The 55,332-nt window shown below is 67.2% G+C and carries 54 protein-coding genes and 1 pseudogene (1 of these 55 only partly in view); 29 read left to right on the top strand and 26 right to left on the bottom strand.

All coding sequences use genetic code 11. The features are described 5' to 3' along the window. Positions 1–549, bottom strand: part of the annotated coding region (locus Q9R47_RS21275) for a YbfB/YjiJ family MFS transporter (protein ID WP_404977191.1) (this coding region is incomplete at its 3' end). 782 nt of the annotated region lie to the left of the window's left edge; 549 of its 1,331 annotated nt are in view. A gap of 58 nt (positions 550–607) precedes the next feature. Here Q9R47_RS21275 and Q9R47_RS21270 point away from each other — a divergent pair. Both Q9R47_RS21270 and Q9R47_RS21265 read left to right on the top strand, forming a co-directional pair. After that, the gene (locus tag Q9R47_RS21270; RefSeq protein ID WP_311235113.1) at positions 608–1,477 is read left to right on the top strand and encodes a LysR family transcriptional regulator; all 870 of its coding nucleotides are present in this window, start codon (positions 608–610) and stop codon (positions 1,475–1,477) included. Positions 1,478–1,534: 57 nt separating this feature from the next. After that, positions 1,535–2,656, top strand: a complete 1,122-nt coding sequence (locus Q9R47_RS21265; RefSeq protein WP_311235112.1) for a nitronate monooxygenase — start codon at positions 1,535–1,537, stop codon at positions 2,654–2,656. A gap of 28 nt (positions 2,657–2,684) precedes the next feature. On the opposite strand, the gene Q9R47_RS21260 is transcribed toward Q9R47_RS21265, so the two are convergent. From Q9R47_RS21260 to Q9R47_RS21245, 4 genes are all read right to left on the bottom strand, one after another. Then, on the bottom strand, positions 2,685–3,701 hold the full coding sequence (locus Q9R47_RS21260) for a capsular polysaccharide synthesis protein (protein WP_311235111.1): 1,017 nt from the start codon (positions 3,699–3,701) through the stop codon (positions 2,685–2,687). Continuing rightward, positions 3,698–4,744 (bottom strand): glycosyltransferase family 2 protein, encoded by a 1,047-nt coding sequence (locus tag Q9R47_RS21255; protein ID WP_311235110.1) that lies wholly within the window; start codon positions 4,742–4,744, stop codon positions 3,698–3,700. Before Q9R47_RS21255 ends, Q9R47_RS21260 begins: the two co-directional genes overlap by 4 nt. Next, entirely contained in the window at positions 4,741–5,862 is a 1,122-nt protein-coding gene (locus Q9R47_RS21250) for a glycosyltransferase (protein WP_311235109.1), read from the bottom strand. The genes Q9R47_RS21255 and Q9R47_RS21250 overlap by 4 nt, the downstream gene beginning before the upstream one ends. 73 nt (positions 5,863–5,935) lie before the next feature. Beyond that, positions 5,936–7,255 (bottom strand): O-antigen ligase family protein, encoded by a 1,320-nt coding sequence (locus tag Q9R47_RS21245; RefSeq protein ID WP_311235108.1) that lies wholly within the window; start codon positions 7,253–7,255, stop codon positions 5,936–5,938. A 200-nt stretch (positions 7,256–7,455) separates the two neighbouring features. On the opposite strand from Q9R47_RS21245, the gene Q9R47_RS21240 reads away from it, so the two are divergent. After that, positions 7,456–8,487: a capsular polysaccharide synthesis protein gene (locus Q9R47_RS21240; RefSeq protein ID WP_311235107.1), complete on the top strand. Its 1,032-nt coding sequence runs from the start codon at positions 7,456–7,458 to the stop codon at positions 8,485–8,487. 29 nt (positions 8,488–8,516) lie between these two features. Here the strand turns inward: Q9R47_RS21240 and Q9R47_RS21235 are convergent, their stop codons facing one another. From Q9R47_RS21235 to radA, 4 genes are all read right to left on the bottom strand, one after another. Beyond that, positions 8,517–8,723, bottom strand: a complete 207-nt coding sequence (locus Q9R47_RS21235) for a zinc-finger domain-containing protein (protein ID WP_311235106.1) — start codon at positions 8,721–8,723, stop codon at positions 8,517–8,519. A 41-nt stretch (positions 8,724–8,764) separates the two neighbouring features. Continuing rightward, positions 8,765–9,703 (bottom strand): branched-chain amino acid transaminase, encoded by a 939-nt coding sequence (locus Q9R47_RS21230; RefSeq protein WP_311235105.1) that lies wholly within the window; start codon positions 9,701–9,703, stop codon positions 8,765–8,767. A gap of 100 nt (positions 9,704–9,803) precedes the next feature. Next, a complete protein-coding gene (locus tag Q9R47_RS21225; RefSeq protein ID WP_311235104.1) occupies positions 9,804–10,256 on the bottom strand; it encodes a glycerate kinase in 453 nt (150 codons plus the stop codon). A gap of 125 nt (positions 10,257–10,381) precedes the next feature. Continuing rightward, positions 10,382–11,761, bottom strand: coding sequence for a DNA repair protein RadA (radA, locus tag Q9R47_RS21220; protein WP_311235103.1), 1,380 nt, complete (start codon positions 11,759–11,761; stop codon positions 10,382–10,384). A gap of 290 nt (positions 11,762–12,051) precedes the next feature. On the opposite strand from radA, the gene Q9R47_RS21215 reads away from it, so the two are divergent. From Q9R47_RS21215 to Q9R47_RS21165, 12 genes are all read left to right on the top strand, one after another. Further along, a complete protein-coding gene (locus Q9R47_RS21215) occupies positions 12,052–12,429 on the top strand; it encodes a hypothetical protein (RefSeq protein WP_311235102.1) in 378 nt (125 codons plus the stop codon). 134 nt (positions 12,430–12,563) lie between these two features. Next, positions 12,564–13,562 (top strand): 2-dehydropantoate 2-reductase, encoded by a 999-nt coding sequence (locus Q9R47_RS21210; protein ID WP_311235101.1) that lies wholly within the window; start codon positions 12,564–12,566, stop codon positions 13,560–13,562. Continuing rightward, on the top strand, positions 13,559–14,179 hold the full coding sequence (locus Q9R47_RS21205) for a glutathione S-transferase family protein (protein ID WP_311235100.1): 621 nt from the start codon (positions 13,559–13,561) through the stop codon (positions 14,177–14,179). Before Q9R47_RS21210 ends, Q9R47_RS21205 begins: the two co-directional genes overlap by 4 nt. Positions 14,180–14,270: 91 nt before the next feature. Then, positions 14,271–14,855 carry a hypothetical protein gene (locus Q9R47_RS21200; protein ID WP_311235099.1) on the top strand — a complete coding sequence of 195 codons (585 nt, stop codon included), beginning with the start codon at positions 14,271–14,273 and terminating at the stop codon, positions 14,853–14,855. A 16-nt stretch (positions 14,856–14,871) separates the two neighbouring features. Next, positions 14,872–15,264 (top strand): DUF4150 domain-containing protein, encoded by a 393-nt coding sequence (locus tag Q9R47_RS21195; protein ID WP_026434176.1) that lies wholly within the window; start codon positions 14,872–14,874, stop codon positions 15,262–15,264. Between the two features lie 8 nt (positions 15,265–15,272). Then, positions 15,273–16,157 carry a hypothetical protein gene (locus Q9R47_RS21190; RefSeq protein ID WP_311235098.1) on the top strand — a complete coding sequence of 295 codons (885 nt, stop codon included), beginning with the start codon at positions 15,273–15,275 and terminating at the stop codon, positions 16,155–16,157. Then, entirely contained in the window at positions 16,150–16,539 is a 390-nt protein-coding gene (locus Q9R47_RS24350) for an HNH/endonuclease VII fold toxin-2 domain-containing protein (RefSeq protein WP_404977192.1), read from the top strand. The genes Q9R47_RS21190 and Q9R47_RS24350 overlap by 8 nt, the downstream gene beginning before the upstream one ends. Before the next feature lie 13 nt (positions 16,540–16,552). Then, positions 16,553–17,512 carry a hypothetical protein gene (locus Q9R47_RS21185; RefSeq protein WP_311235097.1) on the top strand — a complete coding sequence of 320 codons (960 nt, stop codon included), beginning with the start codon at positions 16,553–16,555 and terminating at the stop codon, positions 17,510–17,512. Between the two features lie 22 nt (positions 17,513–17,534). Continuing rightward, complete coding sequence (locus Q9R47_RS21180) at positions 17,535–18,494, top strand: hypothetical protein (protein ID WP_311235096.1); 960 nt, start codon at positions 17,535–17,537, stop codon at positions 18,492–18,494. Between the two features lie 151 nt (positions 18,495–18,645). Continuing rightward, entirely contained in the window at positions 18,646–19,599 is a 954-nt protein-coding gene (locus Q9R47_RS21175) for a hypothetical protein (RefSeq protein WP_311235095.1), read from the top strand. Next, complete coding sequence (locus Q9R47_RS21170) at positions 19,581–20,945, top strand: hypothetical protein (protein WP_311235094.1); 1,365 nt, start codon at positions 19,581–19,583, stop codon at positions 20,943–20,945. Before Q9R47_RS21175 ends, Q9R47_RS21170 begins: the two co-directional genes overlap by 19 nt. 46 nt (positions 20,946–20,991) lie before the next feature. Next, positions 20,992–21,378 (top strand): thioredoxin, encoded by a 387-nt coding sequence (locus tag Q9R47_RS21165; RefSeq protein ID WP_311235093.1) that lies wholly within the window; start codon positions 20,992–20,994, stop codon positions 21,376–21,378. A gap of 387 nt (positions 21,379–21,765) precedes the next feature. Here the strand turns inward: Q9R47_RS21165 and Q9R47_RS21160 are convergent, their stop codons facing one another. Beyond that, complete coding sequence (locus Q9R47_RS21160) at positions 21,766–22,545, bottom strand: IclR family transcriptional regulator C-terminal domain-containing protein (RefSeq protein ID WP_311235092.1); 780 nt, start codon at positions 22,543–22,545, stop codon at positions 21,766–21,768. 133 nt (positions 22,546–22,678) lie between these two features. On the opposite strand from Q9R47_RS21160, the gene Q9R47_RS21155 reads away from it, so the two are divergent. Both Q9R47_RS21155 and fahA read left to right on the top strand, forming a co-directional pair. Continuing rightward, positions 22,679–23,680, top strand: a complete 1,002-nt coding sequence (locus tag Q9R47_RS21155) for a tripartite tricarboxylate transporter substrate binding protein (RefSeq protein WP_311235091.1) — start codon at positions 22,679–22,681, stop codon at positions 23,678–23,680. Between the two features lie 44 nt (positions 23,681–23,724). Beyond that, the gene (gene fahA / locus Q9R47_RS21150) at positions 23,725–24,999 is read left to right on the top strand and encodes a fumarylacetoacetase (protein ID WP_311235090.1); all 1,275 of its coding nucleotides are present in this window, start codon (positions 23,725–23,727) and stop codon (positions 24,997–24,999) included. Positions 25,000–25,002: 3 nt separating this feature from the next. Here the strand turns inward: fahA and Q9R47_RS21145 are convergent, their stop codons facing one another. The 3 genes from Q9R47_RS21145 to alr form a co-directional block, all read right to left on the bottom strand. After that, positions 25,003–26,601, bottom strand: coding sequence for an ABC transporter substrate-binding protein (locus Q9R47_RS21145; protein WP_311235089.1), 1,599 nt, complete (start codon positions 26,599–26,601; stop codon positions 25,003–25,005). A 162-nt stretch (positions 26,602–26,763) separates the two neighbouring features. Further along, entirely contained in the window at positions 26,764–27,633 is an 870-nt protein-coding gene (locus Q9R47_RS21140; RefSeq protein ID WP_311235088.1) for a hypothetical protein, read from the bottom strand. 5 nt (positions 27,634–27,638) lie between these two features. After that, complete coding sequence (gene alr, locus Q9R47_RS21135; RefSeq protein ID WP_311235087.1) at positions 27,639–28,748, bottom strand: alanine racemase; 1,110 nt, start codon at positions 28,746–28,748, stop codon at positions 27,639–27,641. A 139-nt stretch (positions 28,749–28,887) separates the two neighbouring features. Between alr and lplT the strand changes: the two genes are divergently transcribed. From lplT to Q9R47_RS21120, 3 genes are all read left to right on the top strand, one after another. Next, positions 28,888–30,168 (top strand): lysophospholipid transporter LplT, encoded by a 1,281-nt coding sequence (gene lplT, locus Q9R47_RS21130; protein ID WP_311235086.1) that lies wholly within the window; start codon positions 28,888–28,890, stop codon positions 30,166–30,168. A gap of 114 nt (positions 30,169–30,282) precedes the next feature. Further along, positions 30,283–31,158, top strand: coding sequence for a DMT family transporter (locus Q9R47_RS21125; RefSeq protein ID WP_311235085.1), 876 nt, complete (start codon positions 30,283–30,285; stop codon positions 31,156–31,158). Positions 31,159–31,287: 129 nt separating this feature from the next. Continuing rightward, on the top strand, positions 31,288–31,782 hold the full coding sequence (locus Q9R47_RS21120) for a glutathione peroxidase (RefSeq protein WP_311235084.1): 495 nt from the start codon (positions 31,288–31,290) through the stop codon (positions 31,780–31,782). An 18-nt stretch (positions 31,783–31,800) separates the two neighbouring features. Here the strand turns inward: Q9R47_RS21120 and Q9R47_RS21115 are convergent, their stop codons facing one another. Both Q9R47_RS21115 and Q9R47_RS21110 read right to left on the bottom strand, forming a co-directional pair. Next, entirely contained in the window at positions 31,801–32,274 is a 474-nt protein-coding gene (locus Q9R47_RS21115; protein ID WP_311235083.1) for a hypothetical protein, read from the bottom strand. A gap of 12 nt (positions 32,275–32,286) precedes the next feature. After that, the gene (locus Q9R47_RS21110) at positions 32,287–33,027 is read right to left on the bottom strand and encodes a hypothetical protein (RefSeq protein ID WP_311235082.1); all 741 of its coding nucleotides are present in this window, start codon (positions 33,025–33,027) and stop codon (positions 32,287–32,289) included. 154 nt (positions 33,028–33,181) lie between these two features. Between Q9R47_RS21110 and Q9R47_RS21105 the strand changes: the two genes are divergently transcribed. Then, positions 33,182–33,595 (top strand): hypothetical protein, encoded by a 414-nt coding sequence (locus Q9R47_RS21105; protein ID WP_311235081.1) that lies wholly within the window; start codon positions 33,182–33,184, stop codon positions 33,593–33,595. Between the two features lie 136 nt (positions 33,596–33,731). Here Q9R47_RS21105 and Q9R47_RS21100 read toward each other — a convergent pair whose 3' ends face one another. From Q9R47_RS21100 to glcE, 4 genes are all read right to left on the bottom strand, one after another. After that, positions 33,732–34,727 carry a ProQ/FINO family protein gene (locus tag Q9R47_RS21100; RefSeq protein WP_311235080.1) on the bottom strand — a complete coding sequence of 332 codons (996 nt, stop codon included), beginning with the start codon at positions 34,725–34,727 and terminating at the stop codon, positions 33,732–33,734. Between the two features lie 165 nt (positions 34,728–34,892). Then, positions 34,893–36,152 (bottom strand): glycolate oxidase subunit GlcF, encoded by a 1,260-nt coding sequence (gene glcF / locus Q9R47_RS21095; RefSeq protein WP_311235079.1) that lies wholly within the window; start codon positions 36,150–36,152, stop codon positions 34,893–34,895. A 43-nt stretch (positions 36,153–36,195) separates the two neighbouring features. Next, positions 36,196–36,987, bottom strand: a complete 792-nt coding sequence (locus tag Q9R47_RS21090; RefSeq protein ID WP_311235078.1) for a YoaK family protein — start codon at positions 36,985–36,987, stop codon at positions 36,196–36,198. Positions 36,988–37,004: 17 nt separating this feature from the next. Beyond that, positions 37,005–38,144 (bottom strand): glycolate oxidase subunit GlcE, encoded by a 1,140-nt coding sequence (gene glcE / locus Q9R47_RS21085; RefSeq protein WP_311235077.1) that lies wholly within the window; start codon positions 38,142–38,144, stop codon positions 37,005–37,007. Positions 38,145–38,415: 271 nt separating this feature from the next. On the opposite strand from glcE, the gene Q9R47_RS21080 reads away from it, so the two are divergent. The 6 genes from Q9R47_RS21080 (at position 38,416) to Q9R47_RS21055 (ending at position 44,616) form a co-directional block, all read left to right on the top strand. Then, on the top strand, positions 38,416–41,157 hold the full coding sequence (locus Q9R47_RS21080) for a type VI secretion system tip protein TssI/VgrG (protein WP_311235076.1): 2,742 nt from the start codon (positions 38,416–38,418) through the stop codon (positions 41,155–41,157). Positions 41,158–41,223: 66 nt separating this feature from the next. Further along, positions 41,224–41,565 (top strand): PAAR domain-containing protein, encoded by a 342-nt coding sequence (locus Q9R47_RS21075; RefSeq protein ID WP_311235075.1) that lies wholly within the window; start codon positions 41,224–41,226, stop codon positions 41,563–41,565. Positions 41,566–41,636: 71 nt separating this feature from the next. Continuing rightward, complete coding sequence (locus Q9R47_RS21070; RefSeq protein WP_311235074.1) at positions 41,637–42,614, top strand: pesticin C-terminus-like muramidase; 978 nt, start codon at positions 41,637–41,639, stop codon at positions 42,612–42,614. Between the two features lie 13 nt (positions 42,615–42,627). Further along, entirely contained in the window at positions 42,628–43,350 is a 723-nt protein-coding gene (locus Q9R47_RS21065; RefSeq protein ID WP_311235073.1) for a hypothetical protein, read from the top strand. A gap of 292 nt (positions 43,351–43,642) precedes the next feature. Then, positions 43,643–44,245 carry a DUF4123 domain-containing protein gene (locus Q9R47_RS21060; protein WP_311235072.1) on the top strand — a complete coding sequence of 201 codons (603 nt, stop codon included), beginning with the start codon at positions 43,643–43,645 and terminating at the stop codon, positions 44,243–44,245. Further along, positions 44,242–44,616, top strand: a complete 375-nt coding sequence (locus tag Q9R47_RS21055; protein ID WP_311235071.1) for a hypothetical protein — start codon at positions 44,242–44,244, stop codon at positions 44,614–44,616. Before Q9R47_RS21060 ends, Q9R47_RS21055 begins: the two co-directional genes overlap by 4 nt. A gap of 62 nt (positions 44,617–44,678) precedes the next feature. Here the strand turns inward: Q9R47_RS21055 and Q9R47_RS21050 are convergent, their stop codons facing one another. The 4 genes from Q9R47_RS21050 to Q9R47_RS21035 form a co-directional block, all read right to left on the bottom strand. Beyond that, positions 44,679–45,662: an SMP-30/gluconolactonase/LRE family protein gene (locus Q9R47_RS21050; protein ID WP_311235070.1), complete on the bottom strand. Its 984-nt coding sequence runs from the start codon at positions 45,660–45,662 to the stop codon at positions 44,679–44,681. 502 nt (positions 45,663–46,164) lie between these two features. Then, positions 46,165–47,613, bottom strand: a complete 1,449-nt coding sequence (locus tag Q9R47_RS21045; RefSeq protein ID WP_311235069.1) for an ammonium transporter — start codon at positions 47,611–47,613, stop codon at positions 46,165–46,167. Positions 47,614–47,667: 54 nt separating this feature from the next. Continuing rightward, the gene (gene glnK / locus Q9R47_RS21040; RefSeq protein WP_311223180.1) at positions 47,668–48,006 is read right to left on the bottom strand and encodes a P-II family nitrogen regulator; all 339 of its coding nucleotides are present in this window, start codon (positions 48,004–48,006) and stop codon (positions 47,668–47,670) included. A 52-nt stretch (positions 48,007–48,058) separates the two neighbouring features. Further along, entirely contained in the window at positions 48,059–48,784 is a 726-nt protein-coding gene (locus tag Q9R47_RS21035) for a TorF family putative porin (protein ID WP_311235068.1), read from the bottom strand. 244 nt (positions 48,785–49,028) lie between these two features. Between Q9R47_RS21035 and Q9R47_RS21030 the strand changes: the two are divergent. Further along, positions 49,029–49,937 (top strand): annotated as a pseudogene (locus tag Q9R47_RS21030) (YifB family Mg chelatase-like AAA ATPase); the annotation flags it as partial. Between the two features lie 733 nt (positions 49,938–50,670). On the opposite strand, the gene Q9R47_RS21025 reads toward Q9R47_RS21030, so the two are convergent. The 3 genes from Q9R47_RS21025 to Q9R47_RS21015 all read right to left on the bottom strand — a co-directional run bounded on the left by Q9R47_RS21025 (position 50,671) and on the right by Q9R47_RS21015 (position 53,726). After that, complete coding sequence (locus Q9R47_RS21025) at positions 50,671–51,552, bottom strand: hypothetical protein (RefSeq protein WP_311235067.1); 882 nt, start codon at positions 51,550–51,552, stop codon at positions 50,671–50,673. Positions 51,553–51,865: 313 nt separating this feature from the next. After that, a complete protein-coding gene (locus Q9R47_RS21020) occupies positions 51,866–53,419 on the bottom strand; it encodes a hypothetical protein (protein WP_311235066.1) in 1,554 nt (517 codons plus the stop codon). Continuing rightward, positions 53,406–53,726: a hypothetical protein gene (locus Q9R47_RS21015; protein WP_311235065.1), complete on the bottom strand. Its 321-nt coding sequence runs from the start codon at positions 53,724–53,726 to the stop codon at positions 53,406–53,408. Before Q9R47_RS21015 ends, Q9R47_RS21020 begins: the two co-directional genes overlap by 14 nt. A gap of 739 nt (positions 53,727–54,465) precedes the next feature. Here Q9R47_RS21015 and Q9R47_RS21010 point away from each other — a divergent pair. After that, the gene (locus Q9R47_RS21010; RefSeq protein WP_311235064.1) at positions 54,466–55,290 is read left to right on the top strand and encodes a hypothetical protein; all 825 of its coding nucleotides are present in this window, start codon (positions 54,466–54,468) and stop codon (positions 55,288–55,290) included. The last annotated feature ends 42 nt before the right edge of the window (positions 55,291–55,332 follow it).

Here is a 55,332-nt window from a genome sequence, read left to right as displayed (position 1 = left end):
GGCCGCCACCATCGCGCTCGCCGAGAGCCCGGTGAGCAGGATGCCCAGCCCCGGCCCGCAGAAGATCAGCCCGGCCAGCGCGGCGCGGCCGAGCGCCACGAGGCGTGCCATGCACCAGGCCGCCACGTTGAGGAAGACGAAGGCGCTCGCCAGCCCGGCCAGGAAGCGCAGCAGCGGCCAGGCCTGCGCGGCGGGCAGGGCCATGGCCAGCGTGAGCACCGTGGTGGCCACCAGACCCCACCGGGCCATCCGCGCCGCGGGCCAGTGCCGGCCCCGGCGGCGCGCCTGCCACGGCAGCGCCATGCAGACCAGTGCGCCCGCCAGGTAGCCCAGGTAGTTGGCCGTGGCGAGCCAGCTGCCGCCCGCCAGCGTGAGCGTGCCGCCCTGCAGCATCAGCGGCAGCAGCGGCGTGAACGCGAACCGGCCGATACCCATGGCCGCGGCGAGGGACGCCATGCCGGCCAGGGCCACGGCCAGCGCCCCATGGCCGGGGGCAGGGCCAGGGCGGGTAGCAGGGATGGGCGAAACGGGTACCGGCGTCGCAGTCATCTTTTTTTGTGATCTAATTTACTTAATTCATCTTATATCGAGATTTCCGAGAACGCCAATGGACCTGACCGCGCTCGACATCTTCCGCACCGTCGCCGAAGAAGGCAGCGTCACGCGGGCCGCGGAACGCCTGGGGCGCGCCCAGTCCAACGTGACGACGCGCGTGCAGCAGCTGGAGGAACAGGTGGGCGCCACGCTGTTCCTGCGCGAAGGCCGGCGCATGGCGCTCACCGCAGAGGGCGAGACGCTGCTCGGCTACGCCCGGCGCCTGCTGGCGCTCGCGGACGAAGCGGCGCAGGCCCTGCACCCCGGCAGGCCCGGCGGACGGCTGCGGCTGGGTGCCATGGAGAGCACCGCCGCGGCCCGCCTGCCCGCCCCCCTGGCGGCGCTGCATGCGCAGTGGCCCGAGGTGCACATCGAGCTCAGCACCGGCGCCTCGCGCGCGCTCGTGGACGAGGTGCGCACCCATGCGCTCGACGCCGCGCTGGTGGCCTGGCCGCCGCCCGGCCTCGAAGGCGCGGACGCCCTGGAACACATCCCCGTGGTCACCGAGACCCTGCGGCTGGCCCTGCCCGCGGCCCATCCCGACGTGGGCGCGGACGGTGCGCTGGCCGTCGACCGGCTGGCCGCGTTCGCCCCGGGCTGCACCTACCGCCGTATCGGCGAAGAGCACCTGGCACGCCGCAGCCCCGACGGATCGCCGCCCAGGGTGCTGGAGCTGGCCTCCTACCACGCCATCCTGGCCTGCGTGGCGGCGGGCCGCTGCGCGGCCGTGGTGCCGCAGGCGGTGATCGACCTCATGCGCGATCCGCCGCCCGTGCGGCTGCTGCCGCTGGGCACCTGCGACACGGTGCTCGTGCAGCGGCGCGGCTACCGCTCCGCCGCGCTCGACGCGCTGCGGGATGCGCTGCTCGCAGGCCCGCGCTGAAGCCTCCCAGTTCCTGCCGATCCATCCACCCTTCTCCTGCCCCGGGACCACCGCACCATGACCGCTTCCGACACGCACCCCTCCGCCCCCCGCACCCGCCTGGCCGAGCGCTGGGGGCTGCGCCTGCCGATCGTCCAGGGCCCCATGACGGGCGCCGACACCCCGGCCCTGGCCGCGGCCGTGTCGCAGGCCGGCGGGCTCGGCATGCTGGGCTGCGGCATGCGCTCCCCCGCGGCGATGGCGGAGGCCGCGGCCGAGGTGCGGCGCCGCACCGACCGGCCCTTCGGCATGAACCTGTTCGCGCAGGGCACCCCGGCGCCCGACGACGCCACGGTGCGCGCGGCAATGGACCGGATCGCGCCGCTCTACGCGGAATTCGGCCTGGAGCAGAGCGTGCCCGCGCGCTGGTGCGAGGATTTCGAGGCGCAGTTCGAAGCGCTGCTGCAGATCCGTCCGGCCGTCGCGAGCTTCACCTTCGGCATCCTCACGGCGGCGCAGGTCGAGCGCCTGCACGCGGCGGGCTGCCAGGTCGCCGGCACGGCCACCACGGTGGCCGAGGCCCTCGCGTGGCAGGCCGTCGGCGCCGACGCGGTCTGCGCGAGCGGCCTGGAGGCGGGCGGCCACCGGGGCACCTTCCTCGCGGATTTCGAATCCAGCCAGGTCGGCACCCTGGCCCTCGTGCCGCAGTGCGTGGACGCGCTGGAGATCCCCGTCTTCGCGGCCGGCAGCATCATGGACGGCCGCGGCATCGCCGCCGCCCTGGCCCTGGGCGCGCAGGCGGTGCAGATGGGCACGGCGTTCATCGTCTGCCCCGAGTCGGGCATCGGCCCGGCTTACCGCGCCGCGCTGGCCGCGGCGGGCGACACCGATACGCGCATCACCCGCGTGTTCTCCGGCCGGCCCGCGCGCGGAATCGTCAATGCCACGATGGACCGGCTGGCGCCCCATGAAGCCGACGTGCCCGCCTACCCGGTGCAGAACGCCCTGATGGGGCCGCTGCGCCGCGCGGCGGCCGAGCGGGGCCGGGCCGATGCCATCGCGCTCTGGGCGGGGCAGGGCGTGGCCGCGGCGCGGCCGATGCCGGCCGGCGAACTGCTGGAGCTGCTGGCGCTCGAGTGGCGCGCGGCCACCGGGGCCGGCGCCGCAGTCACGGCCACGGCCGCCGCGGCAGGCGCCTGACAGCGGCCGGGCCGCCTGCTGCCGCCCGCTAGCGCGGCGGCAGGTCCTGCGCGCCCGTGAGCAGTTGCCCGGCCACGCTGCCCGGCAGGTACAGGCCGTGCGCCAGGTAGTCGTCCAGCCGCCGGCGGTCGGGTGCGCGCAGCTTGATGAGCGGCGGCAGCGGCCCCGAGGGCAGCGAGAACAGCAGCCGCAGCTTGAGCGGCGTGCGCCGCCAGCGCCCGAGCAGGTGGTAGTAGAACGGCCCGTCCTCCGCACGCGACAGCGCCAGCCGGTAGCCGCCCCTCGTGCGCAGGATGAACTGCAGCGCCAGGTGCATGGTCAGGTAGTCGGGCGCATCGATGTCCTGCCGCACGTCGTCGTACACGCCGAGCCGCTGCAGATGGGCGATGTATTCCTCGCCCGTGCGGCCGATGACCTGCGTGGTGAATTCATGCTGCAGGTCGGCGATGAAGCGGCTGCCCGGGGGCGCGGCCATGAACCAGTTCTCCACCACCGGGTAGCGGGCATCGCGCGTGTGGCGGTCCAGGTAGTAGCCGACGAAATCGGCCGGCGTGCGCGCCTGCTGCTCCAGCACCCAGTCGAGCGGCGCGGTCAGCAGCGTGCTCGCGTCCATCCAGATGCCGCCGTGCAGGCGCAGCAGTTCCAGCCGGATCCAGTCGGCGCGCTTGGCCGGCGACACGCCATCGAGCACGGCCGGTATCTCCGGCAGCCAGGTGCGCACGGAAACGTCGTCCAGCACGCGGATCTCGTAGCCGGGGCATTGGCGGTGCCAGTGCGCGAAGCAGTGGCGGATGAGCGGCGGCGGCGCCGTGCCCTTCCAGTAGGCCCACACCACGCGCGGGATGGCCGGCGGCGGGCCGGGCGGCGCGGCGTCGGCGTCCCCCTGCGCCGCAGGCGGAATGGAATACAGCGTGAACGCCGGCGGCGGGCAGGCCTCGAGCCGCCGGGGCCACCAGCCGTAGAAGCGCCGCAGGCCGCGCGCGAGCCAGAGTTCGCCGCGCGTCTTGAGCGTGGGGCGGGCGGGAGTCGGTGCGGAAGCGGTCATGGATGGCGGAGCGCATGGGCGCGCAGGAATTTGAGGCGCCGCAGCCACCAGCCGCGGCGCGCGTAGGCGGCTGCCAGGGCACGGGCGTCCAGCGGGGAAGCGGCGGCGAAATCTGAGCGGACACGCGCGGCGGCCTCGTCCAGGGCGGCGTCCGGCACCGTGCCGGCGGCGCGCTCCACCACCCGCATGGCGCCCACCAGATTGCGCGCGCACTGCTGCGCCAGCGCCAGCCGCAGCGCGGGGTGCCGCGCCTCCGGGCGCCCTTGCAGCGCCTGGGCGAGCGGCCGCAGCGCGGCGGACTGGTCCAGCGCCTTGGGCAGCGTCATCGTCGCCAGGATGCTGCCGCCGCGCTGCCGGTAGGCCACCCACGGCTGGGGCGCGTGCCAGTAGCTGCGGGCCTGCAGCAGCGCGAGCGGCATGGTGGCCATGTCCTCGAAGTAGCGGCCCACGGGAAAGCGCACCTGCTCCGTCCAGAGGGCGCGGCGGGTGATCTTGGACCAGGCATGCAGCTCGCCCGTGGCGAGCAGCCCCGCCAGCAGTTCGGCGCCGCCCGGCCGCAGCGTGGCATGCGGGCCGGCGAAGGTGCGGCGGTGCCCCTCGCCGCGCAGGCGATGCTTCAGCCGCGGGCGCTCGCGCCAGACGGCGAAATCGCAGAGCACGGCATCGGGACCGTGCCGGCGCACGACGTCGCGCAGGCCGGCGATGGCGCCGGGCAGCAGCTTGTCGTCGGAGTCGAGGAACCACAGGTAATCGCCCCGCGCCGCACCGATCATCGTGTTGCGCGCGGCGCTCAGGCCTGCGTTGCGTTCGTGCCGCAGCAGGCGCAGGCGGCCGGGGTGGCGCGCGGCGAGGTCGTCCATCACCGCGGCCGAGCCGTCGGTGGAGCAGTCGTCCAGCAACAGCACCTCCACGCCCTCGCCTGCGCCATCGGCGATCTGCGACAGCACGGATTGCACGCACTCCACCAGGTAGTCGCGAACGTTGTAGACGGGCACGAGCACGCTGAGCCACGGTGGCGCGGTGGCCGGTGCCGGCACGGTCACGGGGGGCCCTCCGCTGCGCAGCAAGCGTTCCCGGGCGCGTCCAGCAGCCCCGCCAGCAGCGCCTCGTAGCGCGCCGTCATGGTGGACAGGCCGTAGCGGGCCCCGGCCTCGGCGCGTGCGGCCGCGGCCATGCGCGCGGCGCCGTCCGGGTCGGTCAGCAGCCGCGCCAGCGCGTCGGCGAGCGAGGCGGGATCGCCGGGCTCCGCGAGCAGGCCGTTGCGGCCCGGGTCGATCACTTCCTGCACGCCCACCACCCGGCTGCCCACCACCGCGCAACCCGCGGCCATGCCTTCGATGAGCGACAGCGGCATGCCCTCGTAATGCGTGGAGAGCACGCAGATCTGCCGGCCCATCAGCAGGCCCGGCACGTCGGCGCAGTGCCCGAGGAACCGCACCTGGGGCATCAGCCCCAGTTCCTGCGCCAGCCGCTCGGCCGCGCGCCGTGCGCCGGCCTTGCCGCCGCCGGCCAGGTGCACGGGGGGCGTGAGCCCGCGCTCCCGCAGCAGCGCGACGGCGCGCAGCAGCGTGGCATGGTCCTTCTGGCGGGCGAAACGGGCGGCCATCACGATGCCGGGCTCGCGCGTGCCGAAGGGGTGGGCATCGGCCTGCGCGTAGGGCTGCAGCCGGATGCCGTTGGGAATCGCATGGGTGCGCGGCGCGGGAAAGCCGCGCTCCAGCAGCGCGCTGCGCACGCCTTCGGATACGCCCACGATGGCCGCGGTGCGCCGCGCCAGCCACCGGGCCTGCGCCAGCCGCCAGGCGGTGTAGCGCTCGCGCGAATTGTGCTCGACGTGCACCAGATGCGGCACGCCCGCCAGCAGGCCCGCATAGCGGCCCCAGAGGTGCTCGCTGAAGCCGTGCGCCACCAGGATGTCGGGCCGCCAGCGGCGGCAGAGCGCGGCCAGGTGCCAGACGGTGGCGGCATGCGCCCAGCCGGGCACCACCTCCACGGCGAGCCCCTCGGCCCGCAGCCCGGCCACCCGCTCGGGCGTGGTGGTACGCGGCTTGGCACGCAGCGCCAGCAGGGCATCGAAACGGCCGGAGGCGCCGTGCGCCCGCACGAGGTCCACGGCCACCTGCGTGGCTCCGGAGAATCCGCCGGTCACGAAATGCAGCACGCGGGGCCGGGGCCGGCCTGCCGGGCCTGCAGCGGTTGCTGACGGGGTCGCGTTCACACCCGGGCCTGCAGGGTCAGGGGCGCGCGCCGGAAGACTGCGCGGAAAGCGGCGGCTGCACGCCCAGCAGGGCCGCCCAGACGACGATGTTCATGAAGATGTAGAACATGATGCCGCTGTTGTGGGCGAAGAACACCTGCGTGATCCCGAACCCGGCATAGAGCACCGGGATCGCCAGGCCCGAGAGCCGCAGCGCCAGCGCGTGCGCGCGCACCGCCTCGGGCGCATCGGCGAGCGCCTGCATGCGGCGCCGGCCCGGCCAGAAGAGCGCCACCGGCACGCCGTAGAAGCACAGCATCAGCAGCACGCCACCGAGACCGGTCTTGACGAAGATGTCGAGCAGTTCGTTGTGCACGTAGATGTATTCCATGATGGAGCGCTCGTACTGCCCGGCGGCCACGCGCGCGGCCTTCTCGCGCATGTAGCCGGCCATGCCCCAGCCGGTCAGCGGCCGCTCCATGCCCACCTGCCAGGCGAAGCGCCAGTGCTCCAGCCGCTGGCCGACGGAGTTGTCGGCCTCGCCCCGGGTGTCGTACTGCGCCACCTCGTCGTGCATGCGCTCCCAGCGTTCTTCCACCACCCGCCAGTTCATGGCCGTCAGCACGGCCAGCGCGGCCACCAGCACGGCGGCGATCGCGGCGATGCGCCCCGGGTGCACGCGCCGCATCAGCCACAGGCCGAGCGGCAATGCCAGCAGCAGGGCCAGCCAGCCGCCGCGCGACTGCGACAGCACCGATGCGTTCACGGCGAGCAGCGCGGCCACGGCGGCGCACCAGACTGCCGGGCGCGGCAGATGGCGCCAGAGGGCTGCGAGCTGCAGCGCCAGCATGGCCCCCAGCAGCAGCGCCAGGTTGCCCCACTGGATGGCGTTCGTGCGGCCGCTCGGAAAGCCGGAGGCCCGCGGAGCGCCCTCGGCATGCACCTGCCACAGGGCCACCAGCCCCGCGCCCAGGCAGCCCGCGAGCAGCCCCCAGAACACGGGCCGCGGCCGCGGCAGCGGCGGCTGCGAGGCGATGAACAATCCGCAGAGGGCGCCCAGCCAGAATTTGACGGGCCGGTCCCACTGGCCCATGCTCTCGCGCGGATCCGACAGCACGCACCACAGCAGGCCCATGGCGAAGGTCACGCCAACGAGCGCCAGCGTGCCCCGGTCGGGCCGCAGGCGCACCCACCGGGGCAGGCAGATCAATGCGCCCAGCAGCAGCAGCACCGCGCCGTACGAGTAACCCGAGGGCACCGTCAGTGCCAGCGCCGGCACCAGGAAGGCCGCCAGCGTGGTGAGGCGCTGCGGCCAGGGGGCCGGCCCCAGCGGGGAAGAAAAAGCAGCGAAGGTCATCGGGGAAGCGCGTCGTGTTCCGCGGGCACGCGGACAAAGGAGGATTCGGCCGGCTGCGCGGTACCGGCGGGGGACGGGGTACGCGGAGCACGGGACATTTCTTCGGGGCGGGACGCGGCGGCGGCCGATCGTAACGCAGCGCGGCGGTGCCAGAATGCCGACCGTCGCGCCCCCGCGCAGTCCGTGAGGCCCTTCCATCCATGACGCTCCGCATCTCCGCCCGCGCACTGCGCACGGCCTACCGTCTGCTCACCACCCTCCGCCCACGGGGCGCGGCCCGCTATCCCGGCGAGCCGGCGGCGGCGGTGTTCCAAGGCGACGCGCAGCCTGGTGCTTCCGGTGCGGCCTCCGCGGCGCCAGCGCTGGCCGCAGCCCCCATTCCGCCCCGCATCTGGACATACTGGGACACGGAAGCGGCCGACCCGATGGTGGACCAGTGCGTCGCCAACTGGCGCGCCCACTGCCCGGGCTTCGACGTGCAGGTGATCCACCGCCGCAACATCGGCGACTTCGTGGCCGCGGGCGACCTGCCCGCCGGTTTCGCGCAGCTGCATCCCACCAAACAGTCCGACTGGGTGCGCCTCTACCTCGTGCGCCACCACGGCGGCTACTGGCTGGACGCGACCATCCTGCTCACGCGTTCGCCCGCGTGGATGGACGCGCTGCGGCAGGCGCATGGCGCGGAGTTCACCGGCTTCTACCTGGAGGGCTACACGCGCGACGCCCGGTTCCCCGTGGTGGAGAGCTGGGCCTTCGGCGCACCGGCGCAGGCGCCGTTCGTGGTGGCATGGCAGGACGAATTCCACCGGGCGCTGGTCACCGAGGGCACCGACGCCTACCTGGCGCGGCTGCGCGACCGCGAAGATGCCGGCACGCTGCTGCAGGGCATTCCCGATCCGGCCTATCTGCTGATCCATGTGGCGGCGCAGCAGGTGCTGCGGCGCGCCAACACCTTCCGGCTGGCGCTCTTCAAGGCCGAGGACACGGCGTTCTTCTACCAGAAGGCCCTGGGGTGGAAGTGGTACCTGCTCTACCCGCGCCTGTGCCTGGTGCCGGCCGAGCCGCATCCGGCGCCGCTGGTCAAGCTGCGCGGCGGCGAGCGCCGGCATTTCGCGGCACTGTTTGAGCAGCATGGTGGCCCGGCGCACGGCAGCCTCTGGGAACGTGCCTGCCGCGGCAACGCAAGCCACGCCAGCGGCCGGGAAGGGCCCCGCCGCAGCACGGCAGCGTAGCGCGGCCCGCGCGCGCCGCACCGGCTGGTTCAATGGGCGGCGCGAACGGTCTCGCCCGCCTTCAGGCGGTACACCGTGCCGCAGTACGGGCACTTGGCCTCGCCCGTGTGGGCCACGTCCAGGTACACCTTGGGATGGGTGTTCCAGACCTTCATGTCGGCCTTGGGACTCGGGCAGAAGACGCCGCCCTGCGGATTCAGGTCCTTGGCGAGCAGTTCGATGGTGGCTTGCGTCATGGTGGGGTTCGCGCTGTGGGGCAGAAGAAAGGGAAGGGGAATCAGACCAGCGTGAGCCAGTGGGCGTATTGCGGGTTGCGGCCGTTCACGATGTCGAAGAACGCCGTCTGGATCTTCTCGGTCACGGGGCCGCGGCTGCCCGCGCCGATGGCGATGCGGTCGAGTTCGCGGATCGGCGTGACCTCGGCGGCCGTGCCGGTGAAGAACGCCTCGTCGGCGATGTACACCTCGTCGCGCGTGATGCGCTTTTGCACGAGCTCGATGCCGAGATCCCTGCAGATGTGCAGGATGGTGTTGCGCGTGATGCCGTTGAGCGCGCCGGCCGACAGGTCGGGCGTGTACACCACGCCGTTCTTGACCACGAAGACGTTCTCGCCCGCGCCTTCGGAGACGAAGCCGGAGGCGTCGAGCAGCAGGGCCTCGTCGTAGCCGTCTTCCGTGGCTTCCATGTTGGCCAGGATGGAGTTGGTGTAGTTGCTCACCGCCTTGGCCTGCGTCATCGTGATGTTGACGTGGTGGCGCGTGTAGCTGCTGGTCTTCACGCGGATGCCGCGCTGCATGCCTTCCTCGCCCAGGTAGGCGCCCCAGGCCCAGGCCGCCACCATCAGGTGGATCTGGTTGCCCTTGGGCGACACGCCCAGCTTCTGCGAGCCGATCCAGGTGAGCGGGCGCAGGTAGCAGGAGGCGAGCCGGTTCTCGCGCACGACGGCGCGCTGGGCCTCGTTCACCTCGTCCTGCGTGAAGGGGATCTGCATGCGCAGGATCTTGGCGCTGTTGAAGAGCCGCTCGGTGTGCTCCTGCAGGCGGAAGATCGCCGTGCCCTGCGGCGTCTGATAGGCCCGCACGCCCTCGAACGCGCCGCAGCCGTAGTGCAGCGTGTGGGTGAGCACGTGGATCTTGGCGTCGCGCCAGTCGACCATCTGGCCGTCCATCCAGATCTTGCCGTCACGGTCGGCCATCGAGGGAACTACGGGGCTCATGGGATTCCTTTTCTCCGGGGCTTGTCTGCCGGGATCGTCTCGGGGCTGCGTCGGACTGCCTCGCTCGGCACGGCCGCGTCCGCCCGCAAAACCGGCGATTTTACGGCGCGGACGGCCCCGCGGCGGGCGGCAGCGCGCCGGAGGCACCGGAGTCCGCGTCCGGTGCCGGCCGCACCAGCTCCCAGGCGGCGAGCCGGCCGCCGCGGAACTCGCAGGTGACGTGCGACTGCGTGCCGTCCGTCCAGCGGTAGCGCTCCGGCTCCTCGCCCTGGGGCGACAGCAGCTCGCCCAGCGAACGCGTCATCGCCACCACGTGCATCAGGTTCACGCCTTCGCGCAGGCGGGCGTTCAGCATGACGGCGCTGCCTACGTAGCCGATGGGCCGGTCGGCCGCCTTGCGCATGATGTTCATGAGCCGCGTGAAATGCAGCAGTGCCCACATGATCAGCCCGCCGCCGACGGCGAAGATGCCCTGCCAGCCGTACGAGCGGTAGGCGGCGATGACGAGCAGGGCGATGAGGACGGGAATGAAGAAGCGGCGCAGCAGGTTCATGCACCGATTGTCGTCGGCCCGGGCAAGCCCCTCGCTGTGGATGGTGCTTACAAGGAGGTGCACGCCACCGCGGCAAGGCATTGCAAATGCCCCACGAACCAGCCCGGCGACTCAAGGGGAGGAATTCAACCCATGCCGCGGACCACTTCCATGGCCTCCTCCACCCTCTCCACCGCGTGGATCGTCAGCCCCTCGATGGGCTTCTTGGGCGCATTGGCCTTGGGCACCACGGCCATGGTGAAGCCGAGCTTGGCGGCCTCCTTCAGCCGTTCCTGGCCGCGCGGCGCAGGGCGCACCTCTCCCGCCAAGCCGACCTCGCCGAAGGCCAGGAAGCCCTTGGGCAGCGGCTTGCCGCGCAGGCTGCTGGTGATGGACAGCATCACCGCCAGGTCGGCCGCGGGTTCGCTGATGCGCACGCCGCCCACGGCGTTGACGAACACGTCCTGGTCCATGCAGGCCACGCCCGCGTGGCGGTGCAGCACGGCCAGCAGCATGGCCAGGCGGTCGCGGTCCAGGCCCACCGACAGGCGGCGCGGGCTGGGGCCGCCCTCGTCCACCAGCGCCTGGATCTCCACCAGCATCGGCCGCGTGCCTTCCAGGGTGACCAGCACGCAGCTGCCGGGCACGGGCTCGCTGTGCTGGCTCAAAAAGATCGCGCTCGGGTTGGTCACGCCCTTCAGGCCCTTCTCGGTCATGGCGAACACGCCGATCTCGTTCACGGCGCCGAAGCGGTTCTTGATGGCGCGCACCAGCCGGAACTGGCTGTGGGTGTCGCCTTCGAAGTACAGCACCGTGTCCACCATGTGCTCCAGCACGCGCGGTCCGGCCAGCGCCCCTTCCTTGGTCACGTGGCCCACGAGGATGATGGACACGCCCGAGGTCTTGGCCGCCCGCGTGAGGTGGGCCGCGCATTCGCGCACCTGGGCCACCGAGCCGGGCGCGCTGGTCAGCTGGTCGGAATACACGGTCTGGATCGAGTCGATCACCGCCACGGCCGGCTGCGTCGCCTCGACGGTGGCGAGGATCTTCTCCAGCTGGATCTCCGCCAGCACGTTCACCTGGCTGTGGTCCAGCCCCAGCCGGCGCGAGCGCAGCGCCACCTGCGCGCCGCTTTCCTCGCCCGTCACGTAGAGCGTGGGCAGGCCCAGGCGCTGCAGCGCGTCCAGCGCCTGCAGCAGCAGCGTGGATTTGCCGATGCCGGGGTCGCCGCCGATGAGCACCACGCCGCCTTCCACGATGCCGCCGCCCAGCACGCGGTCCAGCTCGTCGATGCCGCTGGGCGTGCGCGCCACGTCGGACGCCTCGATGGCGGACAGCGGCGTCACCGCCTGCGCCTGCGCCAGGCCCGCATAGGCCGGCGCGCTCAGGCGGTTCTTGCCCGGCCCGGCCTCGGGCGCCGATTCCACCAGCGTGTTCCAGGCGCCGCAGGCGGGGCACTTGCCGAGCCAGCGCGGGCTGGTGCCCCCGCATTCGGTACAGGTGAAAACGGTCTTGTCTTTGGCCATGGGAAGGGGGAATCCGGGAGAAGGAAAGCGGGGGAGAGGAGGACGAGGACGGAGCGGACCGCACGGGCCGTGCGCAGGCCAGGGGGCGGCGCCGGGCCCGCACGCACCTTCGCATCTGGGGGCGGCCGGGCGATTTTCACGCGCGGCCCGGGGACGGCGGGTGCCAGCACGGCCGGCAAACCGTAAGCAAATGCGTCGTCAACCCTATCCTACTCGGCGCGGCGCAGCCGCTTCCTAGGATAGGTGTCCCGGTGGCATCGCGCCGCCTTCCCTGAACGGAGAACGAATCCATGACCGAGAACACCGCCTCTTCCGCCTCGCCCTCGCGCACGTCGCGCCGCTGGCTGGTCGCCGCCCCGATCGCGCTCGCCTCGGTGCTGGCCCTGTCCGCGTGCGACCGCAACAAGGAAAGCAACGTGAACAACACCCCGGCCAGCACGCCGGCCCCGACGACCGCGCCGGCACCGATGCCGCCCGCATCCGACACGGGCAGCATGGGCTCGGGCAGCACCGGCGGCAGCGGCATGGGCACCGGCACGACGGACGGCGCCACGGGTTCCACCTCCGCCACCACGCCGCCGTCCGGCGGTGCCGTGTTCGGCGGCTCGACCGCAGGCGCCGTGCCCCCGGCTTCCGCGGCATCGGACGCTGCCAGCGCCGCCCGCTGACCGGCAGGCAGCTTTCGCGGATGGCCCCGCCATCCGCAGCACAATAGCCTCTCCGGCCCCGCGCGCTTTGCGGCCTGCGGGGCTTTCTCACGCCCGGGTGCCGGGCATGACAACCTCCTGGAGGGGCGAGAACGATGCGGATCGCGATCTATGGTGCCGGCGCCATCGGCGGCTGGCTGGGCATGGCACTGGCACGCGCCGGTGCCAGGGTTTCCTTCGTGGCACGCGGCGCCACCCTGGACGCGCTACGCGTGCAGGGCCTGCGCTGCATCCGGCCGGACGGCACGCAGGAACATGCCGCGGTGGCGGCGCACGACGACCCCGCGGCGCTCGGCCCGCAGGACGCCGTCGTCCTGGCCGTGAAGGCCCCCGCGCTGCCCGACGTGGCCGCGCGCATCGCGCCGTTGCTGGCTCCCGGCACCACCGTGCTCACGGCCATGAACGGCGTGCCCTGGTGGTTCCTGGAAGGCTGCAGCGGCCCGGCGCACGGGCGCGAGCTGGCGGCGGTGGACCCGGGCGGCGTGTTGGCGCGCGCCATTCCCGCATCGCGCGTGGTCGGCGGCGTGGTGCATGCCAGCTGCTCGCTCGCGGGCCCCGGCGTCGTGCGCCAGCACTTCGGCAACCGGCTCATCCTCGGCGAGGCCGGCGGCGGCGCCAGCCCGCGGCTGGAGACGCTCTCGGCGCTCATCGCCCGGGGCGGCATCGAGGTGGAGCAGTCGATGCGCATCCAGCAGGACATCTGGTTCAAGCTGTGGGGCAACATGACGATCAACCCCATCAGCGCGCTCACCGGCGCGACGACGGACCGCATCCTGGACGACGACCTCGTGCGCGCGTTCGTCTCCGACGTGATGCGCGAGGCCAAGGCCATCGGCGAACGCCTGGGCCTGCCCATCGACCAGCAACCCGAGGACCGGCACGCGGTGACGCGCAGGCTCGGCGCCTTCAAGACCTCGATGCTGCAGGACGTGGAGGCCGGCAAGCCGCTGGAGATCGACGCCCTCATCGGCGCCGTGCACGAACTCGCGCGCATCACCGGCGTGCCCTCGCCCCATACCGATGCGCTGCTGGGCCTCGTGCGCCTGTTCGCATCCACCCGCCACCTCTACGAAGACGACCCCCAACGACCATGACCCCTGAACTCACCCTCTACTACGCCCCCGGCACCTGCGCACAGGCCGTGCGCATCGCCCTGCACGAAGCCGGCGCGGAGCACCGCCTGGTGCGCGTCGATTTCTCGGCCGGCGGGCAGCGCAGCCCGGACTACCTCGCGGTCAACCCCAAGGGCCGCGTGCCGGCGCTGGCCACCGGGGCCGGCGTGCTGACCGAGACGCCCGCCCTGCTCGCCTACGTCGCGCAGCGGTTCCCGCGGGCACGCCTCGCGCCGGAGGATGCCTACGGCTTCGCGCGCATGCAGGAGTTCCACAGCTACCTGGCCTCCACCGTGCACGTCGCCCATGCGCACCGCCCGCGCGCGAGCCGCTGGGCCGACGCGCCCGAAGCCATCGCCGCGATGCAGCGCAAGGTGCCGGAGAACATGGCCGAATGCTTCGACCTGATCGAGCACCACTACCTCGGCGACGGCCCCTGGGCGATGGGCGGCCAGTACACGGTGGCCGACGGCTACCTGTTCACCGTGGCCGGCTGGCTGGCCAGCGACGGCGTGGACATCGCGCGCTTCCCGAAGGTGCATGCGCATTCGCAGCGCGTGGCGGCGCGGCCCGCGGTGCAGCAAGCCCTGATGAATTGAATTGGCGCCATTTTAAAAACATTTGCAAACAAATTAGCTGCTGATAGCCTTTCCGCTGACCTACGCCGACAAGCTGCTGCGCGAAGGTGCGGTGCGCCATGCGATGGTGGTCGGCTTCGACAGCTACCTGCACTCCGAGGTCATCAACCACTACCTGTCGCAGGACCGCCTGCTGGTGCCCGGCAACCGGGACGGCTTCATCCCCGGCGAAGCCGCAGCCGCCGTGCTGCTCGATCTGGCTGCGCCCGAGACGCCGGGCCTGCACATTGCCGGCTGGGGCCAGGGGATGGAAGAAGGCCGCCCCGACGGCAGCGTGCCCAGCCGCTCGCGCGGGTTGACGCAGGCCCTGCGCACGGCCTTCGGGCAAGCCGGCATCGACTGCAACGACCTGGCGTTCCGGCTCAGCGACCAGAACGGCGAAGGCTTCTTCGCCAGCGATGCCACCAACGCCTTCACGCGCGTGGCCGTCGATGGCGGCACGACCCCCATGGTGCTCACCACCGCCGACTGCACGGGCGAGGTCGGCGCGGCGACCGGCCCGCTCATGCTGGCCTGGCTGCACCACCTCCTGCCGCGCGCGGACGGCCCCGGTCACTGCGGCGTACTGCATCTGGCCAACGACGAGGGGCTGCGCGCGGCCGTCGTCGTGCGTTATCAGCCACCCGCGCATTCCTGACCTTCGAGAAGCAAGCATGGAAACCCACGTGTACGCGAACGACGACGAGTTCTGCTCGCAGGCCGCAGACGGCAAGGCAGCGGCGTGCTTCCCGGACGTCTGCCACAGCCCGCCCAAGCCGCCGAAGATCGGCATTCCGCTGCCCTACCCGAACACCGCCTTCGCCCGGGACCTGGCCAACGGCAGCACCACGGTGTTCGTGTGCGGCACGCCCATCTGCAAAAAGGATGTGTCGTACCTCGCGACCAGCACGGGCGACGAGCCCGCCACCACGAAGTTCCGCAAGGGCGTGGTGACCGAAGTCATCCAGGGGCGCTGCTATTTCGTGGATTGGTCGCCCGACGTGAAGGTGGAAGGCCTGAACGTTTGTCGCCACACCGATCCCACGACCCACAACCACAAGACCTGACGCACTCCATGGCACCCCGCACCAAACCGGGCGGCAGGAGCGGCAGCAGTTCCAGCCACGGCAGCCGCCCCGCCGCCAGCCAGAAGGGCGCGCCGAACACGCGACGGCATGTCTACATCGACACGGCCGCCGCCAAGGGCAACTGCGCCAAGGACGTCGGCGCGATCGAGAAGAAATGCGCGCCCGAAACCCCGACGGAAAAGGACAGCCGCCAGAAGTCGGCACCGGGCCCGCTGGGCAAGCTCAAGCTGCCCACCCACAGCGGCAAGGCCGCCAATCCGGATGCGCAATGGATCAACGACCATTGCGAGTTCCTGATGATCAAGCCCAGCAGCCCGGACGAGATGTTCAAGGAGCTGGAGAACATCCCTGCGCAGATGGCGGATGAGCTGGGCATGAAGGCACTGGAGGCTGTGGAGGCCAAGGCCAAGGAAAAGCTCGAGAGCGCGGTCAAGGCCAAGCTGGCGAAGATGGCGGTCAAGCAAGGTCTGGTGCGGGCAGGGTCGTTCCTGGGCGGACCCTGGACGGGGGTAGCTGTCAACATTCTCATGACCGCTGGATGGCGCCGACGATGCGATCAAGGCTGCGGAGGAGTTTCCGGAACTGAAGCGCGAAGTCGAGCAGGCGGCCGCCAAGATCAAGGACGCGAAGGCGCAGATCGCAGACATCCAGGGTCAACTGGACAATTACATGAACCCGGACGGCAGCTACAACAAGCAGAAGATGGTCACCGACATGATGACCGCGACCGCGAAGTTGAACCCGTGTATTCGGGCGCGTCGTTGTGCGCTGGTGCCTTACAAGGAGACGCTGAATCCCTTGTCCGGGCGAGATGGAAAGGGGTGCTGTCCGGGGCAATCTGGTCACCATGTGTTGCCCAGTGCGATGTTTGAAGGGTGTCCTGGTTATGAGCCTAGTGAAGCCCCCACTGTTTGTGTAGAAGGGACGAATAACACGCATGGCTCCCATGGCATGGCCCATAACGCATTGATGGTTGAACTCAGCAATTTTGAATATCCAAGTGGAAGCAAAATTCCTAAAGGCGCTGAGATAACAAAAGAATCTGCAATAAATGCCGGAGTAAGTTCTGTTAGGATGGCGTTCCCAGAGTCTGGTTGCGATGAGCGGTGCTTGAAAGCGCAACTTCATGCATTTTACGATCGATTAAATTGCGTTCCAAAAAGTCACCCCGGAGTTGATAAGACTGGACAAGGCGGAGGTGGGTCTTCCGGCCCTAGCAATAGCTCTGGATCGAACAGTGGTGTAGCTCGATAATATCGAATATCTCATGGAAATAAAAAATCGGGACATTGCCGAGGCAATGCATGGGTTTAATATATATGACTGCTCCGTCAGATCAGCGGATTGCATATCTTTTTTGATGCTTGAGAATATTGATGATGCGGCCCATGGGCAAAAAAGAATTGTCAATTTATTTTTTAAAGAGCCCGTTGGAGAGCGGATTTCCTGGGATACATATCGTGGATTTGACGGACCAAAAATAATATCCTCAGTTCTGCCAAAGAATCAATCAATGATAATTTCCCTTGATTGCGACGTGGCAGTTTTGGGGGGTGGTGAGAGGGGTATGGAAAAGCCTATTCCCAGCGGCGGCGAACCCGAGAATGAGGTGCTGCGTGCATGTTTCAATGTTGCGTGCATAGATGGTATTGTTTATGCAGTCGGTCCATGGCGAACAGCTTGCAAACGAATAGGACCCAACCTCTGGGGGAGTTTAATTGGCGACAGGAGTACATTGCCTAAACCTCCCAGACGTGGGGCATCCAATGCTGGTGGCTTTGATGCAATTGCCGGCTTTAATTCTGGAGATATATACTGCATTGGTGGCCAGGGCGATGCATGGCGGTTTGATGGGAGCCGCTGGTATCAGTGCGCAGTGCCTACAAACATGTACTTTCATAGTGTCTGCTGCGCTGGCGATGATTTTGTATATATTGGTATGCAGAGCGGGTCTGTGATGCGTGGTCGGGACGACTCTTGGGAAATCATTCATCGCGATGAGATGACTCTGCCCTTCAAGGATATGGTCTGGTTCGACGGCAAGGTGTGGTGCACGTCGGACTATGGACTGTGGGTAATCGAGGATGGCAAGCTCAAGGAAGCGGATGTCCCGCCCGAGGTGAAAGCCTGCTCGGGCAACTTGTCGGTGGGCGATGGCGTGATGCTGCTGGCCGGCATGTACGGGGCAACGGTGCACGACGGACGCAACTGGCAGCGAATTATTTGATGGCTACCCTAGGATGCAGGTGATGACCGCCTCTGGAAATGACATAGATGAGGTTTTGGCCGGATTCTTCGTTTATGACTGCGCAATCAGGAGTTGTGATTGTTTTTCTTTTTTGTTATTGGAGTCCGTCGGTGATGCCGCCAGCGGAGATCAAAGGCTGATGAATATTTTCATCAATCGCCCCATTGAAGAAAGGCTGGCTTGGGACACCTATAGCGGCTTCGATCTCCCGAAAATTGCCGCATCTTCCCAGCCCAAGAATCAGGCGGTCATGGTTTCCATGTCCTGCGATGTGGCTGTCATAGGTGGAGGCAAGCGCGACACCGAAGACCCCATTCCAAACGGCGGGCCACCAGAAACCGAAGTGCTTCGCGCATGTTGCAATTTGGCGACTATAGATGGCACCATCTACGCCGTGGGCCCGAGACGGAGCGTCTGCAAGAGAGTAGACGAGGGGAAGTGGGAAAGCTTGGTGGGAGATAGAAGCTCTTTGCCGAAGCCCACATCAGTGGGTGCTTCGAGTGATGGCGGCTTTCACGCAATCGCTGGTTTCAGTGCATCCGACATCTACTGTGTGGGCGGCAAGGGCGATGCGTGGCGTTACGACGGTCAGCGCTGGTACCAATGCGTCGTTCCCACCAACATGTATTTCCGAAGCGTCTGCTGCGCGGGCGACGGTTACGTCTATATCGGCATGCAGAGCGGTTCCGTCATGCGTGGTCGAGAAGATTCATGGGAAATCATCCACCGCGATGAGATGACCCTGCCCTTCAAGGATATGGTCTGGTTCGATGGCAAGGTGTGGTGCACCTCAGACTACGGCCTGTGGGTGATCGAGAACGGCAAGCTCAAGGAAGCGGACGTCCCGCCCGAGGTGAAAGCCTGCTCTGGCAATTTGTCCGTGGGCGATGGCGTGATGCTGCTGGCCGGCATGTATGGGGCCACCGTGTATGACGGGCACGAATGGCGGCGGATTATCTGATGTTCCATGGTGATATGTTCAGCGCCAACGTCAGTGGCTCCTGCGTTGCTTGCTCGGCATGAGCGCGACTGACTTCAATGAGTGAATCAGGAAAATTCACGGACCCCGAAAAAACAGCAGAAAAGAGAAAATCTCAAGGAGCTTCAATCGCATGGATATATTCACTCTCACAGATGAGGAGCGCTCGGAAGCATTTGAAGGATTCTTCATTTATGACTGTGCCGTCCGTGATAAGAATTCTCTTTCGTTTCTCCTTCTGCAAAACATCGAAGATTCGGCATCAGGCGATAGGCGGCTCCTGAACTACTTTCCATGCGATGAAGAAAGAGAGCGTTTGAGCTGGACGGATTACGAGGGATTCCGTCGTCCACGGCTCGGCGTGAGCGAAATTCCAAAGAATCAAGCGGTGCTTTTTGGCGGTCCCAATGCAGTTGCCGTCTTGGGGGGGGGGGGCGACGATGGAATGGAGGAAAATATCTCCAAAGAAACGGCATTCTCCTGTTTCAACTGGGCAAAAATAGAGGGTTATATGTATGTGGTCGGTCCTTGGCGGTCCGCCGCAAAGCGAATCGGCCCAAGTGAATGGCAATCTATTGTCGGAGACCGCAGCACGTTGCCCCTGCCTCCGAAGGTTAGAGCAAGCAACGATGGCGGGTTCGACGCCATTGATGGCTTTAGCGAGACTGATATCTATTGCGTTGGTGGCAAGGGCGATGCATGGCGCTATGACGGTAAACGTTGGTATCAATGCGTGGTACCCACGAACATGTACTTCGAGAGCGTCTGTTGCGCAGGCGACGGCTACGTGTACATCGGCATGCAGAGCGGTTCCGTCATGCGTGGCCGGGAGGATTCGTGGGAAATCATCCACCGCGACGAGATGACATTGGCCTTCAAGGACATGGTCTGGTTCGACGGCAAGGTATGGTGCACGTCGGACAATGGCCTATGGATGATCGAGAACGGCAGGCTCAAGGAGGCAGACGTGCCGCCCGAGGTGACTTCCTGCTCGGGCAACCTGTCGGTAGGCGATGGCGTCATGCTGCTGGCCGGCATGTACGGCGCCACGGTGTACGACGGAAGCACATGGCAGCGCATTCTGTAATGGTCCCGGTGGCGCGCCCGACGCCAGCACCCGTCATCCCTGCGCTGGTTGCCCGGCATGCCGGTGATGCGGCGTTCTATTGGCAGCAGCACGATGCCTCCCTGGGCGCGCCGCTGGTGGGCTTGCCGCAGCTCCTGGAATATGGCCGGCTGCTGGATGCCCACCTGGACGGATTGCGGGTAGCGGGCGACGCGGGCTGGGCCGCGGCGCTCGGCGAACTGAAGCGCTGGAACGGCGCGCCCGAGATGTTCGTCGCCACCTTGCTCGCGCTCGATTCCCCGGCCTGTGGCGATCGACTGGCGAGCGTGTGGGCCATCGCAGGCGTGCGGCCCGAGCGCACGCTGCGTGGCCTGGTCTCCGCCCTGGCGTGGCATGCGGACCCTGCGCCCGCGCTGGTGTGGCTGCGGCACTGGCTGATGCACGCCACGGGTGTGCCAGTCCCTTTGCAGGTCGCGTGCTGGAAGGCCTTGGCGCTGCGCGATTTGGAGGATGCGGAGTGCCAACGCTTCGCGGCCCTGCTGCCCGGTGCCCTGGCGGCACCGGATGCCCACCTGCGCGCCGCGGCGTGCCGGTTCGCCGGGGTGTGGGATGCGGGGTTGCTCCCCGCGATGCTGCAGGATTCCGAGGCAGCGGTGCGTGCAGAGGCCGCGATCGGGATCTTGGGAGCTTCCGCGCGTGCCGCGGGAGCAGGAGCACTACCGCATCCAGAGGGCCGCATGCGCGCCGTGGAAGCGCTTTGGCTGGCCTGCCATGCGCTGGCGCAGTCACTGCCCACGCTGTCGGGCTGGCTCCGCCACCGCGCCGAACACCGGCTCACGCGCTGGGTGAGGGAACTGGCCATGTCCGCTCCGCTGGGCCATCCTGGGGTAGCGCGGCTGCTGGAAATGCTGCCACCCCGGCTGGCGTTGTGGTTCGTGCTCCACCATGCCGACGCCTGTTATCTGCCCTGGGTGGAGCAGCGGATGGCCGATCCGGCAGTGGCGCGCTTTGCCGGCTGGGTGTGGAGCATGGTGACGGGCGTGGGCCTGCAGGGCCAGGGCTGGGTGCATCCCCCGAAAAAGGACGATGGCAGCGACACCGCCGTGGACGCCAGGGACGCGGGCCTGCCCGAGCCCGATGCAGCACGGATCGCAGCGGCGGGCATTCGCTTGCCTGCCCATGTGCCGCATCTCATGGGCAAGCCGCTGGAAGGCGAGCATGCACGGGGCGTGCTGCGCAACGGGCCCCAGGCGTTGCGTTGGGTCGCGGCGAGGCACCTGGATCTGCCCACGGATACGGCGCAGCCGTTCTCGCCCCGCGCCCCTGCATTGCGCCAGTGGCAGTGGATGGATTCCGCACTCGGCTGAACGTGGCCGATGCGAAATGGTGCGAACGACGAAGGAGCATTTCCCCATGCGACTCGACCCCTGGGACGACGCAGCACGCATTGCCGAGCGCCTAACCCTGCCGGGCGCGAAGCTGATCGTGCTGGTGGGCGCGGCCGGGTGGTGCGAGAAATGCCGTCAGGCGCTGCCGGCCTTCGATGCACGGGCGTGCATGGCACCGCCCCATGAAACCCATGTGTGGATGGATATCGAAGAGCATGCGGGGTTGCTCGGAGCCTGGATCCCTGAGACGCTGCCCCTTGAGCTGGTGTACGAGAACGGTCGCCTAGAGGCGCAACGCATTTGGGGGCCTGGGGCATCAGGCGCAGTGCCTGTTCTGGAAGACTCTGCAGAAGTGCCCGATCTCTGGCGCATTCTCGGCCGCCCGGACTGGGCAGGCACGCATAGCGCTTGAACAGGGGCACAAGTTCTCGATCGTTCCAATCGCCAGCAGATGAGTGCACAAGGCATCCGAGAAACAATCGACGGCCTGGGATCTCGGCTCGACGCCGACGGGCAATTGCGCAGTTGGGTCGTATCCATACGCCTTCAGGGGCGGACCTTTCAACGTACGTTTTCGGTGGTTCGTCATGGCACCCCCGACAAGGCGAAAGGCCGAGGACGGCCGCGTGAAGCGGCGCTCGTTTTCTGTACGCACATACGGTGAGGAACAAGCCCGGAAGCTGGCCTATGAACTGCGCAAAACTTGGTTGGACAACGGCGAAACAGGCGCAGGGTTAGCACCGCACTGCATCGCCCACACTGTTGTCTGTGGCCTCGATGGCCCGTATATCCAGCGACATCACCGCAGTACCGCCTCGTCGCTCCACGCGAAGCGCACCCGCGGCTCGATCTGCGCGATCTCGGCGCGCAGCAGCGACGCCAGCCGCGCGGCCTCGCGCTGGGTGAGGCGGGCCACGGTGGTGGACAGGCTCACGGCCGCGAAGGCGCAGCCACCCGCGTCGCGCACGGCGTGGCCCACGGCGGCAGTGTTGGTGTTGAGGCAGCCGCCGCTGCGCGCGTAGCCGAGCGCGCGCGTCTGCGCGATGAGCGTGCGCAGCGTGGGCACGTCGAGCCCGCCGTAGCGCCCGAGCACCCCGGCGTGGGCCGCGAGCGCTTCGTCCACGCGGGCGTCGTCCTGCGCGGCCAGCAGCGCCAGGCCCGCGGCCCCCACGCCGAGCGGCCGCCGCCCCCCGACCGTGACGGACAGCGGCGGGTCCAGCCGCTGCCGGTGGGTGTGGTCGTGGCACACCGCTTCGGGCCCGCTGCGCACGAACAGGTAGGCCGCGTAGCCCGTGGCGTCGGTGAGCCGGCGCAGGTGCGCCTCGAAGAGCGGCGCCACGTCGTGCCGGGCGCGCGCGGCCAGGCCGACTTCGAACGCCCGGCGGCCCAGCACGTAGCCCTTTTCCCCAGGCAGCGCGGTGACGAGGCGCGCGTCCGACAGATCGCGCAGCAGCCGGTGCACCGTGGGATGCGGTATGCCCGATTGCCGGGCGATGTCGGACAGCGTCAGCCCGCCCGCGTCGTAGCGCGAGAGCTGGTCGAGGATGCGCAGCACACGGTCGAGCACCAGGGTGGTCATGGCGGGCAGGATACCCGCCGCGGGAATGGAATCCGGCCCACGATTGTCCACGCAGTGGAAAAACCGGTGGTGCGCGCCGCCGCGATCGCAACAATCGCAGTCGAACCGAACACCACGACTCCAGGAGACTTCCATGCACGCCCCCCGTTCCTCCGCACTGCCGCGCCGTTCGCTGCTCGGCACCGCCGCTGCCGCCCTGCTGCTGGGCGCCGCCGCCGGTCCCCTGGCCGCGCAGGACGCATTCCCCTCCCGCCCGATCCGCTTCATCGTGCCCTACGCTGCCGGCGGCACCACCGACCTCGTGGCCCGCACCGTGGGCGCGCGCATGGCGCAGACGCTGGGCCAGCCCGTCGTGATCGACAACCGCGGCGGCGCGGGCGGCAACATCGGCATGGATGCGGTCGCCAAGGCCGCGCCCGACGGCTACACCGTGGGCATGGGCGCGATCTCCACCAACGCGCTGAACCCGCACATCTACAAGAAGATGCCTTTCGATCCGCGCAAGGACTTCACGCCCATCGGGATGCTGGGTAACTCGACCATCGTGCTGGAAGCCGGCCCCGCGCTGCCCGTGAAGAACGTGGCCGAGCTGATCGACTATGCCCGCAAGCATCCGGGCCTGCCGTTCTCCACCGCGGGCGCGGGCACCTCCATGCACCTCGCGGGCGTGCTGTTCGGGCAGCTGAGCAAGACCGAATGGACGCACGTGCCCTACAAGGGCAGCGCGCCGCTCATCACCGACCTGATCGCGGGCCAGGTGCCCGTGGCGTTCGACAACCTGCCGGCCTCGCTGCCGCACATCCAGGCCGGCAAGCTGCGCGCGCTGGCCGTGGCCGGTTCGCAGCGCTCGCCCGCGCTGCCCGACGTGCCCACGCTCGCCGAGGCCGGCCTCGCCGGTTACGCGGTGGAGCCCTGGTTCGGCGTCTACGGCCCCGCCGGCATGCCGGCCGCCGTGGTGCAGCGGCTGGAGAAGGCATTGCAGGAAGCCCTGGCGGAGCCCGCCGCCCGGGACCGCCTGCTGGCCGCCGGCTTCACGCCGCGCGGCTCCACGGCCGCGGAGTTCGGCGCCCTGACGCAGCGCGAGTACGAGCGCCTGGGCCAGGTGGCCCGCACCGCCGGCATGACCGCCGACTGACGCCGCCCTGCCACGCCACGCCTTCCACCTCCCCCCAACCCGCCATGGCACCGACCACCGACGCCACCCACGACCCGGCCCTGCGCAGCTGGGTCGCCTCCGCCAACGCCGCGGAGTGCGACTTCCCCATCCAGAACCTGCCTTTCGGCCGCTTCCGAGCGCAGGACGGCAGCGCCCGCATCGGCGTGGCGATCGGCGATCGGATCCTGGACCTGCGCGCCGCCGGCCTCGTGCCGCACGACGACATGAACGCGCTCATGGCGCAGGCACCGCAGGCGCGCCGGGCGCTGCGCGCGCGCCTCTCGCAGGGCCTGGCCGCCGGCAGCGCGCAGCAGGCGGCCTGGCAGCAGGCCCTGGTGCCCCAGGCGGGCGCCGAGATGCTGGTGCCCTGCCGCATCGGCGACTACACCGACTTCTACACCAGCGTGCACCACGCCACGAACGTGGGCCGGCAGTTCCGCCCCGATAACCCGCTGCTGCCCAACTACCGGTGGGTGCCGATCGGCTACCACGGCCGCGCGTCCTCCATCGGCGTGGGCGGCATGGGCGGCGCGGACGTGCGGCGCCCGCGCGGCCAGCTCAAGGCGCCCGATGCGGCAGCGCCCGTGCTGGCGCCCAGCCGCCGGCTGGACTACGAACTGGAACTGGGCTGGTTCATCGGCGCGGGCAACGCGCAGGGCGAGCCCATCGGCATCGGCGAGGCGGAGGACCACCTCTTCGGCGTCGCGCTCTTCAACGACTGGAGCGCGCGCGACATCCAGGGCTGGGAATACCAGCCGCTGGGCCCCTTCCTCTCGAAGAACTTCGCCAGCACCCTCTCGCCCTGGGTGGTGACGCTGGAGGCGCTCGCGCCGTTCCGCGCGCCCTTCACGCGGCCCCCAGAAGATCCGCAGCCGCTGCCCTACCTGGATTCGCCCGCCCACCGCGCCGCGGGCGCCTTCGCGATCACGCTCGAAGTGCTGCTGCAGACGGAGCGCATGCGCGCCGAAGGCCTGCCGCCCGCGGTGCTCTCGCGCACCGACACCACGCGCGCCGCCTACTGGACACCCGCGCAACTGGTGGCGCACCACACGGTGAACGGCTGCAACCTGCAGAGCGGCGACCTGCTCGGCTCGGGCACGCTGTCGGGCCCCGGCCCGCAGGAGGCCGGCTCGCTGCTGGAGCTGGCCGCGGCCGGCCGCCAGCCCGTGCGCCTGCCCACGGGCGAGGAGCGCAGCTTCCTGGAGGACGGCGACACGGTCACGCTGCGCGGCTGGTGCGAGCGCGCGGGCGCGGCGCGCATCGGACTGGGCGAGGCCAGCGGCACGGTCATCGGCTGACGGTCAGTTCGCCACCTTGAGCACGCGCCAGTCGATGCGGTTGTCGGCGCGGTGCGGCAGCTCCACCTTCTGCGTGGCGGCCCAGGGGATGATCTGGTTGTAGAGCGGGATGTGCGAGATCAGTTCATGGTCCTTCAGCAGCGCCTGCTCGATGAGGCCGTTGCGCGTGGCCAGGTCCGTCTCCTTCTTGATGCGCTCGATCAGCGCGTCCTGCTGCGGATCGGAGAAGCGGCCCAGGTTGAAGTTGCCGTCGCCGCCCGCGCCGGGCGAGCGCACCAGCGACTGCAGCGAATAAAACGCATCGAAGGTCGGCACGCCCCAGCCCAGCAGGTAGATGCTGGCCTCGTTGCGCTGGATCATCGGGAAGTACGTGGCGAAGGGCTGGGTGCGCAGCTTGGCGCGCACGCCCACCTTGGCCCACTGCGCCGTGATCGCCTGGCAGAGCTGCTCGTCGTTCGTGTAGCGGCCCGCGCTGCAGGCGAAATCGACCTCGAAGCCCTGCGGATAGCCGGCCTCGGCCAGCAGCTTCTGCGCGGCGGCGGTGTCGTAGGGCCAGCGCGCGTCGGCCTTCTGCGTCCAGCCGTTCACCTGCCGCGCGATCAGCGCGCCCGTGGGCTGCGCGAGGCCGCGCAGCGTCACGCGCTGGATGGTCTGGATGTCGATCGCCTGGTAGAGCGCGCGGCGCACGCGCACGTCCTTGAGCGGGTTCTTGCCCTTCACGTTCGAGCCGGGCAGCTCTTCGCGGAACTGGTCCAGGCCCAGGAACAGCGTGCGGTTCTCCGGGCCTTCCAGCACCTTGAAGCCGCTGGTCTGGCGCACGCGGGCGATGTCCTGCGGGCTCGGATCGAGCACGAAGTCCACCTCGCCGGAGAGCAGCGCCGCGGTGCGCGTCGCGTCCGACTTGATCGGGGTGTAGACCACGTCCGTCACGTTGCCGGCGTACTTGCCCTTGCCCCACCACTGCGGGTTGGCCGCGAGCACGGTGCGCTGGTCGGGCGACCACGACTTGAGCACGAACGGCCCCGTGCCCAGCGCGTTGCGGTGGGTGAAGGGTTCGTCGCTGGTCTTGATGTCCTTGGGCGTGAGCGCGTTGTGCTTCTCCGCCCAGGGCCTGCTCAGGATGCGCAGTTCGGTGAGCTGGTTCACCAGCACCGGATTGGGCACGTCCGAGAAGATGTCGATGGTCTGCGCGTCCACCACCTGAACGCGGTCGATGCCCTGCGCATACACCGCGTAGTTGGAGGTCTTGGCCTTCGCGCGCTCCAGCGAGAACTTCACGTCCTCGGCCGTGAGCGGCGAGCCGTCGCTGAACCTCACGCCCTGGCGCAGCGTCACGCGCAGCTGCGTGGGGCTGACCTGCTTCCAGGCGGTGGCCAGCTGCGGTTCGGGCTTGAAGGTCTTGCTGTTGTATTCGACCAGCGTTTCGTACACGGCCGAATGCAGCACGTTGTTCGGGCCCACGTTGTGGGCGTGCACGTCCCAGGTGGTCACGTCGGCCGAACGGGCGAAGCGGAAGGTGGCGGCCTGCGCGGCCAGCGGCAGGGCCGCCGTGAGTGCGGCGGCCGCGAGAGAGGCGGCCAGGAGGGTGCGGGAAAATCGCATGGTGCGTTCGTCTTGCTGGATGCGTGGTTGCGGGTGACGGAAGCCGCCGGGCGGCCGGCGAAGGGACCACTATGCCAAGCAGCGCGGCGGTGGCGAACGACTTTGTGGTTGTATCGATATGCGCCGGCACTTCCCGACCTGGGTACCGCCGCGTCCCGGGCTTCAGCGGTGACCGCCCTGCAGCATGCGCACCGCCTGGGGCAGCGACCGCGCATCGGGCAGAAAACGATCGAGCGCGGCGCCCAGCACCACGGCGCACAGCAGCGCGCCCAGCAGCGGCTTCCAGGTGAGGCGCACCGCGGCCGGGAGCCAGCCGGCGCGCTCCACGCCCACGGCGGCGCGGGCGGTGGCGTACGAGAACGCCAGTTCCACCGCCACGGCCAGCAGCACGTCGAAGCCGAAGTACAGCAGCGCGAGCGCGCCCGCGCCGAACAGCACCGCCGCGCCGATGAGAAAGATCGCCACCACGGGCACGACCACCACCGCGCCCTCGTCGGCCTCGGCGGCGGCGCCCAGGGCGTTGCCGGCCAGGTCGCCCAGGGCATCGCCGAAGTGCCCGTCGGCCCCGGCCCCCGCGAAATCGCCGCCGCCGGACTGCGGCAGCGTCGGCGAGCGCCCGCCCGTGCCGCGCACGGCCCGCGCGGCGAGCCCGCCGGCGTCGTACAGGGTTTCGGCCGCGTCGAGCACGTCCACGCCGCTGGAGGCATCCACGTCGTCCCCGTCCCGGCTCCGCGCATTCCGGGCAGGCGGCTGTACCAGCCGTGCCGCCCAGAGCCGCAGCACCAGCAGGTAGGCGAGATAACCAGCCCCGAGCGTGACCAGGTAGCGCACCGCGAGCGATTCCACGCCCAGCACCATCTGCGTGTGCGAGACCGCCCACATGAAGGCCATCATGAAGGCGCCGATGCACCAGCCGTGCACGCGCAGGCTATAGCGGCTCAGCAGCGAAGCCTCCAGCGTGCGCCCGGGCGTGCGCACGCGGCGCCAGTTCGATCCCCCCGCGCGCTGGCCGGGCAGGGCCTTGCCGCGCATGGGCTTCAGTCCACCACCACCGGCACGCGCGGCGCCAGGGCGCACATCAGCTCGTAGCCCACGGTGCCGGCCGCCTGCGCCACCTCGTCGATGCCGAGCACCGCGCCGCAGGCCGCGCGCCCCCAGAGCGTGGCCTCGCTGCCCACGCCCGCCTCCACGCCGGCCTCGTGCAGCGGCGCGAGGTCCACGGTGATCATGTCCATGCTCACCCGGCCCACGGTGCGGGTGCGCACACCGTTCACCAGCACCGGCGTTCCCGTGGGGGCGTGGCGCGGGTAGCCGTCGGCATAGCCGCAGGCCACCACGCCGATGGCGAGCGGCCGGTCGGCCGTGAAGGACGATCCATAGCCCACGGTATCCCCGGGTTGCAGCTGCTGGGTGCCGATGATGCGCGCCGACAGCGTCATGGTGGGCGCGAGGCCCCAGTGCGCCGCGTCGTGCTCGGGATGGTCGGCCGCGCCGCCATAGAGCACGATGCCCGCGCGCACCCAGTCGGCCCGCACCCGCGCGTCGCCCGCGGCATGGCGCAGGGTGGCGGCGCTGTTGCTCACCGTGCGCTCGCCCGGCAGGTCCTGCGTGGCGGTGCAGAAGGCATCGAGCTGGTGGGCGATGCCCCGCGGGCCGTCGGCGTCGCTGAAATGGGTCATGAACGAGATCTCGTCCACCTGCGGCAGGGCATTGAGCCGCGCCCAGGCCGCCCGGTAGCGCGCGGGCGGGAAGCCCAGCCGGTTCATGCCCGAATTCATCTTGAGGAACACCCGGTGCGGCGCATGCGTCTTGTGGGCAGAGAGCCAGTCGATCTGCTCGTCGCAGTGCACGGCGTGCCAGAGCGACAGGCGCGAGCACAGCTCCAGGTCGCGCGGCTCGAACACGCCCTCCAGCAGCAGGATCGGGCCGCGCCACCCCAGCTGCCGCACCCGCTCGGCCTCGCCCAGGTCCAGCAGGGCGAAACCGTCCGCGCCCCGCAGGCCCTCGAAGGCGCGTTCGATGCCGTGGCCGTAGGCATTGGCCTTCACCACGGCCCAGACGCGGGCGTCCGGCGCGGCGGCACGGGCGCGTGCCAGGTTGTGCTGCAGTGCAGCAGTGTGGATCGTGGCTTGTATGGGGCGCGGCATGGGGGCTGGGCGGCAGGCGGAAAGGGGGGAATTCTGGCATCGGAGCGTACAGGGCGCGTGATATAACCGCCAGTCACTTGCAGCCGGGTCCGAGATTTAACAGGGCATCAGTTCCGCTGATGCACCCACCAGCCATTCGATGAAGCGCGGTTTCTACACCATCATGTCGGCGCAGTTCTGCAGCTCGCTGGCCGACAACGCACTCTTCGTGGCGGCCGTCGAACTGCTGCGCACCAACGGCTCCCCGGAATGGCAGCGGGCCGCGCTGGTGCCCATGTTCGCCCTGTTCTACGTGGTGCTGGCCCCCTTCGTGGGCGCCTTCGCCGACGCGATGCCCAAGGGCAAGGTCATGTTCGTGAGCAACGCGATCAAGGTCGTCGGCTGCCTCATGATGCTGTTCGGCTCCCATCCGCTCATCGCCTACGCGGTGGTGGGGCTGGGCGCCGCGGCCTATTCTCCCGCCAAGTACGGCATCCTCACCGAGCTGCTGCCGGCCTCGCAGCTGGTCAAGGCCAACGGCTGGATCGAGGGGCTCACGATCGCCTCCATCATCCTCGGCGTGCTGCTGGGCGGCCAGCTCGTGGGGCCGAACATCTCCCACTGGCTGCTGTCGGTGGACGTGCCGCTGCTGGACACCGGCATCGACACGGCGGCCGAGGCGGCCATCGCCACGCTCATCGCCGTCTACCTCGCCGCCGCCTGGTTCAACACCCGCATCCCGCACACCGGCGTCGAGATGCGCGCCATGCCGGGCAACCCGCTCGCGCTGCTGCCCGATTTCTGGTCCTGCAACAACCGCCTCTGGCGCGACAAGCTGGGGCAGATTTCGCTGGCCACCACCACCCTGTTCTGGGGCGCGGGCGGCAACCTCAAGTTCATCGTGCTGGCCTGGGCCGCCGCCGCGCTCTCCTACAACACCACCCAGGCCTCGGCGCTCACCGGCGTGGTGGCCATCGGCACCGCCGTGGGCGCGGTGGTGGCGTCCATGCGCATGCGGCTGGACATGGCCACCAAGGTCATCCCGCTCGGCATCGCCATGGGCGTGCTGCTGATCCTGATGGTGTTCATCAAGAGCATCTGGATCGCGATTCCCTTCCTGATCCTGCTGGGCGGCCTGGGCGGCTACCTGGTCGTGCCCATGAACGCACTGCTGCAGCACCGCGGCCACAACCTCATGGGCGCGGGGCGGTCCATCGCCGTGCAGAACTTCAACGAGCAGGCCGCCATCCTGGGCCTGGGCGCGTTCTACAGCCTGTCGCTCAAGATGGGCCTGTCGGTGTTCGGCGCGATCACCGTGTTCGGCCTCGTGGTGGCGGGCGTGATGTGGCTGATCCGGCGCTGGCACATCAGCAACTGCACGCGCTACTCCGAAGAGGTCGAGCACCTGCTGCACATCGCCCGGCACGACCACCACCACTGATCCCGCGCGGCCCGCGCCGGGGCACGGCCACCGGCACGCCGGGCGCCATGGCGTGCAGCGCCCTCCGGCGCCCCACGGCAGCGCCTGCACCGCCGGGCCGGCTTCTCCTCTCGCATGACCTCTCCGCTGCCCGTCCTCGCCCTGCTGTTCAACGCCTTCGTCTGGGGGCTGGCCTGGTGGCCGTTCCGCACCATGCACGCGGCCGGGCTGCATCCGCTGTGGGCCACCGCGCTGATGTATTGCGGGGTGCTGCTCGCGCTGCTGGCCCTGCGGCCGGGCCTGTGGGCGCAGGTGCGCGCGCACCCGCAGCTCTGGCTGCTGGCCCTCAGCTCCGGACTGAACAACGTAGCCTTCAACTGGGCGGTCACCGTGGGCGACGTGGTGCGCGTGATCCTGCTCTTCTACCTCATGCCCGCCTGGGCGGTGCTGCTGGCGTGGAAGGTCCTCGGCGAGCGGCCCACCGGCCAGGCGCTGGCGCGGCTGGCGCTCGCCTTCGCGGGCGTGGCGCTCGTGCTCTGGCCCGCGGACGCCCCGGCCGGGCGGCTGCTGCACGGCCTGTCGATGGCCGACGGGCTCGCGCTGCTGGGCGGCTTCATGTTCGCGCTCACCAACGTCACCCTGCGCCGGCTGCACGCGGTGCCGGGCCAGGCGCGCATGTTCTCGATGTTCGGCGGCTGCATGCTGATGGCGCTGGCCGTGGGCGCCATCGGCCTGCAGGCCGGAGTGGTCGAGCCCTTTCCCGCGCCGCACGCCGGCTGGCTGGTGACCGCGCCGCTGCTCGCGTGCGTGCTGCTGCTCGGCAACTGGGCGCTGCAGTACGGCGCCTCGCGCCTGCCCGCGGGCACCACGGCGGTGGTCATGCTCTCGGAAGTGGTCTTCGCGAGCGTGTCGTCGGTGCTGCTGTCGGCGGCCACGCTGCAGCCGCGCACCCTGATCGGCGGCGGGATGATCGTGCTGGCGGCGCTGCTGGCGTCGCTGCAGCGGCGCTGAAGACCACGGCGGGTGCACGGGCGCACACCCGCCCTGCCGCCGGCACAGACACAGGGCTGGGCATTTTCTGGCGACAATGGGTTCTCGCCGGCCCTGCCCACGCCACGGCGGCCTTTCTGGAGCCCCACCATGCCCTCCGCCTACGATTTCGATGCCCTGCAGATGGACGGCCGCACCGTGCCCCTGCGCGATTACCAGGGACGCGTGCTGCTGATCGTGAACACCGCCAGCGCCTGCGGCTTCACGCCCCAGTTCGCGGGCCTGCAGGAGCTGCACCGGCAGTACGCCGGCCAGGGGCTGGTGGTGCTGGGCTTTCCCTGCAACCAGTTCGGCCGCCAGGACCCGGGGCCGAACGAGGAGATCGCCAGCTTCTGCCAGCGCAACTACGGCGTGGATTTTCCGATGATGGCGAAGATCGATGTGAACGGGTCCGAAGCGCCGCCGCTCTACCGCTGGCTGACCGCCGAAGCGCCCGGCCTGCTGGGCACCAGGGCCATCAAGTGGAATTTCACCAAGTTCCTGGTCGGCCGGGACGGCCAAGTGGTCCGCCGCTACGCGCCCACCGACAAGCCCGCATCGCTGGCCCGGGACATCGAGACCGCGCTCGCGCAGCCTGCGCCTTGATGCGCGCCGGGCGGCCGGTCAGTCCGACAGCTCACGCTGCGGCCGCCCGGTGATCTCGAAGCGCCGCGAAAACCCCAGCGGCCGCGACACGCCCCGCGCCTCCGGCATGAGCGGCATGCGCAGGCGCGACCGCGGCAGCACCTTCAGCCGCCAGTCGGTGCCGCCGATGAAGCGGAAGCGCACCGTGTCCGTGCCTTCCACGCCGAGCAGCAGGAAACTGCCGGTGGAATACATCCCGCCGAGCGTGGCCGTGTCCAGCCGCTCGAACTCCGGGCTGAACAGGTGGATGCCGAGGAACTCCTCGCCCGGCACGTCGTCGGTGGTGAACAGCAGGTAGCCGCTGTCGCAGCGGAACGCGGCCTCCAGCACGGCGGCCTCCACGGTGCGGCCGATGCGCTGGCCGGCCAGCACGATGTCGCTCAGCGGCTTGTGCCGCGCGTCGGCCTCCCGCAGGAGGTGGAGGGAGAGTTCTTCAGGGGCGAGGACATCCATGGGCCGGGAGCCTCACCAGAGCATGTCCATGCCGAAGGCGGCCAGCGCCCCGCCGACGAAGGCCCCGACCGCCACGCACACCGGTGCGCCCGGCCCGCAGGCCAGGCCCGCCAGGGCCCCGCCGGCCATGCCGCCGCCGATGCCGGCGCCCGTCACCGCCACCTCGCGGCCGGTGGCGGCGACCTTGTCCTGGGCATTGGCCACGTTGTAGACCGACATCGCCAGCGACAGCACGATCAGCCCGCGCCCGGCGCGCGAGAGGCCGCGCATGGTCTGCGTGACCCGCGGATTGGATTTGCCGGCCGATTTCACGATCTCCGCATAGACGGCGTTCTGCTGCGTGCCCGTGAGCCGGTCGAACTGCGCGCCGGGGCCGTGCAATTGCTGCACCTTGCGGGCGATGAGTTCGTTGAGCGTCTTGCCCTCGGCCTTGATCTGCTGCGCCATCGCGCGGCCGAACGGCGTGCTGCGCCCGCGGATCACTTCCATGATGACGTTGCGCGTGTCCTGCGCCTGCTGCGCGGCCTGCGCCCAGGTGATGCGCCCGGACAGCGCCTGCGTGCGCAGTTCGTTGGCCATGGCGTCGATCTGGCGGGTGTATGCGATCCGCGCGTTCGCATCGATCGTCATGTAGGTGCCCGCATTGCCCATCTCGACCTTGATCAGCCAGATGGCGGTCTCGAACGCGGAGCGGTCCTTGTCGGCAGCGCTGCCGGTGGCGGGCTGCGCGGGGGCGGTGGTGGCGGTGGCCATGGATGTCTCCTCCTGCATCTCGACGTGCGGCCGGTCCACGGAATACTCCCATGCCAGGCTCGGCCCCCACCGTACCAGCCGGCGCGCCCAGGCTGCGCAACGAGCCGTCACAAAAGTCATTTTTCGTATCCACGCATCCTGGAAGCCTGCGTAGATGCCGCGCCGCATTTCGCGCTACCGCTACGAAGACCACACCGTGCGCTTCGACAAGGCGTTCGAGGGCTACGGCTATCCCTCCGCGCACACGCCCGGCGCACCGATGGCCATCGACATCGTCGCCCGTGGCGGCGTGTTCCGCATGGACACCCTGACGCGGGGTACCTCCGTCAGCTGCCGGTACCGCGGCACCTACCGGCTCACCGGCGAAGGGCTCTTCACCGAAGGGTCGCGCTCCTGCGGCACGCTGGACGCAGCCACATCCACCCCGTACAACGGCGAAATCGCGGTGAACGAGAACGGCCTGCTGCGCGCCCGCCCGACCGAGAACGGCCGCTCCCCGGTGCTGATCTCGGCGGGCTGCAGCAACGGCCGCCTGTGCACCCGCGGGGAACTGCAGCGCCCGCGCTGAAAAGCCGTCGCCGCGCTCCGCCCCTCACCGCGCATCCGTGCGTTACGGCGTGCGGCAATGCCGTGCAGCGCAGGCTGCGCCCGTGCCTACAGTCGCCGGGCGAGAGACCGCCCGGCCGCCTGCACGCCGTGTCGCATCACTTCGCGTCTTCCGCGGGGGTGGCGGCGCCTTCACCGGCGGCATCATCGCCACCATGCGCACCGTCGCCAGGCGCCGGCGCATCCACGGCAACAGCCTCGGTCTCGGTCCCGGTCTCGGCCGCGGCGGCACGGGCCTGGGCCGCGCTGCGCAGTTGGCGCCCGCGCTGCAGCGAACGCTCCGCCGCGCGCACGTCCATGCCGTACATGTCGGCGAACTGCGCCACGTCCGCGCTGCCGCTGGCCTCGAAGGCCCGCAGCAGGGCCTCGGCCTTGGCATCGCGCTCCGCGACTTCGGCCAGGGCCTCGTCCAGCACGGCGTTCGCCTTCTCGTCGCGGCTGCGCACGAGCGCGTCGTAGCCGATGCGGTCCAGGCCCGAGGCCTCGAAGGCCTGGGCGATGCGGCGGCGCAGCTTGGCCTGCAGGTCCTCGCCGTCGCGCGGCTTGCGGCGGCGGTACACCTCCGTCAGCGCGTGGTAGACGTGCTCGGGCGCCATCGCCTCGACGGCCTGGCCGCCCAGGTCGTGGCGCGGCCGGCCTTCGGCCACCACCTGCAGGTAGCGCGTGGAGCGCGTGTGCAGGCCGAGCGCCACCTTCAGCGCGTCGCGCTCGAACACGCCGGGGTGGGCGTCCTGCAGGTCCTGGAAGATGCCGCGCTTGAGCGGCAGGAACTGGGCGCCGAACAGATGGGGATAGAGCTGTGCGAGCTGCTCCAGCGCGGGATGGATGGTGCGCCGGCCGCCGTTCTGCGCAGGCGCGGACGCAGCGGTGGCTGCGGGAGCGGCAGCGGCGTCGCCGGCCGCGCCTTCCGGTGTGCCGCGGCGGCGATTGCGGCCGCCACGGCGTCCCGGGCGCCGGCCCGCGGGCGCATCGCCCCGGGCGCCTTCGGGCGAAGCAGCGGCGGCGGAGTCGGCCACGGCAGGGGCGGCGGATGCCGCGTCGGGGGCCTGGGCCTCGGGAGCCTTGGAATCGGGTGCGTTCACGGTATCGTTCATGGCAGGAAGAAAGCCCGGTGTCACGGTGTGCGCCGGCGGCCCGCAGGGCCCGGCACCGTCAGGAAAACCCGCCATCATGCCAGCCCCGGCCGCGGCACCGGTTTTTATCGATGCGTCTGCGCCACGCCCGGCCCGGCCATCGCGGCGGGAAAAGCCCCCGGTGCGTCACACGGCCCCGGGCCGCAGCGCCTCGTCCAGCACCTCGATCCAGTGCCGCACCGGCGTGGCCGTGCCGCTCTGCAGGTGCGTGATGCAGCCGATGTTGGCCGAGAGGATGGCGGCCGGCGGCTCCTCCGCGCAGGCATCGCCGAGCGCGCCGAGCTTGCGGTCGCGCAACTGCCCGGCGATCTCCGGCTGCAGCAGCGAATAGGTGCCGGCCGATCCGCAGCACAGGTGCGATTCGGTGCGCGCCACGCGCAGGCGGAAGCCCAGCCGCGCCAGGTGCGTCTCCACGCCGCCGCGCAGCTTCTGCCCGTGCTGCAGCGTGCAGGGCGGGTGATAGGCCAGCAGAGCCTTCGGCGCATCGATGCGCCCTGCCAGGCGCTCGGCCAGCGCGGGCAGCATGTCCGGCAGCAGCTCGGAGAGATCGCGCGCGAGGTCGCTCACGCGCGCGGCGCGCTCTGCATAGGCCGGATCGTGCCGCAGCAGGTGCCCGTACTCCTTCACCGTGGCGCCGCAGCCCGAGGCGTTGATCACGATCGACTCCACGCCGCCCGCCTCCACGTGGGGCCACCATGCGTCGACGTTGGCACGCATCTGCGCGAGTCCGCCGTCCTGGTCGTTGAGGTGGAATTTGACGGCGCCGCAGCAGCCCTCGCCGGCGGCGATCACCGCCTGGATGCCGGCGGCGTCCAGCACGCGCGCGGTGGCGCGGTTCACGTTGGGCAGCATCGCCGGCTGCACGCAGCCCGCGAGCATGAGCACCTTGCGCGCGTGCTCGCGCACCGGCCAGGCACCGGCCTCCTGCGGGCGCGGCACCTTGGCGCGCAGCGCGGCGGGCAGCAGCCCGCGCACGGCCTGGCCCGCCTTCAGCGCCGGCCCGAACAGCGGCGAGGGCAATCCCTCCTTCAGCGCCCAGCGGCGCGCGCGCTCGGGCAGCGGCCGGCGCACCTTCTCTTCGACGATGCGGCGGCCGATGTCGACGAGGCGGCCGTACTGCACGCCGCTCGGGCAGGTCGTCTCGCAGTTGCGGCAGGTGAGGCAGCGGTCCAGGTGCAGCTGCGTCTTGCGCGTGGGCTCCTCGCCCTCCAGCACCTGCTTGATGAGGTAGATGCGGCCGCGCGGGCCGTCCAGCTCGTCGCCCAGCAATTGGTAGGTCGGGCAGGTGGCCGTGCAGAAGCCGCAGTGCACGCATTTGCGCAGGATGCCCTCGGCCTCGCGGCCTTCGGGCGTGTCCTGGAATTCGGGGGCGAGTCGGGTTTGCATGGTGTTCGTGTCGTGGGAATGTCGTGGGTTCGGCCCGCCGGCCTCAGTGCCCCGGGCCGTGGCCGCGGGGCCGTGGCCTGCGCCCGCGCCACAGCGCAGCCAGGTGCCCGAAATCCGAGGCCAGCGGCGGCAGCGCGAGTCCGAGCAGCACCGCCGCCAGCGGCACCACCCAAATGAAGCCCACGTGCTTGAAGCCCGCCGCGCCCACGATGCCGCCGGCCGTGAACATGCCCAGCAGCCCCGCGAACAGCGCCAGCCGCGCGCGGTTGGAATGCACGTGCGCCTCGGGCGGGGTGCCGCGGCGGTTCCAGTAGAGCATCTTGCCCATCTCGATGCCCAGGTCCGTGGCCACGCCCGTCATGTGCGTGGTGCGGATCTGCGCCGAAGACATCTTGGTGACCACCGCGTTCTGCAGCCCCATCAGGAAGGCGAGCAGCAGCACCGTGAGCGGCACCGAGAACGGCGTCGGCCAGCCCAGCGTGATCGCGCCCATCAGGCCGAACAGCAGCATCAGCACGGCCTCCAGCAGCAGCGGCAGGGCGAAGCCGCTGCGCAGCCGGTGGTGGCGCGCCCAGTTGACCATGATCGCCGTGGTGCCCGCGCCCGACATGAACGCCCAGAGCGTGCCCACGGCCGCCAGCACCAGCGCCATGTTGCCCAGCACGAGGTTGTCGGCCACGGTCGAGAGAAAGCCCGTCATGTGCGAGGTGTAGCTGTGCACCACGAGGAATCCGCCCGCGTTCACCGCGCCCGCGTTGAAGGCCAGCAGCAGCCCCAGCAGCCGGTTGGTGGACGGCGTGCGGTGCCGCCCCATGAGATGCCGCAGCAGGCGCATGCGTCGTCCGCCCTGCCCTATCCCGCCGGCATGCGGCCGGGGTTGAAGATGCCTTCCGGATCGAACGCCGCCCGCAGCCGGGCCTGGATGCGCTCCAGGGCGGCATCCGCCGGCTGCAGGCCCGCCGCTGCGGAGGCAGCGATCCCTGCCGGTACCGGAGACCGCTGCGCGGCAGCGCGGAACAGCGTGGCCGCGCCACCGGCCGCGCGGGCCACGGCCCGGAGTTCGGGACCGACGGCCTCGGGCGCCTGAACCCAGCGCAATCCCCCATGCCATTCGACCAGCGGCGCGCAGGCCCCTGCAGGCAGCGCCAGTGCCGGAGCCGCGGGCGGCACCGACAGTCGCCAGAGCGCGGCGCCCTCGGCCCGGCCCTCGAACCACGGCAGCACCTGCTCGCGGCAAGCCGACCATTGCGCCTGCGCCTCCTGCGCGGGCTGCAGCTCGCCGCCCAGCGCACGGCAGGCCGATTCGACGGCCGCCGTGGCACCGCGCAGCCGCAGGTGCAGCACGCCGCCCGCGGTACCGGACGGGCCGGCCTCCCAGCGGCTGGCGTTCAGTGGCAGCGGCTGCCCGCTCCAGGCCTGCAGGCGCCGCAGCGCCTCGTCCTGCGGCAGATCGAAGCGCAGCGTGGCCTCGGCGGGCGGTACCGGCAGCACCTTGAGGCTGACTTCGGTGACGACGCCCAGCGTGCCCCAGGCCCCGGCCATGAGCCGCGACACGTCGTAGCCCGCCACGTTCTTCATCACCTGCCCGCCGAAGCGCAGGCATTCGGCGCGGCCGTTGACGATCTCCACGCCCAGCACGAAGTCGCGCACGGCCCCGCTGCTCGCGCGCGCCGGCCCGGACAGCCCCGCCGCGACCATGCCGCCCACCGTGGCTCCTTCGCCGAAATGCGGCGGCTCGAACGGCAGGCACTGCCCGCGGCCCGCCAGCAGCGCCTCCAGCTCGGCAAGCGGCGTTCCCGCTCGCACCGTCACCACCAGTTCGCTCGGCTCGTAGTCCACCACGCCCGACAGCGCGCGCGTGTCCAGCACCTCGCCCGCCAGGGGAACGCCACCGTGGAAATCCTTGGTGCCGCCCCCGCGGATGCGCAAGGGACGGCGTTCGCGCGCGCTGTCCTGCACGCGCTCGATGATCTGGCGAAGGGCGGAATCCATGGCTGCATCGTAGCGGCAGCTCCGGGGGCGGGTACCGGGCGGAAACGTGAATTTTTTGAACGGGGCGTGTGAAGGGCGGAAGGGCCGTCGCGGCAGGTCGTCCCGGCTGATCACTTCTTATTCATAACGCGTTCTTTTGCTCTGGATAACACCAGACATTCCGACACAAAACATTTCCCGCAGCCCTCTTCCTTCGCGGAGCAACGCTTCCTATCATCGCGGCCGTCTTCAACTCGACAGTTCGGCCGCACATGTGGCCCCCTCCATAAAAATGACACGCCGCGTCACCATCCGGACGCCCCTGGGAGAGCAGCTGCATTTCCGGCAGCTGCGGGGCAGCGAGGAGTTGAGCCAGCTTTTCTCCTTCGACATCGACCTGCGCTCGGAGAGCCGTGATATCGATCCCAAGGCATTGCTCGGCAAGACGGCGACGGTGGAGATCGAGACGCAGGGCGGCGGGCGCCGTTATCTCGATGGCCTGGTAACCCGCTTCGGCATGCAGGGCCAGGACCACCGGTTCTACTCGTACCACCTGCGCCTGCAGCCCTGGCTCTGGGTGGCCACGCGGCGGCAGGATTTCAAGATATTCCAGTTCAAGACCGTCCCGCAGATCGTGGAAGAGGTTTTGAGCCGCTACGGCTATCCGCTGCAGATGAAGCTCACGCGCAGTTACCGCAGTTGGGATTACTGCGTGCAATATGGCGAGAGCGATTTCGACTTCGTATCCCGCTTGCTGGAGCACGAAGGGGCTTACTACTACTTCCAGCACGCGAGCGGCCAGCACACGCTGGTGATCGCCGACGACATCGTCGCCTGCCACGATCCCCTGCCGGGTGCGGCAAGCATCCCGTTCTACCCGCCCGAGAAGTCCGCCACGGCCGACCGCGAGAACATCCACGCGTGGAGCCTGGGCGAGGAGATCAAGCCCGGCAGGTACTACAACGACGACTACGACTTCAAGAAGCCCCGTTCGGACCTCTCCAACATGCGCCAGCAGCCGCCCGGCCATGCGCACGATGCGTACGAGATCTATGAATGGCCGGGCGGCTACGTGCAGCACGGCGATGGCGAGCAATATGCGCGTGTGCGCCTGCAGGAAGGATTGACGGGCCACAGCACTGTCAAGGGTGAATCGCGCCACCGCAGCCTCGCGCCGGGCTATACGTTCAATCTGGAGAACTACCCACGCGGTGACCAGAACCGGCAATACCTCATCACAGGGGTGACCTACCACCTGCACGAGAACCCAGGCAGCTCATCGATCAACAGCGCCAAGCCCGGCGAAGCGCTGCAGCACAACGAGGAAAACGGCTCGTTCCAGAAGTTCAGCCTCACGGCGCAGCCGACGAGCCTGCCGTACACCCCTGCACGCAAAACCCCGAAGCCACGCACGACGGGCCCGCAGACCGCAGTCGTGGTCGGCCCGGCAGGCGAAGAGATCTGGACGGACGAATACGGCCGCATCAAGGTGCAGTTCCACTGGGACCGGCTGGGCGCCATGGACGAGCACTCCAGCTGCTGGGTGCGCGTGGCGACGAGTTGGGCCGGCTCAGGGTTCGGGGCTATCTCGATCCCGCGCATCGGCCACGAAGTTCTGGTGGATTTCGTCAACGGTGATCCGGACTACCCCATCGTCACGGGCAGCGTCTACAACGCCGCCAACATGCCGCCCTGGGCCTTGCCGGGCAATGCCACGCAGTCGGGGATCAAGACCAAGTCGAGCAAGGGCGGGGCCTTCGGCGACGGGATGAAGAACGGCGCGGGCGATGCGAACGCGATCCGCTTCGAGGACAAGAAGGGCGCGGAGCAGGTGTGGCTGCACGCGCAGAAGGACCAGCTCACCGAAGTCGAGAACGATGAGGACCACTGGGTGGGCCAGGATCGCCGGAAAACCATCGACCGGGACGAGACGAACGTCATCCACCGCGACCGTACGGAGACCGTTCATCGCAACGAGAAGATCACGGTACACGGCTGGCGCACCGAAGAAGTCGATGGCGACGAGACGATCACCATCCACTCCCACCGCACGGAAACCGTAGACCGGGATGAATCCATCACTGTCCACCAGAACCGGACGGAACGCGTCGATCTGGATGAAACTGTGTCGATCGGCGTAGACCGCTCTGAGGACGTAGGCCGCCATGAGCAGATCTCGATCGGCGCCAACCGCACCAAGACCATCGGCAACAATGAAAAAGACCGGATCGGCAAGAACTGGTCATTGCGGGTAGGCAAGACCAAGACCGAGACCATCGGCCGGATGTCGCTGCAGAACGTGGGCATGGCGCGCATGGACAACGTTGGCCTGGGCTACAGCCTCAATGTGGGCGTGGCGATGAACACATTGATCGGCCTGCAGCAGAGCACCCAGGTGGGCAAGACCAAACGATTGAACGTGGGCGACACCTACGCCCAGGACATCGGCAAGGCCTGGACCCTGCAGGTGGGCCGCACCCAGACCGTGAACGTAGGAGAGCGCCAGGACACCCGTGCCGGCAAGGTGATCGTCACCCAGGCGGGCGAGCAGCTGGAACTTGCCTGCGGCGCGGCGAAGATCGTTTTGTGCAGCGACGGCGGCATCTACCTGCAGGGGACGCACATCGAGATGCAGGCCAGCGCCGCAATCAACGGCGATGCCGGAATCATCGACCTCAACTGCGGCAGCAGCCAGCCCGCCCCGGAAACGCCTCCGCCTGCCGATGATGCGCCCGGCGACGCAGCGCAGCAGGCTTCTGCCGCCGCGGCAACCCAGGCGGAGTCCGCCGCAAGCGCCGCCATGGGCGGTGGCATCGCAGGCCTGCAGAGCGCCTTGGGCGCACTCCAGCAGGCCAAAGGCCTGCTCGACACAGCCAAAGCGCTCAAGAACGGTGACTTCGGCGCCATCGCCGGGCTCGCAGGGGGTATTGCCGGCCTCGGGGTGGGTAGTGGCGGCCCCAGCCCCAACGCAACAAGCAATACCCCGGGCCCGGCTGCCATCGGAAAGACGCCCGGCTGGAACGGCAAGCCCTGAGCATCCAGCGCCGGCCGCCTTCCGAATCCCCTGAAAAACAGATACACGACAGGAGCGCGTCCTGCCATGGCCCAGCCCGCCGCCCGCATACACGACGACGTCGCACACCAGAGCGGCGCCGGCCCCATCCTGGAAGGCGCGCCCACTGTCCGCATCGGCGGGCAACCTGCCGCCCGCATGGGCGACCGGGTGCGCCACAAGAAGGGCATCGAACCCATCACCGAAGGCGAGCCTTCCGTGCGGCTGGCCGGGCGCCCCGCCGCCCGCGTCGGCGATGAAGTCGCCTGCCACGGCGTGATTGCCCAGGGCTGCCCCACGGTGCGCATCGGCCGCGACAAGGACGAGGCCTGCATGCAGGCCGCCGCCGACGAGGGCGCGGCCTTCGTCGTGCCGGCGCACGGATCGTGACGTAAAGCGGACGCTCCCCCAGTCAGTCCCGTCACCCGCCCCACCCACAGACCCCGAAAGGCCCGAACCCCATGGCACTCAAGGAAGAAGACCTTCCCGACTACGACAAGGACGCCCTCTCGCGCGAACGCGCGCTGCGCAAGACCGCCGAGGAATGCCGGCAGGAGCAGGAGAAGGCCAAGGCGGAATTGCCCGGGCTGAAAAAGGAACGGCAGAAGCTGGACCGCAAGGCGGAGGGGTATGCGGAAGAGGCGCGGAGGCTGGATCAGGAGATCACGGAAAAGGAGGGGAAGCTGAAGCGGAAATGTCTCACTGGAAATGTTGCCTGCCTGCCAGCAGATGAGACAAAAAAAGGAACCCTCAACCTGGAGATTGCAAAAATTATTAACGCATCTCTGGGAACAAAAATAGACCTGGCGCCCATTGCTAGATGGGAAGGCGTTTATCTTCAATCCTACGTACCGTGGTGGCCGGTCAACGAACCTGATGGCGGACCCTCGATGACAAAAAGAGACGGGGACACCAGACTGCAAGGAAAAATGAAAAATGGAGACCTAAACAACTCCGGCGTAACTGTTGCCAAAGGGATAGATTTTGGCCAACAGAATTACGATAGATACAAAATTGAGCTTAAATTCTTCAATGAAAGAAACAGCATTCTTTCAAAAGAAGATCTAGATTTACTGATGAACAAAATAAAGCCGTACTTCGGAAAAATAGGAGGAGAAGCATGCGCATTTGCTCGCAAAAATCTTTTGGAGATCACACAAAAAGAAGCCGATTTGCTAAATCTCCGTGCTGGCGAAGAAGCCACAAGAAGAGCAATAGAACTCTTTGAAAAGAAAAATCCAGAAGGATCACAAAGATTTATAGATTTGACAACTGAGCAACAGACCGCTTTACTTTCCAACGTATACCAAAGCTGGAGCATCAACCCAAAAATGAAACAGGCAATTCTGGAAGGCGATCGAGAAAAAATACCTGATAGCAGGCGAGAACGTGATTACCTCTACGCATCCATGCCTTCAAAAAAGACAGATGATAAATAAAATTTTATATTCCATGAAAAAAACCCACCACTCCAAAAGAATATTCATGTTTTCCCTCATATCGCTCATCGGCTTGCAAAATGCATTTCCCAATGCATCCGACATTGTCCAACCCTCGCGCAAGCGATTTAAGAGACCAATTATGGAAATCTCTGGCTGGTGGCAAGTCGTCAGGCACGAGGCTGACATGAATCGATCTCTTCCAACTGATTGGCCAAGCATATACAAACACAACAAAGCCTATCTCCCGATCGGAAAAATAATTCACATACAACCCACTGGATTATCTACCATGATCCTCAAGGGGCCAGACGGCATGCCGAACGGCCCATCGGGTGAAGGCTTTATCTATACGATATTCCCACCGTTCGGCGATGACTACTGCGCCATAAGAGAAGAAGGCCAAGGGTGGAAAAAGTTTTGCGAACTATACAGGGAGAGGGGGATGCCGGCCCAACAGAGGATGATAATTCTCGATATAGATTTCAACGATCGATTGGCAAGAAGATGGCCCAAAGTGGAACCCTATTTATTTGATATCGCGCCTGAAGCCATCATGCCAACCGCACTGGATTCCATATCAATTTCTCGCGACAAAAAAGAACTCTACCTGATGCTACTCCGCCCAGAAAACAGGCCCAGAAATGGAGAAAAGGAATACGAAAGCTTCGAGTATGCAACAGTACTGCGAAAAATTCCTGCGCCATCCGGCATTACCTTACCAAAGTCCGACTGATTATTGCAATATCACGAGCGCAGGAGAGGCCAATGCACTTCATCTCCAACGACAATTTTGCGAATTCCCATGAGAAAGCCATTTGACTCATTGAATTCGCTGCGATACAAGCTGCTCACGTCGATCCCCGCTATCCAAAAACGACCAGAGAACCAAAAAAGTCACATCCTGCTGCCGATGGAATTCCAAAAGGTTTTGGCAGAGATGGGGCGAATTCGTGGGGTATCAGCTCATCGAATACTGCTGCACGATTGGTAGGGAATTTTGCCCACTGACCGAAACACCCCCAACCATGGCGCCTCCTGGTCTCCCCCGCTTCATCGCCCATCTGCGCAGTGACGCCGCCAACCTCTACGCCCTGATCGACTCCGCCCGCGACCATTCCCTGGTGCCGCAGATGCGGCAGGCGAACATCGAGCACCACTGCCTGTTCTCCGGCGTGAAGGCGCTCACGCTGGCGCGGGTGGCGCCCTACCTGGTGCCGATGGCCGCGCTGGCGCCGCACCTGGAGCGGCTCGTGCCCTATGCCTGGGGCGGGGCCTGGAGCATGGTCGTGCGGGGCACGGGCGGCTTGGAGGCCACGCGCATCCAGCTCAAGAAGAGCAGCATGGTGCGGCTTCCGGACGGTACGTCGGCCTATTTCCGCTTCTATGACGCGCGGGTGTTCGACCGGTTCATGCGCATCGGCACCGAGGGGCAGCTGCGCTGGATGCTGGGTGACCGGCTGGATGGGCTGACCTGGGTGAGCGGCGGGGACGCGGCACGCACGCGCACCGTCCGCCATGGCCCCGCGCGCAAGGGGCTATGGGGGCTGGTGCCGGGCACGGTCCCTCTGCGGGTGACGGACCACCACTGGGGCGACGGGGCCGACGCAAAGGAAGGAAGCCGCCGATGACCCTGATGGTATTCACCGCGGAACAGATCGAGCACGCCACCCTGGAGGAAGCACAGCGCTGGATCGTGCAGGTGGCGCGGCGCTGGTTCCGGCTGGAAGCGCAGGAGTTCCCGGACGAGGTACCGCTCACGCCCGAGCAGGTCACGGCCTGTCTCTACATGGTGCATCGGGCCGGACGCCTGGCCTCACTGGAGGACGGCGCAGCCCTGATCCTGATCGGGTTCGACATGCTGCGCGCGATGCACTGCGGGATCGACGGCAATCTGGGCGAGATGCTCGACTTCTGCGTGCGCATGGCCCGCGGCGGCAACGTGGCTTTGGCCCATGCCAGCGTCGAGCGCGCACTGGCGCTGACGCGCGGCACGCCGTAGGCATCTCCGGCCACCCCTGAACTGACGCGACTTCGGCCCGGCCGCCGGCCGTGCCGCCTCCGTCAATCCATCCCCGCCGGCAGCCGGGCCTCCTCGTACCACGCCACCGGCAGGCCCGGCACGGGCGCCGGCCGGCCGGCGCGCAGCAGGAAGCCCGTCCATGGCAGGCGGGTGATCTCGCTCTCCGGGCGGCCCTTGCGGGCCGAGGTGACGAACAGTTCGCGCCCGCCCGCGCCGCCGAGGCAGGGCATGGTGGGGCACATCACGGGCACGGGCACCTCGGCCACGATCTCGCCGGAGGGCGCCAGCCGCAGCAATTGGCCGCCTTCGTACATCGCGGTCCAGTAGTGGCCCTCGGCATCCACCACGGCGCCGTCGGGACGGCCGCCATAGCCGGGGTCGCCCGGCTGCCACCCGGCAGGCTTCGGAGGAAAGGAGTGGAAGACGCGCGGCTCGCCCACCGGTTCGCCCTGCGCATCGCAGTCCCAGGCGCTCACCGTGTGGTCCGGCGTGTCGGCCCAGTAGAGCCGGCGGCCGTCCGGCGACCAGGCCAGGCCGTTGGCGGTCATCACGCCGTCCAGCATGCGGCGTACCACGGGCGCGGTCGCGCTGCCGCGGCCGTCGATGCAGTAGAGCGATCCCACCGGCTCGCGCGGGCGGCCCGCGGGCGGCTCGTGCAGCGTGCCGACCCAGAAGCGGCCGAGCGCGTCGCATTTGCCGTCGTTGGCGCGCTGGGTGGCGGGGTCGTAGGGCAGCGTGGCGACGGACACCAGGGTGCCGCCCCACTCGCGCGCCCGGTAGATGCCGTCGCGCAGGGCGATCACCAGCCCGCTGGCCACGCCCGCGGTCCGGGCCGGCGCGATGCAGCCGGGCTCGCTCGGCATGTCCCAGCGGTCGATGCGGCCGGTGTCGGGCTCCCAGCGCGCCAGCGCGCAGCCGGCGATGTCCGCCCAGTAGAGGCGCGTTTCCAGCGGGTGCCAGAACGGCGATTCGCCGAGCGCGTCGGGCTCCCGGCTGCCGGTGCGCCAGTCCATGTCCAGGTGCATGCGGTGTCCTCTCGTCGTCGGGCCTCCGGGCGGCGCGACCGCCGCAGCCGCCTTCCGGGCCCGCCACCGATTATTCGGCCACGGCGCCGCCGCGCCAAAAAAAAGCCCGCCTCGGGGGCGGGCTGAATGTCCAAAAGGAGCAACTCTCGATCGTTCGTTGTCGTCCGGCCCGGGTGACGCCACCAGTCGCCGCCCCGTCCCAGATTCCTGGCACCGTACCCTTTTTCAGCACTCCGGGAAACGGCGCATAAACCCTGATTCCTCCTCCACACGGCCTGACCGATCCGGTGGCCGCGGAGCAGGCCAGGCCAGCAGACGCCGTGGAACTGGCTTTGCCAGGCCACTGGCGTCGTTCCCCTGCCCGCCGCGCTCGCGCGGCGAGAGCGGGGGCTGAGTGCCGCGGCTCCGAGCCTGCCTGCGCAGGCTTGGACGTGCACGAAGGGCAGTTGCCTCCGGCGGCAGCACGGAGCGGCGAACGCCGCTCAGGGGGGTGTGCCGAATTTCAGCGGTTGTAGGCGGTCTCGCCGTGCGAGGTGATGTCCAGCCCTTCGCGCTCGGCTTCCTCGCTGACGCGCAGGCCCACCAGCAGGTCGGCGATCTTGTAGGAGATGAAGGCCACCACGGCGGACCACACCAGCGTGATCGCCACGCTCTTGACCTGGATCCACACCTGGGCACCCATGGAGAAGGTGTCCGGGGTCAGGCCGCCGGTGCCGCCCAGGCCCTGCGAAGCGAACACGCCCGTCAGGATGGCGCCGACGATGCCGCCCACGCCATGCACGCCGAACACGTCGAACGCGTCGTCGGCACCCAGCATTTTCTTGAGGCCACCGACGCCCCAGAGGCAGACCACACCGGCGATCAGACCCAGCACGATGGCGCCCATGGGGCCCACGAAACCGGCGGCCGGCGTGACGGCCACGAGACCGGCCACGGCACCCGAGGCGGCGCCCAGCATGGAGGCCTTGCCCTTGTGCAGCGCCTCACCGGCGAGCCAGCTGAGGGTGGCGGCGGCCGTGGCGAGCACGGTGTTCACGAAGGCCAGGCCCGCAGCGCCGTTGGCGGCACCGGCCGAGCCGGCGTTGAAGCCGAACCAGCCCACCCACAGCAGCGATGCGCCCACCATGGTCAGCGTCAGGCTGTGGGGCATGAGTGCTTCCTTGCCGAAGCCGATGCGCTTGCCCACCATGTAGGCGCCCACGAGGCCCGCGATCCCGGCGTTGATGTGCACCACGGTGCCGCCGGCGAAGTCCAGTGCGCCGTCCTTGCCCAGCAGGCCGCCGCCCCACACCATGTGGGCCATCGGGATGTAGCTGAAGGTGAACCACAGCACCGAGAAGATCAGCACGGCGGAGAACTTGATGCGCTCGGCGAACGAGCCCACGATCAGCGCGACGGTGATCGCCGCGAAGGTGGCCTGGAACGACACGAACACGTATTCGGGAATCGTCGGCAGCAGCGTCGAGAGCGTGTCCGGCGCGATGCCCTTCAGGAAGATCTTGTCGAAGGTGCCGAAGAACGTGCCTTCGCCACCGAACGCCAGGCTGTAGCCGTAGATGGCCCAGAGCAGCGAGATCAGCGAGAAGACCACGAACACCTGCACCAGCACCGACAGCATGTTCTTCGAGCGTGCGAGGCCGCCGTAGAACAGCGCCAGGCCGGGGATCACCATCAGGATCACCAGCAGCGTGGAGGTCAGCATCCATGCGGTGTCGCCGGAGTCGAGCTTGGGCGCCGGAGCTGCCGCGGGGGCGGCCGGCTCGGAGGCGGCGGCCGCCACGGCGGGGGCGGCAGCGGCAGCGGGTGCCGGCGCGGCGGCGGCCGGAGCCGCCTCGGGGGCCGGCGCGGTGGCGGCGGCGGGCTCGGACGCGGCGGGGGCCTGTGCCATCGCGGCGCCGCCGGAGGCCAGCAGGCCCATCCCCAGCAGGAAGGAAGCAAGCAGTTTTTTCATGGTTGTGTCTCTCGAATGCGTTGATCCGTCGGGCTCTGCGCTGAAGGCCGGCCCTTAGAGGGCTTCCTTGCCGGTCTCGCCGGTGCGGATGCGCACGACCTGTTCCAGGTGGCCCACGAAGATCTTGCCGTCGCCGATCTTGCCGGTGCGGGCGGCCCCCTCGATGGCCTCGATGACGCGCTCCACGAGTTCGTCCGAGACGGCGGCCTCGATCTTCACCTTCGGCAGGAAGTCCACGACGTACTCGGCGCCGCGGTACAGCTCCGTGTGGCCCTTCTGGCGTCCGAAGCCCTTCACCTCGGTCACCGTGATGCCCTGCACGCCGATGTCCGAAAGGGCTTCGCGCACTTCGTCGAGCTTGAAGGGTTTGATGATGGCTGTCACCATTTTCATGTTCGTATCTCCATGGTGGGCGCCCCGGGGGCCCCGTTGTCGGTATGGTCGTTCAAAGGGTTTTCGTGAGCGTGACGATCAGCCGGTTCTTGTTGACCGGGCCGAAGAAGTCCTTCTTGTTCGCACCGGCCACGGCTGCCGCCAGCGACAGGCCCGCGCCGAAGTCGTAGGCGCCGCCCACGCTGTAATCCACGTAGTTGGGCACGCCCAGGTCCTTGATGTCCCCCGCGAAGCGCGTGTATCCCACGGACGCCTTGAACGTGGTGTTCGGCGCCACTTCCTGCGCGAACGCGAGGTTCAGGTAGCCGGTGTTGCGGCCACGGCTGCTGGTGGTCTTGGCGCCGGCCCAGCCGAAGTAGTCCTTGGAAATCGTGTGCGAGTACTTGGCCGTCACGGGACCGAAGGTGGCCGCACCGTATAGCTCGGTGGTATTGCCATTGGTGTTGCCGGGGTAGACATAGGTCAGCGCGCCCACGTCCAGGTCCATGCCGCCGGCCTTGAATTTGTAGCCGCCGTAGAAATCCATCTCGATGGAGTTGCCGCTCAGCCAGTCCACGCTGGAGTTCCAGTTGCCCAGGTAGAAGCCGGACTCGCCGAAGGCATAGTCGAAGCCGCCCTGGATGGCGGGCTTGATCGCCTTGGTCTTGCTCGCGTCCTGGTCCTGGCCGCGGAACTTGTAGTTGGAGGTGAGGCTCACGTTGGCGGTGAGCTGGGCAGAGGCCAGGAGGGGAGCGGCAGCCAGCAGGACGACGCTGAGGGACTTCAAGGCGCGGGTCATGGATTTTTCCTTCCGGAGTGATGCTGACGAGGGCAGGGATTGGCCTGCACTAAGCAGGGACCGTGCCATGCGACGTCGCACGGGATCCGAGAGGCGCCCGAGCACCACGCGCCCAGAGGCAAGGCGCAGGAGGAATGGTTACAAACCTGACTCTTCCGCAGCAAATTGCACCCCGATGGTGCGTATTATTCGGACTCTACAGTCCGTATCCGAACGGCGCACCCCAATGGGGAGGGGACATCCGATGAGTCTTGCATTGGTGCAAAGCCGTGCGTTGCTGGGCCTGCAGGCGCCGGCCGTCACGGTGGAGGTGCATCTGGCCAATGGCCTGCCGAGTTTCACGCTCGTGGGCCTGGCCGATGTGGAGGTGAAGGAAGCGCGCGAGCGCGTGCGCTCGGCCTTGCAGAACGCGGGGCTGGAGTTTCCGCACAACAGGAAGATCACGGTCAATCTGGCGCCGGCCGATCTGCCCAAGGATTCCGGCCGCTTCGATCTGCCGATCGCCCTGGGCATCCTGGCGGCCAGCGGCCAGATCGACGGTGCGCGCCTGGCGGGCTATGAGTTCGCGGGCGAGCTGTCGCTCTCCGGCGAACTGCGGCCGGTGCGGGGGGCGCTGGCCACCAGCCTCGCGCTGCGCTCGGCCGGCGAGGCCGCGCGCATGGTGCTGCCGCCGGGCAGCGCGGAAGAGGCGGCGCTCGTGCCCGATACCGAGATCTACCGCGCCCGGCACCTGCTGGACGTGGTGGCCAGATTTCTGCCGCCGCAGGCCGAAGGCGCTGCGCCCGACGTCCGCCAGGGCGAGCACGGCGGCGGCACGGACGACGGCTGGTGCCGTGTGCAGGGCGTGCCGCCGGCAGGCACCGCGCACGGCGATGACCTCGCCGACGTGAAGGGCCAGGCCGCCGCCCGGCGCGCGCTGGAGATCGCCGCCGCGGGCGGGCACGGGCTGCTCATGGTGGGCCCGCCGGGCTCGGGCAAATCGATGCTCGCGCACCGCTTCGCGGGCCTGCTGCCGGCGATGTCGGTGGACGAGGCGCTGGAGAGCGCCGCCGTGGCCAGCCTGGCCGGGCGGTTCACGCCGCAGGCCTGGGCCGTCCGGCCTACCAGTGCGCCGCACCACACCTGCAGTGCGGTGGCACTGGTCGGCGGCGGTGTCAGGTTCTGAAATTGATGAGACGCTGCCGAATTAGATGAGACAGCGCGGCCTTTCTTCGCACATGGGGACTGCTGCTCAGAGCTGCCTTGGATGCCAGCTTTGGGGTGCTCCAGGCCAGCTTTACCGTGTGTGGCCCGTGGCCTTCTGCACGTCCTCACTCAACTTGTGTGCCTCCGCGCGTTACTGCTCATCGGCTGGCGTGACATGCATAGGCAGAAGATGGCGCGCCGCTGACGCGCACTAGCGAGTCCTACTTGGTGCACCGTCACGGCGAGCGCCGCGAGAGTGCGGAGGAGCTGTCCGTCCGAATGAAGCTCGGGAGCTTTTGATCGTGCTGGCGGCTCACCGTCCAACGTATTAATGGCAGGTTTGTCCCGCGGGCGTCCTGCCATGGCGTCGAAAAATATTCGACTTGAGAACCGGCGACCATGACCGCGTCAGGACCCGAGCAATGGGACCAGCAAGCTTAGGAGAGCGTGTGGCACAGCCATAAACAATCGAGAGCTACACCTAATAGTCAATCTTCCTGACGAAAAGGGAAAGGTCGAACTCGAAGTTCTGATACCAAGGACGTCACCATCCGCTCGATCTTTGGCATCCGCACCAAGTGCTTCAGATCGTTAAGGGATCAATCGACACTGCCCAGCGCTGCCCTCGGACCTTGCGACCATCAAGAAGTGCATTAAGCGTCTCCATAGCCGGAACGCTGCTTACACAGCTTCACGTGGCACTACGCGTAAGGTTCACCTCGCCATTTCCCACTGGTCTCCATCCAAAAATCGTGCTTGTTTTTTCGATCACGAATCAGAAGACGCCCATCGTCAACCACCAACCATATTGGGTCCACATAGCGCAGCTTGCGGCCTGAAAACAGCAGGTCATAGAGTTTGATAGTGAAACCATCAATGCCGTCGGGCCACGCTTCAACGAGCTGAAGAATTTTCCTGCAATGGATCTGCCACATAGTAGTCGTAAATGAGCTACCGGCTAAATTCTGCAAACCTCCTCCTGCACCACCGACGTAAAAACCTCCTTCCGGCATTCTTCGCGCAAGGTATCTATCAACTGCTTGGTTGTATTTTGTATATTTAAGATTTACTTGATCATTAAGAAACAGTTCGTGCGTGAATACCCCAACAACTTCAAAGACTTCTACGTCGACCCGTGCAACGAGAACTTCGTTAGTCCGGTCTGGTAGTGGTGCAAGGTGGAGGTGATAAAAGCCTTCACAAATGAGCATCTGATCTCTGCTGCTGTTGAAAGATTTGCTTTCCCGATAACCCCTTATATCAAGTGCATTATTATGCGCTCGTCGCGATAGATAGGCAGATAAATCTTCACCTACTTCTATCTTGTGCCTCAGTGCATTAATCTTCGCTTTGTTACAGACGTACAAAGGATCATTTCGAACGCTCCTTGGGGCGTGATAGCGCCTAACCACGGGATGCAAAAAACGTTGGCGCCAGAAGTGATAGATGTGAAGAAGATCGCCAATATCATGCCCGAGCAAAAAAATCTTACTCTCAGCAGAATTAGGAGTGTATGGTATCTTACCTACCAGTGTGTTTTTCAGCCGAACGATAGATGGTCTCTCGTTTAGTTCGTCTTGCATTGTACTACCCGTCTTAAAATACGCAAATGATAAAGTTTTATATTCATTATTTCGGAGAAATTTCTGTATCCACCGCTTTGGCGCATACTACGATGACGCTGCCCTGGACATATTTATTAGAGAAATACAGCCACACATAATACATCGACCGATCGATCCTCCCTGCAAAGAGGTCACCCGAGTTAGCCAACGCAAAGTCGGTTTACGACCCGCAACAGACATCCATAGTGCTGATCTCATCGCCTCAAAGCTGCCGGCTGCATCCGGAGTTGGGTAACCGGCGCTCTTCCCCCGTCACTGAGCGGTGGAAGAGTCAGTGCTCCCATGTATCGACAGACGGCACTTGGTTCATTAGGCTTAGGGCCTTCTCCATCACGACCAAGTCGTTCGTTGCACACAGTTTCGCCACGCCCTGTTCAACCACATCACGCATCTCCAGCAGTTCTCGATAGATATCAAGTCCGCAAAGCAGGTTTGCCCTGTACCAATCGACTGCGTCAACAATCATGTGCTCAAACTCTTCATGGCGATCATTGGGATTGCCCTTAATCGCCGAGACAAGACTGGTTGGAACCCGCCCCTGCCCATAGACATGGGGGTTGTAATTGTGCGCGGCCTGATCCTCGCCCAGCTTCAGCGAGTAAATGACTGCAGCGAACATGGTTGCGAACTCAATCGGTTTTTCCAATGCGAGGGGGTCTTGCCTCACGAGGGGCAAATGATGCCGCAGCACATGCCGTGCCAGTTGGGTAGCCTTCAGGACCTCATTCTTATCTACGGACCGGTTAAAGAGCGCCTGAGCAGCGCTCCTGTAGCTCTCCACTGAGTATTCAGCGTCAATGGCGTCCATGCGTTGCGGTGGGGCTTCCATAAGTCCGCGCACCCAGAACTGTGCAAGCTCAGGTCGCTGGGCGGGCATTCTCTTCAAGATGGTTCTGAATTCAGCGTAGTGCCTCAGTTCCAGCGTCCTGGCATGGATATAAAGGGTCTCATCGAATGGCTTGACGCTCTGATCTGCCAGAGTTCGCAATTCGTCCAGTTGCTTTTGGTAGTAGAGCTTTGCGAGCTGCAGGCGGTCTTGCATCACGGCACCGCGATCCTGCTGCCCCTCAGTCCGCGAACGCGCCGCTCGTTTGATCGCTTCGATGAACCGCTCCATGGCAGGCATCAGGAGCGGTAAGCAGCTGTCGATCCGCTCGCGCATATCATCCGGGAGCTGCAAAGAGAGATAGGTTACCACGTCGGCGAATTGTGCGCGTTTCTCATTTTGTGTGCCCAGAGGATAGGGGTTGGTGATTTCCAGCGAGGGCTTCGCTCCGGTTCCGGGTGGCTTGAGCATTCCAACGATGCCAGGGCCGCGCATCTTTTTGAGGTAAGAGAAGAGCCAGACCGTTCGGGTAAACCTCATCGGATCGGCGGCTCGATGCTGTGCGACAGGGGAGCCTGTGAGTTCGGACAGGGCATTGGCGGTCTGCTTTACAAACTTTTCGTCGACGGCTCCGTCGGAGAATTTGCAGGTACGCGCCACCGCGTCGGCGATGGCCTGATAGGTACATTGGTCGCGCTCCAGGCGCTGATCGCTGCCTGGGTGAAATGCTGTCGGAAAGATCACCGAGCGCTGCTCCGAGGTCAAGGGACCGAGCACGACCGCTTCAAGCAGAGTTTGTCGTTCTTTTGCTCCGCCTCCCAGGACGGCTCCGAAGCGACCCATGCTGAACTTTGAATTCCACACGAAGGCTTCGGAGAAGACATTAACTCCCACATGTTTCCCGGCCATTTCCAAGAAAATGGAAGGCACCAAATTGGGCCTGGTTTGGTTAGCGTCCCTCTGAGGCACTTCGGGCGTTTGGATTTTAGTGGTGGCCATGGGAGGAATTTGAAGACGTGAAGTTGGCAGAATCGGGAATTTCGCAGGTGCGCGGTTGTGTTGTGCCTGAATGGGATCCCTGCCCCTGGGCTGGGGTCTCGTGGTAGGGGACAAGCGTGTAGTCGGTCACAACTTTGAGCCAAAGCTGGTTTACAGCCTCCGTGGCTGCACTGGTCATGAGTTCCCTCTGATGCTTGTCCCAGCCGCCCGCGAGGCTGGTAAGGCGCAGTTGTGCGGCCGTGCCGTGGAGGGGCTTACCGTTCTCGGCCAATGCCTTGGCAGACGAAGGCTTGGATGGTTTTTTCATGGAATTTCTCCTCGGCTGGGCAAGGCCGGTAATGATCGAGGGCAGCTGCACCGGGCTGCAGCTCAACTATCACGTGGTCCAGCTTCGAGGGCCAGCCTAAAAAATTTCGCATGCCTTTTTACCCGGCTCAGAGGACCCGATCCTAGCCCGACGACCAAAATACTTTAGTCGTCATCCATGTATGTCCGGCCGTTGTGATCGACGCTGACGCAAGCTGTCCATCAAAGTCGTAAATTTTGCTCTTAGCCGCTTTCAAGCGCGCTCGCAAGGAGGCCGCACCGCCGCCGTTCGTCGAGATCCGCTTCTTGCCGATGACGGACATCGTAGCGATGTGCCAAGCCTCGGCGAGGATCTGTGCGGGGGGTTTCGAGTACCCTGCCGCACTGCCGCACTAGCGATGAGGGGCAAGCGTCGTTTGGACGCTTCGACCCTAAACCCTGGCAATGAAACGCGAGCGCCCCTAGTGATACATATGCGAGGCGCCCGCGACGATGGCAGTTCAGCCTTATAAGGGTGTCTCTCGCGCAAGGAGTCCTGCCAGCCAGTTGAAGTCAGCCACCGCAGAAGTTGAGCGACGGCTGCAGGTTGGCTACCGGCCTTCAACTCAGAAATGCTAACTACTACCGATGCTCAGCATTCATTCATCTATCGCATCTACAGGAGTCTACTCACGGCCTGCGATTGGTATAGGAAAAGACGATAAATTCTGCACGCTCGCATTAGCACAGTGATAATACCTATGAAAAATTTTTTAAAGTTCTGGAAAAAATCCGCCGCAATAGAAAAAGATTGCGTGAATACAGGAGACTCATGGCCGAATAATGAACAAGACGAAATTTGGATGTCTGAGAACCCAGAAGACAAAGACCACATTCTTAAATATATCAACGCTCAGCAAGAAAACAACGAAGACTCTGTTGGCTGTCATGCTGCAGGTGATACAGAGTGCGAATCAATAACAGAAGAGATCCTCACTAAGCGCATCTATCACGGCACGACTCTCTCAAATCTTCTGGAAAAAGGCTTCATTATTCCGGAGCCCGGAAGGCCAACGAGCACCGGAGAAATGCAGTCACCGATAAAAGGTATTTGGTTTGCAGAATATGAGCGTGGGGCTAGAGAATTCGCCAAATTAACTTGCGCTCATAAGAACGGAGGCACTGGATATGTTTATGAATGCGAACTAATAAATGACCCAGTTGTCGCAAACACACTCGACAAAAGACTCCCTCGCTCTGCCGAAGAAAAATTCCTTTCCCTGTATGCGCCTAAATCCAGGCTATTTCCCAATCGTCGCACGAAAATACTGAAAAAGATAGAAAAAATGCACTGGCTCCATTACGTAACCGAAAAATCGTGTGCCGGAATCGATCCCGGAGACTCGAAGCAAAAGAATGCCCTATTAGACATTTTGCGGAAAATTGGTGTCGATGTACTACTCAACCCGTTAGCGCGAACTTCCGAGGTAGACGGTGGCGTGCAATCCTTTAGCGGCAGCTACAACTTTGGAACAATCGTGCTAGTTCTTAATCTTAAGAATATCAAAATTGTGAAGGTATCGTAGTCTTGGTTTCCCCAGAATGCTCTCGCCCGCCAACGCTACGAC

The sequence above is a fragment of the Acidovorax sp. PRC11 genome (assembly GCF_031844105.1).
Taxonomy (GTDB): domain Bacteria; phylum Pseudomonadota; class Gammaproteobacteria; order Burkholderiales; family Burkholderiaceae_C; genus Paracidovorax.
Note: the sequence above shows the minus strand (reverse complement) of the source record. Positions and strands in the feature narration are given on the sequence as shown.

Excerpts from the sequence above, each read along its gene's own strand:
- Q9R47_RS21270 (WP_311235113.1), top strand. The coding sequence starts at position 608 with ATGGACCTGACCGCGCTCGACATCTTCCGCACCGTCGCCGAAGAAGGC.
- Q9R47_RS21265 (WP_311235112.1), top strand. The coding sequence starts at position 1,535 with ATGACCGCTTCCGACACGCACCCCTCCGCCCCCCGCACCCGCCTGGCC.
- Q9R47_RS21260 (WP_311235111.1), bottom strand. The coding sequence starts at position 3,701 with ATGACCGCTTCCGCACCGACTCCCGCCCGCCCCACGCTCAAGACGCGC.
- Q9R47_RS21245 (WP_311235108.1), bottom strand. The coding sequence starts at position 7,255 with ATGACCTTCGCTGCTTTTTCTTCCCCGCTGGGGCCGGCCCCCTGGCCG.
- Q9R47_RS21240 (WP_311235107.1), top strand. The coding sequence starts at position 7,456 with ATGACGCTCCGCATCTCCGCCCGCGCACTGCGCACGGCCTACCGTCTG.
- Q9R47_RS21235 (WP_311235106.1), bottom strand. The coding sequence starts at position 8,723 with ATGACGCAAGCCACCATCGAACTGCTCGCCAAGGACCTGAATCCGCAG.
- Q9R47_RS21230 (WP_311235105.1), bottom strand. The coding sequence starts at position 9,703 with ATGAGCCCCGTAGTTCCCTCGATGGCCGACCGTGACGGCAAGATCTGG.
- Q9R47_RS21225 (WP_311235104.1), bottom strand. The coding sequence starts at position 10,256 with ATGAACCTGCTGCGCCGCTTCTTCATTCCCGTCCTCATCGCCCTGCTC.
- radA (WP_311235103.1), bottom strand. The coding sequence starts at position 11,761 with ATGGCCAAAGACAAGACCGTTTTCACCTGTACCGAATGCGGGGGCACC.
- Q9R47_RS21215 (WP_311235102.1), top strand. The coding sequence starts at position 12,052 with ATGACCGAGAACACCGCCTCTTCCGCCTCGCCCTCGCGCACGTCGCGC.
- Q9R47_RS21210 (WP_311235101.1), top strand. The coding sequence starts at position 12,564 with ATGCGGATCGCGATCTATGGTGCCGGCGCCATCGGCGGCTGGCTGGGC.
- Q9R47_RS21205 (WP_311235100.1), top strand. The coding sequence starts at position 13,559 with ATGACCCCTGAACTCACCCTCTACTACGCCCCCGGCACCTGCGCACAG.
- Q9R47_RS21195 (WP_026434176.1), top strand. The coding sequence starts at position 14,872 with ATGGAAACCCACGTGTACGCGAACGACGACGAGTTCTGCTCGCAGGCC.
- Q9R47_RS21190 (WP_311235098.1), top strand. The coding sequence starts at position 15,273 with ATGGCACCCCGCACCAAACCGGGCGGCAGGAGCGGCAGCAGTTCCAGC.
- Q9R47_RS24350 (WP_404977192.1), top strand. The coding sequence starts at position 16,150 with ATGTTTGAAGGGTGTCCTGGTTATGAGCCTAGTGAAGCCCCCACTGTT.
- Q9R47_RS21185 (WP_311235097.1), top strand. The coding sequence starts at position 16,553 with ATGGAAATAAAAAATCGGGACATTGCCGAGGCAATGCATGGGTTTAAT.
- Q9R47_RS21180 (WP_311235096.1), top strand. The coding sequence starts at position 17,535 with ATGACCGCCTCTGGAAATGACATAGATGAGGTTTTGGCCGGATTCTTC.
- Q9R47_RS21175 (WP_311235095.1), top strand. The coding sequence starts at position 18,646 with ATGGATATATTCACTCTCACAGATGAGGAGCGCTCGGAAGCATTTGAA.
- Q9R47_RS21170 (WP_311235094.1), top strand. The coding sequence starts at position 19,581 with ATGGCAGCGCATTCTGTAATGGTCCCGGTGGCGCGCCCGACGCCAGCA.
- Q9R47_RS21165 (WP_311235093.1), top strand. The coding sequence starts at position 20,992 with ATGCGACTCGACCCCTGGGACGACGCAGCACGCATTGCCGAGCGCCTA.
- Q9R47_RS21160 (WP_311235092.1), bottom strand. The coding sequence starts at position 22,545 with ATGACCACCCTGGTGCTCGACCGTGTGCTGCGCATCCTCGACCAGCTC.
- Q9R47_RS21155 (WP_311235091.1), top strand. The coding sequence starts at position 22,679 with ATGCACGCCCCCCGTTCCTCCGCACTGCCGCGCCGTTCGCTGCTCGGC.
- fahA (WP_311235090.1), top strand. The coding sequence starts at position 23,725 with ATGGCACCGACCACCGACGCCACCCACGACCCGGCCCTGCGCAGCTGG.
- Q9R47_RS21145 (WP_311235089.1), bottom strand. The coding sequence starts at position 26,601 with ATGCGATTTTCCCGCACCCTCCTGGCCGCCTCTCTCGCGGCCGCCGCA.
- Q9R47_RS21140 (WP_311235088.1), bottom strand. The coding sequence starts at position 27,633 with ATGCGCGGCAAGGCCCTGCCCGGCCAGCGCGCGGGGGGATCGAACTGG.
- alr (WP_311235087.1), bottom strand. The coding sequence starts at position 28,748 with ATGCCGCGCCCCATACAAGCCACGATCCACACTGCTGCACTGCAGCAC.
- lplT (WP_311235086.1), top strand. The coding sequence starts at position 28,888 with ATGAAGCGCGGTTTCTACACCATCATGTCGGCGCAGTTCTGCAGCTCG.
- Q9R47_RS21125 (WP_311235085.1), top strand. The coding sequence starts at position 30,283 with ATGACCTCTCCGCTGCCCGTCCTCGCCCTGCTGTTCAACGCCTTCGTC.
- Q9R47_RS21120 (WP_311235084.1), top strand. The coding sequence starts at position 31,288 with ATGCCCTCCGCCTACGATTTCGATGCCCTGCAGATGGACGGCCGCACC.
- Q9R47_RS21115 (WP_311235083.1), bottom strand. The coding sequence starts at position 32,274 with ATGGATGTCCTCGCCCCTGAAGAACTCTCCCTCCACCTCCTGCGGGAG.
- Q9R47_RS21110 (WP_311235082.1), bottom strand. The coding sequence starts at position 33,027 with ATGGCCACCGCCACCACCGCCCCCGCGCAGCCCGCCACCGGCAGCGCT.
- Q9R47_RS21105 (WP_311235081.1), top strand. The coding sequence starts at position 33,182 with ATGCCGCGCCGCATTTCGCGCTACCGCTACGAAGACCACACCGTGCGC.
- Q9R47_RS21100 (WP_311235080.1), bottom strand. The coding sequence starts at position 34,727 with ATGAACGATACCGTGAACGCACCCGATTCCAAGGCTCCCGAGGCCCAG.
- glcF (WP_311235079.1), bottom strand. The coding sequence starts at position 36,152 with ATGCAAACCCGACTCGCCCCCGAATTCCAGGACACGCCCGAAGGCCGC.
- Q9R47_RS21090 (WP_311235078.1), bottom strand. The coding sequence starts at position 36,987 with ATGCGCCTGCTGCGGCATCTCATGGGGCGGCACCGCACGCCGTCCACC.
- glcE (WP_311235077.1), bottom strand. The coding sequence starts at position 38,144 with ATGGATTCCGCCCTTCGCCAGATCATCGAGCGCGTGCAGGACAGCGCG.
- Q9R47_RS21080 (WP_311235076.1), top strand. The coding sequence starts at position 38,416 with ATGACACGCCGCGTCACCATCCGGACGCCCCTGGGAGAGCAGCTGCAT.
- Q9R47_RS21075 (WP_311235075.1), top strand. The coding sequence starts at position 41,224 with ATGGCCCAGCCCGCCGCCCGCATACACGACGACGTCGCACACCAGAGC.
- Q9R47_RS21070 (WP_311235074.1), top strand. The coding sequence starts at position 41,637 with ATGGCACTCAAGGAAGAAGACCTTCCCGACTACGACAAGGACGCCCTC.
- Q9R47_RS21065 (WP_311235073.1), top strand. The coding sequence starts at position 42,628 with ATGAAAAAAACCCACCACTCCAAAAGAATATTCATGTTTTCCCTCATA.
- Q9R47_RS21060 (WP_311235072.1), top strand. The coding sequence starts at position 43,643 with ATGGCGCCTCCTGGTCTCCCCCGCTTCATCGCCCATCTGCGCAGTGAC.
- Q9R47_RS21055 (WP_311235071.1), top strand. The coding sequence starts at position 44,242 with ATGACCCTGATGGTATTCACCGCGGAACAGATCGAGCACGCCACCCTG.
- Q9R47_RS21050 (WP_311235070.1), bottom strand. The coding sequence starts at position 45,662 with ATGCACCTGGACATGGACTGGCGCACCGGCAGCCGGGAGCCCGACGCG.
- Q9R47_RS21045 (WP_311235069.1), bottom strand. The coding sequence starts at position 47,613 with ATGAAAAAACTGCTTGCTTCCTTCCTGCTGGGGATGGGCCTGCTGGCC.
- glnK (WP_311223180.1), bottom strand. The coding sequence starts at position 48,006 with ATGAAAATGGTGACAGCCATCATCAAACCCTTCAAGCTCGACGAAGTG.
- Q9R47_RS21035 (WP_311235068.1), bottom strand. The coding sequence starts at position 48,784 with ATGACCCGCGCCTTGAAGTCCCTCAGCGTCGTCCTGCTGGCTGCCGCT.
- Q9R47_RS21025 (WP_311235067.1), bottom strand. The coding sequence starts at position 51,552 with ATGCAAGACGAACTAAACGAGAGACCATCTATCGTTCGGCTGAAAAAC.
- Q9R47_RS21020 (WP_311235066.1), bottom strand. The coding sequence starts at position 53,419 with ATGGCCACCACTAAAATCCAAACGCCCGAAGTGCCTCAGAGGGACGCT.
- Q9R47_RS21015 (WP_311235065.1), bottom strand. The coding sequence starts at position 53,726 with ATGAAAAAACCATCCAAGCCTTCGTCTGCCAAGGCATTGGCCGAGAAC.
- Q9R47_RS21010 (WP_311235064.1), top strand. The coding sequence starts at position 54,466 with ATGAAAAATTTTTTAAAGTTCTGGAAAAAATCCGCCGCAATAGAAAAA.